The following is a 57,671-nucleotide window of genomic DNA, read 5'->3' on the forward strand; positions in this document are numbered from 1 at the left end:
GCGACGATGCCTTCAATCGACATCGGCATGTAGATCACCACGCGGTCGCCTTTCTTTACGCCGCGGCTGCGCAAGGCATTGGCGAAACGACACACCCGTTCGAGCAACTGCCGGTAGGTGACATGCGTGACGGTGCCATCGTCGGCTTCAAAGATCACCGCGACGTGCTCGCCGTTGCCGGCTTCGACGTGGCGGTCGAGGCAGTTGTAGGACGCGTTGAGGGTGCCGTCGTTGAACCATTCATAGAACGGCGCGCGGGATTCATCGAGAACCGTGGAAAACGGCGTTTTCCACTCGAGCGTCTCGCGCGCATGGCGCGCCCAGAATCCGGCGTAATCGCGTTCAGCCTCAGCGACCAACGCTCGGTAGGCGTCCATACCAGAGATCGCGGCGTAAGCTGCCACACTGGCGTGAGGAAGGAAGGCCTGCGGCTCCTCCAGAATCGAATCGATGGTTGACATTTTGTGTCCCTTGCACGCTTTCGTGCGTGCTTGACAGGTGCATTGCGCTAGTCGCGGCGCCCCTGCTGCAGCGGGCATGACAAGGCAATCCGTATGGTCGTCTCGATCATACGGTTGGCCGCTCCGGGCGGAATGGGGATAACGCGCAAATCGGTCTGGGAAGCCTGTCACGCGAAACTGTTTCGATCGTGGTGACGGAGAAACGCAGGGGGCTTGCGATGACGGTGCTCGCGATGTGACCAGAAGTCGGTACGGTGGCGTACCGGCGCGAGAAATCAGGCGAGGCGTACCGACTCGCTCCCGAATTCCGAAGGGTGAGTTGCCGAAGAGCTGGATCGTCACGCCTTCGAAAAGCGTGTATGCGAGTGCTACGCGCGGTAAGCCGGGCTCGACCGGCTACTGCTGCTACCTGATTCGAATGCACTGTGACCGGGCGGCGAGTGTCACGAGCGTCAGCTAAAGACCGGGTCGCACCGGCAAAATGAATAAAAACATCCGACGGAACGATCTCAGGTCAGAATTGCTAGTGCTAAAAAATTTTGAAGGCGTAAATGTGGTTGTCATTCACGTCACCGCTGCCGATAACGCCGCTTTTCAGCGCCTGCCATTTTGGCCACCTTGAGCCCCACGTCGGGCAAAGCCTACGCACGAGGCCCTTCGTCCATATGACGGCTAATCGGTCTCCAACCGAACACTAAGGTCATTTTCTACTTGCCATGCCTATCAACTATCTTCGCGGATTCGCAAGTCCGGAGCGGACCGATGCAAACAATCGACGCCTGGGGCGCTGGCTGGCATTCGTCGCTGGTGCGGCGAACGCTGGTGGTTTTCTAGCTGTCGGACAATATACCTCGCACATGACGGGCATCGTGTCCTCCATGGCCGATAACCTCGCGCTGGGCGAAATCGGCCTGGTGGCGGCGGGGCTGAGCGCGTTGGTCGCGTTTCTGTTCGGTGCGGCCACTTCCGCCATCCTGATCAACTGGGGCCGGCGCCGGCGCGCGCAAAGCGTATATGCGACGCCTTTGTTGCTGGAAGCTGCCCTCCTTCTGTGTTTTGGCCTAATCGGCTCGACGCTTGGGCATCATCGTCTACTGTTCGTATCAGCCACAGTCGGCGTGCTTTGCTTCGTAATGGGACTTCAGAATGCGATCATTACCAAGATATCGAGGGCCGAGATCCGTACGACCCATGTGACAGGTCTCGTTACCGATATCGGCATCGAACTTGGAAAGCTGGTCTACTGGAACTTCGTCGGCATGGCTATGCCCGATGTCCGTGCTGACAGGCGCAAGCTCGCACTGCTGTCGTCGTTGCTTGGTATGTTCTTCGTTGGCGGACTGGTCGGCGCGGTGGGCTTCAAGCATTTCGGCTTTCTGTCGACTCTGCCGCTCGCTGGAGTACTGCTTACTCTAGCGGCCGTCCCGGTACTGGACGACATCGTCGGTGAGCGGCGATAGCGCGTAAGTGCGATGGGCTGCTGAATCGTAACCGTATCAATTCTCGAGTGGACACCTTCGTCGGCGTACCGCCTTAATCCCGCTGGTGTTCGCGGGCACCGCGCCACGCCCGACCCTGTCGGCTCGTGGAGTGCCACATTGCAAGTTCGATTCGCCTCTGCCGGATCTTGCGGAGCTACCTATCAGCAGCACTTCTCGCCGGACCGCTACCCTTCTCTTCGGTCCAATAGCCGCTCTTTCGATAAAAGTCGTGGAGTCTGGCTTCATAAGCACGGTCGATCAGGATTGACTCATCGTAGTCTGGACTGGCCTTGATGGCCTCCCGGGTTAGCGACGTCGAGACGGAAGAGGCAAACCAGTCGATGTCGTCGATCCAGTGCGTCGCCAGCAGCACCTCCTTACCGCCCGGCCACCAGGCGCGCGTGTCGACAACGAAATAGCGAATGACCCATGCCTCGTCGTCGAAAATAAACCCGCGAACGTGCCCGATACTGCCGTCTAAGGCCTCAACGGCGTAGCGCTCAACATGACTCGCGCTGCGCAGATGGACATCTCCCGGTGGTTTGTCGCCGTACAGCGAAAGTTGCTGACGCACATCCGCTGGAATCGGCGCTGCACCGATGAAACCCGGCACGGGGTACTGCCCCATTCCCCACAGGTTGGGGCCGCCCCAATACAGCGGAAAGCCGTAGTACCGCAAGTATTCGGCTTCGTGCTGACGCGAAACCGGTTTGTGCGTATCGATACTCGGGCTGTCTTTCACCTGTTGGCGCGTCAGATCGACGCGGACAATATCGGCGGATAGTTCGGCGCGGTCGACCGAGTACGGTGAAATCAACACCTGCCCTTCGGGGGTCCAGTCTCCTGTATCGATCACAAGATAGCGCACACCCCACGCCTCGTCATCGAAATAGATATCCTGCACACTGCCGATGTCGCCATCGCGTGCAACGACAGTGCGTCCGTGAAGATGATTCAAATCTCGCAACATGCTCATCACTCCACTTCTAGACGGCTGGATACACCATAGCCTGCCACAGGCTCTGCCCTGACTTGATGAACCCCTGGACAAATTCGTCTGGAACCTGGGAAGGCGATGTCATTGAGTTCTCCATTGCGTCAGAATACGCAGCGGCCTCTGCAGCCGAGGCGTATCCATACCCCTGCCGCTATCTGGCCTGCATCAGCTTTTTCGTTTCTGCCAGACTGTCTGTGCCCCGCTTCGTGATGATGGCCATTGCGTCTACCTGCGACTTGCGCGCCATCTCCGCAAGGTCCTTCATATCGGCGAGCGCCTTCTGATAAGCGTCGCTTACCAACGCTGCCTGCCTGGCAGGGTCCGGGGCGCTGGCGCCGCTGGCAACCAGGGCTTTGGCAGATTCCTGGATCCCCTGTATTGCCTCGGTCACGATCTCGGCCTGCTTGCGCACGAGCGCCTGCATCGCCACCTGGGCGGCCTCGCTGGCCTCAACGAGGGCAGTCATGTCCTTGCGCCTCGACTCGATGATCGGCGCCATATCTAGCCCCGGGACCTTGAATTCCTGCATCATCCTCGTCATCTCGGCGAGGGGGTTGATTTCAGTTGCCATGCTTGTCTCCAGTGAATGGGTATGATCGACGCGTCAGCATTGATCGCTGCCCCGTTGGTCATGCTTCAGGCCGTGATTTCCGGCATCTGCCGCTCCTCAGACGGCAACACCCGATCGTTTTGTGGGGTCTGCGTGATTCGATGCTCCCGCGCCAAAGCCAAACGTCCTTCGCCTGACGTGACCATGACCAGCGCCTCGCCGTCGACGACAACAGCGCCGCGCACGCGGCACATCGTCTCAAGGACCACGCGGCGCTTTTCATGCAGCACCTCCTTCACACGAACCGTGGCGTGCACCGTATCGCCTGGGCGCACCGGAGCGCGGAACATCAGCGTCTGGCGCAAGTAGATCGTTCCCGGTCCGGGCAACTTGTTGGCGATGGCGGCCGAGATCACGCTGGCGGTCAGAAAGCCGTGTGCGATACGCCCGCCGAAGGACGTGGTAGCGGCAAACTCTTCGTTAATATGCAAGGCGTTGTTATCGCCCGACACACCGGCAAACAGCACGATGTCCGCTTCGGTAATCGTCTTGGAGAAAGTCGCAGTCATGTCGACCGAGAGGTCTTCAATGTCATAGCCGTTGAGCTCGTTCATAGCCTTACTCCTGTAAATTGCGATTCGCTCAGAACAGGGACTCGTCCAGTGCGAGAACTGAGCCGGCACCGTCGACGATTGCCGCGCGGAAAGCCTGCACCTCGGGCAAGACGTGTTCGGCATAAAATCGTGCAGTGACTTTCTTGGCTCGGTAGAAGTCGCCCTCGGAAGTCGCCTGCTTCGCCGTTGCGACCAACGCTGCGCGGGCCATGAGCCAGCCCCCCGTCACCGAGCCGAAGAGCTTCAGATAAGGCACCGCGCCGGCCGCAGCACTTGCAGGGTCGCGCTCGTAGATCGACAGCAGCCATCCGGTTGCGGTCTCGAGGGCCACTGTGCCGCCTTGCAGCGATCCGGCGATGACGCGAAGGTCCTTGTCACCGGCAGCTTCGAGGGCGACCAGGGTCGCATTCATCTCGCCTAACAGGAGGTGGACGGCGGCCCCCTGGTCGCGCGCTACCTTTCTCCCGATCAGGTCGTTAGCCTGAATCCCGGTCGTACCCTCGTAGATCGTCGTGATGCGCGCATCGCGCATGTGCTGACAGGCGCCTGTTTCCTCGATGAATCCGACGCCACCGTGCACCTGAATCCCGGTGGAAGTGATGTTGACGGCATTTTCCGTACACCACCCTTTGACAACGGGTGTCAGAAGGTCCGTCATGGCCTGGCACTTCTGCCGCTCAGCTGCGTCGGGATGAGATTGCGCCTTGTCCATCTGGGCAGCGACGAAATAAGCCAGTGCGCGCATGGCTTCAATTCGCGCTTTCATGTCCATCAGCATCCGCCGGACGTCCGGGTGCTGGATGATTGCCACCGGAGCGCCACTCGTCGCGCCGATGGGGCGACTTTGAATGCGCTCGCGTGCATAGCCAAGCGCCTGCTGATAGGCACGCTCGGAAATTGCCACGCCTTCGAGGCCCACATTGAGACGCGCATGATTCATCATGGTGAACATGCACCCAAGACCTCGGTTCGCTTCGCCCACCAGGTAGCCCGTGGCGCCCCCGTTCTCGCCGAACGCCATGACCGCGGTCGGACTGCCGTGGATACCCATCTTGTGCTCGATCGACGCGCAGATGAGATCGTTGCGCTCGCCCAGGCTGCCGTCGGCGTTCACCAGAAATTTGGGGACCACGAAGAGTGAGATCCCCTTCGTACCCTCGGGCGCATCTGGCAGGCGTGCGAGCACCATGTGGATGATGTTTTCCGCCATGTCGTGCTCACCCCACGTGATAAAGATCTTCGTGCCGCTAATGCGGTAGTGGTCCCCTTCAGGTGCAGCCTTGGTGCGGACAGCGGAGAGATCAGAGCCGGCTTGCGATTCTGTGAGATTCATCGTGCCGGTCCATTCGCCCGACACCATCTTCGGCAGGTAACGCTGCTTGTCCCGCTCGGAGCCGTGATGCGCGATGGCCGCCACCGCGCCGAGGGTCAGCATCTGGCAAAGTGAAAATGCCATGTTGGACGCCTTCCACATTTCGAGCACCGCCGTGGATACCAAAGACGGCAGGCCTTGGCCGCCGAAGTCCGGGCTGCACGGCATCGCGTTCCAGCCACTTTCGACGAACTTGCTGTAGGCCGCCTTGAACCCGTCCGCGGTCGTGACGTGTCCGTCCTTGCACGTGCAGCCCTGGCGGTCGCCTTGAGCGTTAATGGGTGCAAGCACCTCCGTCGCAAACCTGGCCGCCTCGTCCAGAATCGCTTCCACAAGGTCGGGCGTCGCTTCTTCATTACCGGGCAACGCTGCGACTTCGGCAAGGTCAGCCAGCTCGTTCATCACGAACAGCATGTCGCGCGTCGGTGCCACGTAAGTTGTCATGTTTGTGTCCTTCGCAGCGAGCCCGTCCGGGTTCAGTCGAGCAAGCCGCAGAGTTCGGGCAACGCCTCGAACAAATCGGCCACCAGGCCATAATCCGCCACCTGGAAGATCGGTGCGTCGCCATCCTTGTTGATAGCGACGATCACCTTTGAGTCCTTCATGCCGGCAAGGTGCTGGATTGCACCGGAGATGCCGACTGCTATGTAAAGATCGGGCGCCACAATCTTGCCGGTTTGACCGACCTGATAGTCGTTAGGCACGAAGCCGGCGTCCACTGCGGCGCGCGAGGCTCCTAGCGCCGCCCCCAGCTTGTCGGCCAGGGGTTCGAGTAGCCGGTGATAGTTCTCGCCGTTGCCTAAGCCCCGGCCACCGGAGACGATGATTTTTGCGTCACCGAGTTCAGGCCGCTCCGACTTGGTTAGTTCGCGGCTTGTCAGTTTCGACAGGCCGAGATCGGGACTGGCTGTTAGGGATTCGACTGTCGCGACGCCACCTGGACCGGCAGCGTCAAACCCTGTGCTGCGCACCGTAATCACTTTCACTGCGTCGCGGGACCTGACCGTGGCCAAAGCATTGCCGGCGTATATCGGCCGCACAAAAGTGTCGGCGGACTTCACGGCAACGATGTCGGAAATCTGCGCGACGTCCAGCAGCGCAGCTACTCGCGGCAGCATGTTCTTTCCGAAAGTAGTGGCGGCCGCCAGAATGTGGGTGTAACCGTCGGCATTGGCAATGACCAGGGCGGCGACGTTTTCAGCGGTCTGGCCGACATAGTGCGTGGCGTCGGCCACGCGCACCCTCTCGACGCCATCGATCTTTGCCGCTGCCTGTGCCGCGGCAGCACAATCGCTGCCTGCCACCAGCACATGGACATCGCCGCCGATCTGCTTCGCCGCAGCGATGGCGTTTAGCGTCGCACCCTTGATCGACACGTGGTCGTGCTCCGCGATTACGAGGATAGCCATTCAGATCACCTTCGCTTCGTTCTTGAGCTTGTCGATCAACTGCCTGACATCTGCTACGCGAATGCCGGCAACGCGCTTGAGTGGTTCAACTATCGTCAGGGTGTCCAGCCGGGGCGTGACGTCCACCCCGAGCGATTCGGGCGTGAGCGTATCGAGCGTTTTTTTCTTCGCCTTCATGATGTTGGGCAAGGTCGCATAGCGCGGTTCGTTCAGCCGCAGATCGGTGGTGACGACAACAGGGAGCTCGAGCTCCAGCGTCTCCAGGCCGCCATCTATCTCGCGCGTGACCGTAGCCGTGTTATCCGCGACGACGACCTTCGAGGCAAACGTGGCCTGACCCCAGCCCATTAGCGCCGCCAGCATCTGGCCGGTCTGATTGGCATCATCGTCGATCGCCTGTTTGCCGCAGAAGACCAGTTGCGGCTGTTCCTTCTCAACTAGCGCCTTCACCAGTTTGGCGACGGCCAGCGGTTGAAGTTCGACATCTGTATCCACCAGAATGGCTCGATCCGCGCCAATCGCGAGAGCGGTACGCAGCGTCTCCTGGCATTTCGCAACGCCGCACGACACCGCGATCACCTCCGTCGCAATCCCCGCTTCTTTCAGCCGCACCGCCTCCTCGACGGCGATCTCGTCGAATGGGTTCATCGACATTTTGACGTTGGCGAGGTCCACACCGCTTCCGTCTGCGTTCACGTGAACCTTGACATTGGAATCAAGGACGCGTTTAACGGTAACGAGTATCTTCATGGTTCGCTCACTGCAGTGGCGGGTGTCAGTTCTTTAGAGCGCTTTGGCCTGTTCACGCAAAACGAATTTCTGGATCTTGCCGGCCCCCGTTCTTGCCAATGGGCCGAAGACGATTTTCTTCGGCACCTTGAAGCGGGCCATGCGTTCGCGGCAGAACTCGATGAGTTCCAGTTCGGTAACCAGTCCGCCTTCCTTGAGTTCGACAAAGGCGCACGCTACCTCTCCCCATTTTTCGTCGGGTCGTGCCACTACCGCAGCGCCGATCACCGCGGCATGGCGATAGAGAACATCCTCTACCTCGAGCGACGAAATGTTTTCACCGCCCGAAATGATCACGTCCTTGGAGCGGTCCTTGATCTTGACGTAACCGTCGGAGTCGACCACCGCCAAATCGCCACTATGGAACCAGCCGCCGGCGAACTCCTTCTCTGTCTCATTGGGATTCTTTAGATATCCCTTCATGATCGGATTGCCGCGGAACATGATTTCGCCAATCGTCTGACCGTCCCACGGCACGGGCTGCATAGTCGCCGGATCCAGCACCGTCATGCCCTCCTGCATGGGCGCCCGCACACCCTGGCGGCCATTGAGTTCTGCGCGTTGTTCCAGGGGCAGTTTGCTCCACCCTTCCTGTTTCGCGCATATGGCGGCGGGACCGTAGGTCTCTGTCAGGCCGTACACGTGGGTAATGTCGAAACCTATCCGCTCCATCCCCTCGATGACCGAGGCTGGCGGTGCGGCGCCTGCAATACAGCCGCTAACCTTCTGCTCGATACCGGCGCGCATTTCATCCGGCGCGCTTATGAGCATGCTATGCACGATCGGTGCCGCACAGAAATGCGTCACCCTGTGCATCTTGATCGCATCAAAAATCGCCTTCGCGTCCACGCGGCGTAGACACACGTTGGTCCCAGCATTCGCCGCCATAGTCCACGGATAGCACCAGCCGTTACAGTGAAACATGGGCAGCGTCCATAGATAGACCGAGTGATGCGGCATGCCCAAAGAGAGGATGTTCGACACCGCATTCAGGTACGCGCCACGATGGTGGTAAACCACGCCCTTGGGGTTGCCGGTGGTGCCGGAGGTGTAGTTGAGCGCAATCGCATCCCATTCGTCTCCGGGCAGCGACCACTCGAAGTTCGCATCCCCTTCGAGCAGGAATGCTTCATAATCTTTTTCGCCAAGAAGCTTGCCACCCTGATACTCAGGGTCGTCGATATCGATGACGAGCGGCCGCTCTTCGAGCATCGGCAGAGCGCGCTCCATAATCGCGGAATATTCGCGGTCGGTGATGATGACCTTCGCCTCGCCGTGCTGCAGCATGAAACCGATAGCTTCCGCGTCAAGGCGGGTATTCAGGGTATTCAACACGGCGCCGATCATCGGCACAGCAAAATGTGCCTCGTACATGGCTGGCACGTTAGGCGCCATCAGCGCAACTGTGTCGCCGACCCCGATACCGCGTTTCCTGAGCGCCGATGCCAGACGCCGGCAACGGTCGTAGCATTCCTTCCAGCTGATTTGCCATTCCCCATGAATCACGGCGATGTGATCCGGATAAACCAGCGCAGCTCTTTCGATGAAGCTCAGCGGCGACAGCGGAACGTAGTTCGCGCCATTCTTGTCGAGTCCGAAGTTATAAGGGTCGATGTGCTTCACAACGGTCTCCATTCGATGCGAAAGCCGCTCCCTGTCGATAGATAGGGACGAGCGATACACCACGTCCTTATGATCAATCAAGACTTCCGCATTGAACGGCTGATCGGAACTATCCTGTTCCAGTAGTTTCACGAAAGCAAAGAATACGGTGCACTCAATTGGGAGGGAAATCGGTACGGTGCCGTACCGGATAGTCCTCGCCTCAATGCCAGTTGCAGAAAACGGCGGTAAGAAGAAGGGGCACAATTTCCCGGATGCCGGCGTCGCTGCCGGCCTGTCGTGCGAACGCCTCCACTGACTCGGCGGCGCCGCTCACCACCACACCATACGTTGATGTGGTCATGGGCTCACCGCTTCCTTGTTTGAACATCGGATCGCCCTGCTCATAGCCGAAGACTGCATAGACATGAAATCCGAATGCCGTCAGGTTGCCACCATGCACTGGTCGGAACGCATTAACGGAATTCGCTTCAATGCGCATTGGCTTTGGATCGATAGACTGATCGTCAAGAAGCGAAGCGATAAATCCGTGCGCACTCGATTTACAGTCGAGTTGTGGATCGATCGCATGGGCGTGGCTCGGAACTGGAGCAGCAAGCCCACCTAGGAACGCAAGCACACTCAGCGTTCTGAATACAGACATTTTCATCGTGGTAGCGCATAAATGGTTTGTCACGTCAGACTGCGAAGCACCGGTATTTCTGTTGCCCTTTCCCCTTGATGTATGTTTCGTGCGTTCGCCGGTTCTTCCGACGACGCCCAAGCGGTGTCAGCAAAAGCGCGGCATAGGCTCTCCGCTCAGCCAGTCAACCACGCGCTGGCCGCCCACGCTTGTGTTCATCTGAACAAATCGATTGGAGTCTTCGGTAACGTAGCCGATACACGTGGCCCCCTTACCCAACGGATGAGCCTTCATCGCCTCCAGCAATGCAGCCGCCGAGTCTCGCGCAACAATGGCCACCAGCTTCCCTTCATTGGCGATATAGAGCGGATCGAGGCCTAGCAACTCACACGCCGCTTCAACCTGGGGCAGAATCGGAATAGCCGACTCTTGCAGTATCATGCCCACTCCTGACTGTCGTGCAATTTCGTTGAGGGTGGTGGCGAGACCGCCGCGCGTGGGATCCCGCAGGACGTGAATGGCACCCGTGGGCACGGCTGCCAGCATCGCCGCAACCAGTGTATGCAAAGCGGCCGTATCGGATTCGATGGTGGTCTCGAACTCCAACGATTCGCGCAAAGACAACACCGCAATGCCGTGGTCACCAATCGTCCCGGACAGCAAGACCGCATCCCCGGTTCGGGCGCATTCGCCGCCAACCGAAGGTCCGTCGCATAAAACACCGACGCCCGTCGTGCAGATAAAAACGCCGTCGCCCTTTCCCTGCTCGACAACCTTGGTATCGCCCGTGACGATGGGTACACCGGCATCGATCGCCGCGCGGGCCATCGAATCCACGATACGCTTCAGATCCGATAACAACAGACCTTCCTCAAGAATGAAACTGACGCTCAGGTAAAGCGGCGTCGCGGCAAGCATCGCCACATCATTGAGTGTGCCGTTGACGGCGAGACAACCTATATCGCCGCCCGGAAAGAACAGAGGCGAGATCACGTGTGCGTCGGTGGCCATCACCAGGCGCCGGCCTGCGATCATCGGCAGCAACGCGCCATCGTTCCCTTGCCGCAAAAATTCGTTGTCGAACGCGCGTACGAAGAGTTCCTCGATGAGTTGCATCGACAGTCGTCCGCCGGCCCCATGATTCATGTCGATCCGGCCGTGTTTCAGATCCAGAGGCCGCGCGTAGTGCCGTTTCGGTGTGTTCATGACTCCGCCATCTGTCGAAGGGGCATGACGTCGTGCCAGGTCATTTCAGGTCGCCACAACGGGAATGTCGCGGAACCTGCCATAGGAATAGTGCGCAGCGCACGAGCCTTCACTCGACACCATGCACGATCCCATAGGATTTTCTGGCGTACAGATCGCGCCGAACAGCTTGCAGTCCGTAGGCTTCTTCACGCCGCGCAAAATTGCACCGCATTCGCACTGTTTGTGATCAGGCACAGGCCGGTAAGTCAGATCGAAACGCCGCTCGGCGTCAAACGTTTCGTATGCTGAACGAATTCTCAAGGCGCTCGCGCCAACCTCACCCAGACCACGCCATTCGAACGACACGCGCAAATCGAATATCTCCGCGGTCACGGTCTGAGCCAACGTATTGCCGCTCCGGCTCACCGCACGCGTGAACTCGTTTTCTATCTCCGCGCGGCCTTCGTTCACCTGACGTACCAGCATGAGGATGGCCTGCATCACATCCAGCGGCTCGAACCCCGCGATCACGACCGGCTTGCGATGCACCGCCGCGAAGCGCTCATAAGGAAGCGAGCCGATCACGACGCTCACATGCGCGGGGCCGACGAAGCCATCAATCGTCACGCCTCCTTCTTCAGGCACATCGGCAGCGTCGAGAATGTGCATGATGGCGGGCGGTGTCAGCACATGGCAGCACAACACGCTGAAGTTCTGCAACGACTGCTGCGCCGCCTGGCGGATCGCGAGCGCGCTCGGCGGCGTGGTGGTCTCGAATCCGATGGCGAGAAAAACGACTTCGCGCTGCGGGTTATCGATGGCGAGCCTCAGCGCGTCGAGCGGTGAATAGACAATGCGGATGTCGGCGCCTAGCGCTTTGGCGCGGATCAGCGACAAACCGTCCGACGCCGGCACCCGCATCACGTCGCCATAAGTGCATAACATCACCTTGCATTCCAGCGCGAGGCGGATGGCCATGTCCACCCGCCCCACCGGCAGCACGCATACGGGACAGCCCGGCCCATGAATCATCTGCACGTTCTGCGGCAGCAGATCCGCGACACCGTAGCGGGCAATGGCATGGGTATGGCCACCGCAAAACTCCATGAAGCGATAGTGCCTCGATGGCTCGGCTTCGCCTTGGATGTTGGCGGCGAGGTTGGCCGCCAGCTCGCGGTCGCGAAATTCGTCGACATATTTCATGCCGCGAGCTCCGCAAATAATTTGAGTGTCGCCTCTGCCTCTTCAGGGTCGAGCATGCCGATGGCGTGACCCACATGAACGATCACATAGTCGCCGACTTGAACCTCGGGCACTAACGCAATCGAGATCTTTTTACGGATGCCGCCAAGATCGATGGTCGCCGTCTCGAGATCCAATAAAGCGACCACACGGGCAGGCAGGGCAAGGCACATATCAGACCTCGACTGTGGAGAGATTCATAAGTGCGGCTTCGACGGTACAGGCTGCGACCCATGCCTGACCGAGAGCCAGACCGGCATCGCCGCATCCCACGCTGTCCGGCCGCAAAACAGCCAAACCCGCGTCCGACAGGGTCGCGCTCAGGCGCTCGCTGAGCACCTTGTTGAAGAAGCAACCACCACCAAAAACCACGGTTCGCGTGCCATACCGGCGCGCCGCTGCGATGGCGCTATCGGCCATACCGTTCACCAGCCCCAGATGAAAGCGCGCTGCGCCGCGTGCGGTCTGCTCGAGATCACCCTCTTCAACGGCGAAAAATTCTGCGACTAAAGGCGCGAGGTCGAGCGACGTCCAGGGCTGGTCGAATTCCGGGTGCGCCTCCAGCCATTGACTCGCATGCTGCTCGAGCAACATGGCGGCTTCCGCCTCGACGCGTTGATGCAGACAGAGCCGCAGCGCGCCCGCCGCCGCATCGAACCAGCGGCCGGCGCTGGTGGTGCTGGGGCTGTTGACCTGACGCTCCATCAGCGTACGCACGAGACGGGCTGCTTGCGCGCCGACCAACGGTCCAAACCTGGCTTCAATTTCGTCGCCGCGACCGAGCCCATGCAGCACGGCGGCGGCCATACGCCAAGGCTCGCGCGCCGCAGTGTCCCCACCCGCCAACAAAATGGGCGCGAGATGATCAATTCGACGCCAGCGCTGCGCTGAAGCATATGAGTCGACCCAAAGCACTTCGCCTCCCCATGCGCCACCATCGTCACCCAGCCCAACGCCATCCAGCGCGAGACCGATGACGGGTCCCTCGACGGCCTATTCGGCCTGCACCACCGCGATGTGCGCATGATGGTGCTGCACGGCGATCGCCGGAATACCCAGGCGGTCGGCGAGCGCACACGCAACGTGGCTGCTGTGCATGTCCGGGTGCAAGTCATGCGCGATAGCATCAAACGGGCCGGACGCCTCGCCAAGCAACGCCTCGACTGAGTGGTCCAACGCCTCGCGGTTGGCGGCATTGACCAGGTCGCCGTGCGAGGCCGACCACACGACCCGCCGTCCCTCGATCAGACACGCTGTGTTCTTGAGGTAGGCGCCGCAGGCCAGCACCCGCGCAGGCGCCGCTTTCGGCAACGAGGCAACGTGGCTCACGGCGTGGAGCTTGCAACGCGCGCAGGCGGAGCCAGCTTGCGCCCATGCTGCACCCGTCCCGGCATGGCGCGACGAAATCCTGCACCGTGCGGCGGCAGCAGCCAGACAAGCCAGTCATCCATACCGTCGCCGCGGGTCGCCGAGACGAGCAGCACCTCGATCAACGGGTTCACCCTCTGCGCATACTGGATGCAACGGGCCACGTTGAAGTTGACGTACGGCATCAGATCGATCTTGTTGATGATCATCAACGAGGCGGCCGCGAACATATCGGGGTACTTGAGCGGTTTGTCTTCACCCTCGGTCACCGAAAGCACGACCACCTTAGCGGCCTCGCCCAGGTCCCAAAGCGCAGGGCAAACGAGGTTGCCGACGTTTTCGATGAACAGGATCGCGCGCGATGTATCGCCGTGATGCGCGGCGGCGTGTAGGTCGAGGCGGGAAAAAGCATCGCCGACCATCTGAGCATCCAGGTGGCAACCCCGCCCCGTGTTGACCTGAATGGCCGGCACACCGGTGGCGCGAATTCGCTCGGCGTCGACGCTGGTTTGCTGATCGCCCTCGATAACCGCAACGCTAACTGCTCGGCGACTCTTTATGAGGGCGTTGATACTGGCACAAAGCAGCGTGGTCTTACCCGAGCCGGGGCTGGATACGAGATTGAACGCGGTGACACCGTGTGCCGAGAAATGAGCCCGATTCTGGCTCGCGAAACGCTTGTTTTCACCCAGCACGTCGGCTTCCATATGGATCACACGTGCCTGGCTAAGGCCCGGTACGGACGAACCGGCGGCACCTGTCCCATAGTGCAGGTCACCGTTGGAGGCGCTCACGCCGGTTATCTCAGCCTCGGCGGCGCCAGAATGAACTCCGGGATTCGACTCGGCGTTGCAGCCGCATACGATGCACATGATTCTCTCCAGATACGTTCAATCGTTCATCACAAGGAGGTCGACGATACGCAGGTCGGTGCCTCCGGTTGCTTGCAAGGCATAGCCGCCGCATCGCGAACACGAGTCGAGATGGCTGGCAATTTCCACGCTGGCGTCGCAGTCCAGGCAGCGCGCAAGGCCAGGGGTCTCGTCAATCATGATCTCGCCGCCCGCGAGACACGTGCCGGGCATGATGGCGCTCAGCGCGAAGCGCAGCGCCTGCGGCTCGACACCTGCCAGCGCACCGACTTCGAGACGCAGTTGCGCGACCCGCAGGAAATGCTCCCGTGAAGCCGTGGCTTCGATCATCCGCAAAATGCCGCCGGCGAGGCTGAGTTCATGCATGAGAAGCCTGTTGCGTGAGCGGCTCAAGTACAGCGTTGCCATCAAGCCAGTGTTGACCCCAAACGAGGGCCTGCGAAAGATGGATGAGCGCCTGCCTTCCCGGCGGCTCACCGAGTTCAAACCCTGTGCCGCGAATCGCCAGCAACGTGCACGGAGGCGGCGCCATGCCGGAAAGCTCGCGATAGACCTGCATCACAGATTGCGCCGACATGGCGTGGGTGGTGAAACTCGCGTCGCGTGCGGCATGGAGCGTAGTCACTTCGAACGGTGCGGCGCAATTCAGACTGGCGTCGACAAACAGCACCCGCTCGCGGCCCGTCAGGTCAAGTGCATGCTCGATCTGCAACTGGTAGTCCTCCAGAAAGTCCACGCGGATGCCAACAGAGGATCCGGCGAGCGCGCTCAGTTGTTGCACGAACAAAGGCCCGAGCGCGTCGTCGCCGCGGCTCGCATTGCCCCAACCAAACACCAGCAGCGGGGCCGTCATCCCTCTGCCCCGATCGGTGCGACCAGATTGCGGGCAAGTTCGCCATCGGCCGACCGCGTGACATGGTCCGCCAGTTCACCGTTGGCGTTTAACAGCACCACGTCCAGCGGCATCTTGCCCAATGCATGTGTGGCGCACGAGAGGCACGGATCGAAGGCGCGGATGGCTACCTCGATGCGGTTGAGCAACCCTTCGGTCAACTCCTTGCCGTCCAGATACTCGCGCGCAACCGAGCGCACGGCCTCGTTCATCGCCTGGTTATTGTGCGTCGTGGAGACGATCAGATTGCACATCGTGACGAGATCGTCGGGACCCACGCGGTAATCATGAATCAGCGTGCCGCGCGGTGCTTCGATCATGCCGACGCCTCCGCCCCGACGCGCTCCAGTCGCCATCAGATCGCCTTGCAGGATGTCCGGATCATCCAGCAGATCCCTGATTATCTCCACCGTGTGGAGCACCTCGATCATGCGCGCCCAGTGGTAGGCAAGCGTCGCATGAACCAGCGATCCCCTGCCCCAGTCGACGAACTCCTTGCGCTGCGCCTCCGCCAAAGGACTGGGAATGAAGTCGCAGTTCTGCACACGTGCGAGCGGCCCGACCCGATACCAGCCGGTTTCGCGTCCGATGCTGCGCAGATGCGGAAACTTCATGTAGGTCCACGGTCGTGTCTCTTCCTCAATCAGGTCCATGTAGCGCTGGTCGTTCACGCCGTCGAGGATGGTCTGGCCGTCGGCATCGCGAGCGCGCAGCACGCCGTCGTAGAGGTCCATGGCGCCATCCGCGCGCACGAGTGACAGCATCTTCGAGGGGAAGCTGGCGAAACTGTCGTAAAGCACGCGGTTTTGCGCGTGCAACTGCTTGACGACGTCCACGGCTTCGGCCGCCCACTCGATCATCTGGTCCGCGTCCTTGCGGAGCATGTCGCGGTCAGCCTGGCTAACGTGCTTGTTCATGCCGCCCGGTATCGAACCGGTGCCATGGATACGTTTGCCCGAAGTCACACGAATCAGCTCCTGACCGAACTTGCGCAACAGGATGCCTTTTCTGGCGATGTCGGGATGCGCCTGTGCCACCCCCACAATGTTGCGCAGGTTTACGTCCGAGTCGAAGCCGAACAGCAGGTCGGGCGACGCCAGGTAGAAGAAATGCAGCGCATGCGATTGCATCACCTGGCCGTAGTGCATCAGCCTGCGGATCTTCTCGGCACTGCGGGTAATGGGCTGCGCGCCCACGACGAGGTCCATCGCCTTGCATGCGGCCAGTTGATGCGATACCGGGCAGATCCCGCAAAGACGCTGCACCATCACCGGGACTTCCCAGTAGGGGCGGCCTTCGATGAACTTTTCGAAGCCACGGAATTCGACGATGTGCAAGCGCACCTGCTGAACGTGCCGCTCTTCGTCGAGCAGGATCGTCACCTTGCCGTGGCCTTCCACACGCGATACCGGGTCGATCGCTATCCGGCGCAGGCCTTGTGGGTTGGCGGCAGTCTCGAGGTCGAAGCTCATGGCGGTTCAGTCTCCGGCACTCAGTCGTAGTGCATCAGTGCGTGGGTCAGGTGCGGCGTGCGCCCGGCCATCAGGTCGTTCAGAAAGCTCCAGAACGCATCCGCCGAGGGCGGGCAACCGGGCAGGAAATAGTCCACATGCACGACCGCGTGGATCGGCCGCACTTGCGGGAGCAGCGGCGGCAGTTCGGGGTCGTTTGGAATCGCACTGCCCTCGCTCAAGCCAGGACGATCGTGATAGACCTCATTGAGCACATCGACCAGATCGAAACGGTTGCGCTCGGCCGGCAGACCGCCGTTGATTGCACAGGCACCCATCGCCACCAGTGTCTTGCAGTTGGCGCGAAACGCGCGCAGCACCAGCACATTCTCGGCATTGCAGACCCCTCCTTCGATCAGTCCGATGTCGCACCTGCCGACTTCCTTGATGTCCGTCAGCGGTGAGCGGTCGAACTCGACGTGCTCGATCAACTCCAGCAGGCGCTCGTCGATATCGAGGAACGACGTGTGGCAGCCGAAGCACCCCGCCAGCGACACCGTCGCGACCTTCCACTTGCGCGGCTGATGGGCTGTGTCGACATTCACGAGCGTGCTCATGAGGCCTCCTGTGTGTCCACATCCGCGGCCGTATGAGGATCGTAGCGGCGCTCCCCGATCGGGATCACGAAGCCACGCCGTTTAGGCAGGATCGCGCCCACCGGACAGATGCTCGCGGCCCGGTCCGTGAGCGCCATGTCGGTATCGACCAGCAAGCCGCTCATGCTATTGACCACCAGGTGCATGCCGATGCCGTGCCCGGCGATAGCGAACATATCCTTACCATCAATGTCATGACTCGCCCGCACACATAGTTCGCACAGGATGCAGCGATTGAAGTCGATCATGACGTCAGCGTGGCTGGCGTCGATCGGACGGCGCGGATAGAACTCCTGGAATAGCACGTCTTCCATGTTCATCTCGTAGGCCGTGGCCTGCAGCAGACAGTTGCCGCTCTTTTCGCACGACGGGCAAAAGTGATTGCCTTCGACGAATAGCATCTGCAGCAACATCTTGCGCTCGGCGTTGAGTTCATCCGTATTGCTTTCGACCACTTCGCCCGCGGCGGCCTGAAGGGTGCACGCCGAGCCTGCGCGGCCCTTGACCTTCACCGTGCACACGCGGCAGGACCCCTGTGGATGAAAGTCCGGATGCCAGCACAAATGCGGGATATAACGCCCCGCGCGCCGTGCCGCCTGCAGAATCGTTTCGCCAGGCTCGAAGGGTACGTCTTCACCATCGAGCGAGAAGGTGGCGGCGGCTTGAACGGGGGTGCTCATGATGGACTCTCCACGGGCGCGGCCGCATCGTCTCGCCCGGTCATGCGGCGAGTGTCCGCCAGTTCGGCATCGAGATCGAAGGCGGGCTCGAACCGTAGCGATGTCAGGCGCCGCTCGTACGCGGGACGGAACTTGACGATGGTGTCGTGCAACGCGTTGCAAGCCGCGCCGCCCAGACCACAATGCGTCGTGCCGTGCATCAGACTGTCGATGTCGGACAGCACGTCGACGTCGCGGCGCGAGCCTCGGCCAGCAGCGATTTTGTCCATGGTCTTGACCACTAGGGCGGTGCCGACACGACACGGCGTGCAGAATCCACAACTCTCTTCCGCGAAGAAACCGGCGTAGTTGCGCGCTACTTCGAACATGTCGCGTGATCGGTCGAACACCATGAATGCGCCTGCCGTCGGCACATCTTCGAACGCAATGCGACGGCCGAACTCCAGCGCCGACAGGCACTTGCCGGATGGACCGCCCACTTGCACCGCCTGGGTGTCGCGCGCGCCGCAATCATCCAGAATGCGATCGATGCTGCTGCCCATCGGATACTCATAGATGCCCGGCCGATCACAGTCTCCCGACACGGAATGAACGCTTGTACCGGTGGATTTCGGCGTGCCGATAGCCGCCCACCACGCGCCGCCTTTCAACGCGATATGCGTCGCGGCGCAGAGCGTCTCGACGTTATCGACTGCGGTCGGCTGTCCGAGGTAGCCACGCTCGGCGGGAAAAGGCGGACGAATACGCGGCGTGCCGCGCTTGCCTTCCAGCGACTCGATCAGCGACGACTCTTCCCCGCACACGTACGCACCGGCACCGACGTGAATGTCGATGTCGAAGTCGAAACCTGCTTGCCCCAGAATCGATGCGCCCAGCAGATGCGCGTCGCGGCGGCGCTGCAGCACGTCGAGCAACGGCTCCAGCAGGTAGCGATACTCGCCGCGTAAATAGAGCATGCCATGCCGCGCACCGATCGCGAGCGCTCCGATCGTCATCCCTTCGAAAACCATGTCGGGATGGCGCGACAGCAGCACACGATCCTTGAACGTGCCGGGTTCGCCTTCATCGGCATTGCACACCATGTAGTGTTCACTGCCTTTCGCATCCCGGCACAATTGCCATTTCATGCCAGTGACGAAGCCTGCGCCGCCGCGTCCGCGGAGATTCGAACGCTTCATCTCGCCGAACAAAGCCGGTACGCCGCGTGCCAGAGCGGCCGCAATGGCTTCACCTGGATGGAGTGACGTGCCGAGGAGAACATCCGCGCGCCGGACGTGGTCGTTGACGCGGGACCATTCCGCCGGCCAGTCGGTCAGCGGCACGCCTGCTTCGATCAGCCCGGCAAGCGTCCCAACACGCGCAGCATCGAGCCGCGTCACCACCTGATGGTGATTGATCAGGAGCGACGGCCCTTGATCGCACAAACCCGTGCAGGAGCAGAAATCCACACTGACGCGGCCGTCGGCGCGCGTCTTGCCGCGTTCGACGCCCAGCCGCTGACACAGATCGTCGAGCAACGACACGTTACCGAGCATTCGGTCGGTGATGTTGTCGCTAAACAGCACGCGGTAATCGCCCACCGGGCTGGTATGAAAGAAGCGGTAAAACGTCGCCACACCCTCAACGTGAGCGAGGGTCAGGCCGAGTCCGTCGGACAGATCACCCAGCATAGGACGTGGCAGCCAGCCGTGTTGCACCTGGGCTTCACGCAGAATCTGCACAAGCGCATATGGACTGCCGCCGTAGCGCGCCAGCAGCGCAGCGACCGGCTCGCCCGGAACGTCGGCGAGCCGGGCAAGACTGGATGCGGAAGCCACCATGGCGCGCTCCCCTCAAGCCTTCGCGAATTCGAGCACCACGCGCGACGGCACATCGCCATGCGCGAGGCGTTGAAACACATTGTTGATCGCCGAGAGCGGCTGCAGTTCGATATCGGCCTTCACCTTCCCATCCGCGGCAAAGGCAAGTGCTTCGGCCATGTCGCCGCGATTACCGACGAACGAGCCACGAATCGTGATGCAGTTCGCCACGACATCGAACAACGGTGTCGGAAACTCGCCGGGTGGCAGTCCAACGAGCACACAGGTGCCGCATTTGCGTGTCATGCCGACGCCCTGCTTGAATGCCCCGAGCGACGGCGCCGTGATCAGCACGCCGTGCGCGCCGCCCCCCGTGGCTTTGATCACCGCGGCGATCGGATCGCCGTCTTTCGCGTTGACCGTGGCATCCGCGCCGAGGCGTTTAGCATGCGCGAGCTTGCCGTCATCGATATCGACGGCACACACCTGCAGGCCCATCGCCTTCGCATACTGAACACCCAGATGCCCGAGGCCGCCGATGCCCGAGATCACGACCCATTCGCCGGGTCGCGCCTGCGTCTCCTTGATGCCCTTGTACGAAGTGATTCCTGCGCAGATCAGGGGCGCCGCGTCACGGGCCGCCAGATGCGCTGGAATGTGAGCGACATAGTTCGGATCAGCGACGATGAATTCGGCGAAGCCGCCGTTCTTCGTATAGCCGCCAAACTGCGCTTCGGCGCACACGGGCTCGCGCGCAGCAAGGCAAAACTCACAATGTCCGCAAGCGGAGTAGAGCCATGGGACCCCCACCCGGTCGCCCTCCTTCACGGCCGTGACACCCGCGCCGAGTGCAGTGACGATACCGATGCCCTCATGGCCCGGTGTAAACGGCAACGCGGGCTTTAACGGCCAGTCGCCATTCGCGGCATGCAGATCGGTGTGGCATACGCCGCACGCTTCGGTCTTGACCAGAATCTGGCCAGCGCCCGGCGTGGGAATATCCAGTTCTTTCAGCACCAACGGCTTGCCGAACTGTTCGACAACGGCAGCTTGCATTGTGGATGTCATGGCTTGTTCCTCGGTTGCGACGAAGGGGGCGCTCTACGCCACGGCGGGCAAACCGAGCCCGCGGACCGCTTCGATCATCTTGATGAGCACGGCCTGGGCGTCGCCATAGACCATGTTGCAGTTGTCTGCGTAGAAAAGTGCATTGACGATGCCGGCGTAGCCTTTGCCTTCGCCGCGCTTGATCACGAACACCTGCCTGGCGTGATCGGCGTTGAGGATCGGCATGCCGTAGATGGCTGATGATTTGTCGGTGCGCGCGGCCGGGTTCACTACGTCGTTGGCGCCGATTATCAGCGCCACGTCAGTCGTGGCGAACTGGTCGTTGATATCCTCGAGCTGAAAGATCATGTCGTAGGGAACACCGGCCTCTGCCAGCAACACGTCCATCTGGCCCGGCATGCGGCCTGCCACCGGGTGGACCGCAAACTTCACCGAGACGCCGCCCGCCTGCAGCAGTTTGACGAATTCGTCGAGCTTGCCCTGCCCCTGCGAGACAGCAAGACCGTAGCCCGGCACGATGATCACCGAGGCGGCATAGCGCATCGCGATGCCGGCGTCGCCCGGTTGGGTAGGCTTGAGCTCGCCCTTGATCTTGCCCTGCTTGTGCTTCGACGCCACGTCACCGAAGTTGGTGAAGATCACATTGCTCACGGAACGGTTCATCGCCTTGGCCATTAGCAGCGTCAGCAACATGCCGGCCGCGCCCACTACCATGCCCGCGATCATCAATGCTGGGTTCTGTAGCACATAGCCTTCAATGCCGACTGCGAGACCCGTGAAGGCGTTGAAGATGGAAATCACCACCGGCATGTCGGCGCCGCCAATCGGCAGCGTCATCAGGATGCCCAGCGCCAGCGCGCAAGCGAAGAACACGTAGATCCACATCGGCATCGCCAGGATCAACGCTGCCTTGTCCGCACGAGCGACGACGATGTAGGCACCCACGGCGACGGTCAACAGCAGGACCAACCCGTTGAACGCCTGCTGCCCTTTCACGCGGACCGGCTTGTTAATCACGCCGTCGAGCTTGGCCCAGGCGATCAGCGAGCCCGACAGCGACACGGCGCCGATCAGCGCGCCCAGCAAGGTCATGACGAGTGCTGTTGCGCCCTGTGCCTTGTTGCCGAACAGTTCCACCGCGGCAATGGCGCCGGCTGCACCGCCGCCCATGCCGTTATAGATCGCCACCATCTGCGGCATGGCGGTCATCGCCACCTTGCGGCCGCCCCACCAGGCCACACCGCCGCCGAGCGCCAAAGCGACGACAGCCAGGCCCAGGTTGACCGGCAGGTTGGGCCGTGCCGCCGCACCGACATCGAACGCGTACAGGAAGCTTGCCAATACGGCGACCGCCATGCCGATGCCGGCAACAAAGATGCCCGAAGGGGCCGTCACCGGTGACGACATGCGGTGCAAGCCGTAAAGGAAGAGGAAGGCAGCAGCGAGGTCGACCGCGCCGATGCCGATGTGGGAAACCAGGATCAACATGACGGCGCCCTCAATGTTTCTTCACGTGGATGGACTTAACGGTGCCGGCCTTGCCGTGTGCGCCGTGTCCTGCAGGGTGGCCACTGGTCTTGAACATGGCGAGCATGCGGTCAGTGACGGCATAGCCGCCCGCGGCATTGCCCGCACCGAGCAGCACGGCAACGAAACCGATTACCTGCTCCTGCAACGTGCTCGCGTTCAGCAGCGCATAGATTCCGCCCACCACCACGATGCCGTGCACGAAATTCGATCCCGACATCAGCGGCGTGTGGAGGATGGCCGGCACGCGTCCGATGATCACCCAGCCGGCAAACGCTGCGAGCATGAAGATATAAAGCGCGACGAAGCCGGAAATGCTGATCTGGAAGTCCATTTCTATACCCTCAGTCGGGGTGGATTCATGTCGGAGTCACGGGCGTAGCAGGCTTCGCGTGTGGACCCTTCGCGTGCGGCCTGTTTGCTTCAGGGACGGCCTTCGCCGCCTCGTCGCTCGCATCCGCCTTGTTCTCGCCTGCATGAGTAAGCACCGTTTTGGCGAGTACCTCGTCGCTCCAGTCGATCTCGACGACGTTGTCTTTCATGAACAGCGCCAGCAGGTTGTACTGATTCTTCGCATACAACTCGCTTGCGTCTTCACCGAGCAGCGAGGGTACGTTCAGCGGCGCCACAATCGTCACCTTGCCGATGCGTGCGGTCCCGCCTGGCCGCGTGTCTTCGCAGTTGCCACCGCCTTCGGCTGACAGATCGACGATGACGGAGCCCGCTTTCATGCCGGCGACCTGTGCGTGACTAATGAGCTCGGGTGAGGCTTTGCCGGGAATCGCGGCGGTTGTGATGATCAGATCGGCGCTCTGGATGTGTTTCGTCAGCACTTCCGCCACCTTGGACTTCTCATCGTCGGTCAACTCGCGGGCATAGCCGCCTTTGCCGCGCGCGTCGATGCCCGTATCGACGAAGGTCGCGCCCAGCGAGAGTGCCTGCTCTTGGGTCTCGGGCCGCACGTCGTAGCCCTCTACGACCGCGCCGAGCCGGTGCGCAGTAGCGATAGCTTCCAGCCCTGCCACGCCGAGTCCCATCACCAGGACGTGAGCCGGTCCGATCGAACCGGCTGCGCTGGTGATCTTGGGCACCACGCGGGCCAGATGTGTCGAACCGAGCTGCACCGCGTAGTAACCGGCGAGCGCGGACTGGCTCGACAGCGCGTCCATGGACTGCGCCCGCGTGATTCGCGGCACACGCTCCATAGCGAAACAGGTGATCTTCTTTTCGAGCAGGCGCTTCACGAGCGCCGGCTCGTTGTGGGCATAGATGAATGAAACGAGAATTGCTCCCTCCTTCATCGCGCTGACCACTTCCAGCGCGGGAGGCTGCACGGCGAGCACGACATCGGCGTCTTTGACGAGCGCCGTGCGATCGGCAATGAAGGCGACATCCGGGAAGGCAGCGTCGTCCAGATGAATGGCTGCGCCCGCCCCCGGCTGCATGTGCAGCCGGGCTCCCAGTTTGACCAGTTTCGAAATCACGGATGGCACAAGCGCCACACGGCGCTCATGTGCCCGGGTCTCCGTCAAAACGGCAACGTTGATATACATGGCGACCTTTCCCTGTGACGATCAGACCGGAGCGTCGAGGCGGGCAGTGCGAACCAGCTTTGTGTTGACGAACTCCTGGATGCCCATGTTGCCGAGCTCACGCCCGTAACCAGAATCCTTGATGCCGCCAAACGGCAATTCCGCATCGGACCAGTCGATGTTGTTGATGAACATCATCCCGGTTTCGACACCACTCGCTACACGCTTGCCGCGCGCTTCGTCTGCCGTGAAAACCGAACCACCGAGGCCGAAGTCGGAATCGTTGGCCAGCGCAATGGCTGCGGCTTCATCCTTGACGCGATAGAACGACACGACCGGGCCGAAGAATTCGTCACGGAAAGCGGGATTGTCCGGCTTGATGTCCGTCAGGATCGTGGTTTCCATGAATGCACCCGGCCGGTCGATGCGCTTGCCGCCCATCACCAGCGTGGCGCCATGTGCCACCGCGCTGTCAACCTGTTTGAGCAGTTGCACGAGAGCGGCTTCCGTAGATAACGGGCCGTGCGTCGTTTTCTCGTCCATCGGATCGCCCGCCTTCAACTCGGACAGCGCCGACTTGAACTTCTCAAGAAACTTGTCGGCAATCGAGTCAACCGCGATGAACCGCTTTGCCGCGCAGCAGGTTTGGCCGCCGTTATACATCCGCCCCCATACAGCCCATGGGATTGTCTTTTCGAGGTCGGCGTCGTCGAGCACGATGAACGCATCGCTCCCACCGAGCTCCATCGAAGTCTTCTTGAGGTTCTGCCCTGCCCGGGCGGCAATGCTTCGGCCGGCTTCGACGCTGCCGGTCAAGGCCACACCCTTGATACGCGGATCGTCAATGACGCGATCGGACTGCTCATGCGAGATAAGCAGGTTGGTGTAGGCACCCTCGGGCGCGCCTGCGTCGAGCAGGAGCTTCTCGAATGCAATTGCGCATTGGGGCACGCAACCCGCATGCTTGACCACCAGCACGTTACCGGCCATCAGGTGTGGGCCCGCGACGCGTGCAAGCTGGTAATACGGGAAATTCCAGGGCTCCACACAGAAAAGCACACCGAACGGACTGTTTTCCATATGAGCCTCGCCGACTTTCGGATGCAGCTTGGTCGGCGCCAGGAAGGTTTGCGCATGTTCTGCGTAGTAGGCGAGGATATCTGCGCTGAACTTCACTTCTCCGCGCGCTTCATCGATACGTTTGCCCATTTCAAGGGTCGCCAGTTTGGCGAATTCATCGACATTCGCGCGCATCAGGGCTGCGGCCTTGGAAATGATCTCTGCCCGCTGTGCGTAGGTTGTGTGCTTCCACTTATTGAAGCACGATTCAGCGGTGGAGATCGCCTCTTCAAGCTGGTTGTCGTTGAGCTCGTCGAAGCTCTTCAGGACCTTGCCGGTGTTGGGGTTGACGCTTTGGTAAGCCATGTTGGTACTCTCTTTAAATGAAAGTGTGCTTGAACCCTATCAATAGGCAGAAAGCGCACATCAGACCAAAACCAGTCACTCAATTCGCGATCCTAACAATATGTCAGGAATGGCGTTATATTCTGGCGCTGGACAATTCATCAGTCATTTCCGCATCTGGTCTCGACAAAGTTACCGAGTCACTTCATCTACGGGGATGCCTCATCCTAGGCGCACTGCACAAGAACAACAGCCTCGGAAACTACTCACTGCAGTCCGGCTTTGAACCCGCCGCGTCAAATTACCCGGGCGTATTCGCGAGTCGGCGCGCGCAATACCTCGGCAATTGTCGACACGAGGATGGCGGGGCTGTCATTTTTTATGCCGCTACCAGCCCGCCAAGACCTCGTAACACGCCAGGCAGGAGATCCGGCAGGTCTTCAGCCAGCAGCCCGGGCCCAAATGCGTCCGCTGCGGCGCCGTGCAGCCAGACAGCGGCAGCGGATGCAAGGAACGGCTCCATCCCTTGAGCCAACAGTCCGAGTACGATGCCGCCTAGTACATCCCCCGCGCCAGCGGTGGCAAGACTTGCCGGCGCATTGGCATTGACGATGGCGCGGCCATCGGGAGCGGCGATTACCGTATCGCTGCCCTTTATCACCACAACGGCATCGCTCAGACGCGCGGCAAAGCGCGCGCGGCAGAGCTTGTCACCCGCGACGTCGAACAGACGAACGAATTCGCCCTCGTGCGGAGTCATGACACACGGCCCGGCGATGGCGCCGAACAACAGATGGGGATCATCATGGAAACTCGACAACGCGTCGGCATCGAGCACGGTTGCCCGGCGAGTATTGAGCATCTCGAGCGTATGCGTTCGGGTCGCATCGCCTACACCCGCTCCGGGTCCGATCAGCAGGCCTGAGTAGCGGCGATCAGCCAGCAGGCGTTCGAAATCACCCGGTGCGGCAAGCGCATTCACCATAATGCTGGTGAGCGCCGCTGCGTAGACCGAAAGCGCAACCTCTGGCACTGCGATAGTGGTCAGCCCCGCACCCGAGCGTGCCGCAGCGCGGGCGGCCATGCGGGCCGCCCCCGTAGTCGGGTAGCCACCCCAGACGAGCGCGTGACCTCGCGTATATTTGTTTCCGTCGGCCTGAAGCGCGGGCAGAGCATGAGTCCACAACGCCGGATCGTTCTCGAACGTGTTCGGGCTGACCTGTTCGAACACCGATTCGGGCGTTCCGATGTCTGCCACTACCAGTTCACCACACAGCCCGCGTCCCGGCTGGAGCAGATGCCCGGGCTTCTTGCGAAAGCAGGTGATCGTGAGCGCTGCGGGCACTGCACCCACGTCGGCGCCGGTGTCGCCCATTAACCCGCTCGGGACATCGACAGCAACGATCGTCAGCTTGCGCGCCGCTGCAGCCGCCAGTGTCTGAGCGGCAGGCCCCTCAAGCGCGCGGCTCAGGCCCGCACCGAAGATCGCATCGACAACCAGGGCGGCGCCGTCCAGCGCGGCTGGCGTCATTGGTTCCACCGGGCCTCGCCAGAGCCCAGCGTGATAGGCCGCGTCACCGTGCAAGCTCTCCCTCGGCACAAGCAGCGCAATGCGCACAGGCCAATCGGCCTCAGCCAGCCGCCTGGCTGCAACGAAGCCGTCACCACCATTGCTCCCTGGTCCACACAACACGACAACGGGGCAACGTGCCCAGCGTTTCTGGATTTCTTGCGCCACCGGTCGGCCCGCGTTCTCCATCAGCGCAACTCCGGGAATACCGGATGCAACCGTGAGGCGATCCGCCTCCTTCATTTGCTGCGCATCAAGTAGTGCTGTCAGCGGGTTCATGTTGCTCCTCTCCCAAGTCCGCTAATTCGTGAGGCCTACCATTGGTCGGTACCCTTTGACTATCGTCGCGGCACATATAAGTGCGATTGAAGGGATACTCGCTTTGAGTAGCAAACAGTCCAGGCGCCCGCTGGTCGGGTGCCTCAACGATGCCATCGGGGCGGGAGGCAAGAACCTGAAACAGGGACGTCCAACCCCTCTCGAATCCCATCGCGGAACCGGCAAGGTACAGGCGGTAAGCGCGTAGGATCCGTTCCGCATCTGGACCCAGCACGCGCCTCGCTTCGCTGAGACTCGACTCCAATGCGTCGGCCCAGTGCCACAGCGTCAAGGCATAGTGCGGGCGCCAACACTCGGCATCCACCGGCTCGAGATTTGCACGTGTCATCGCATCCAGCATGGCGCCGACATGCACGAGCTGACCGCCAGGGAAAATGTATTTTTCGATGAAATCACCCATGCCGCCGTCAAGCGGCGCGTGCTCTGCGCCACCTGCGGTGATACAGTGGTTCATCAGAAGACCACCCGGCTTGAGCACCCGGTATATCTTGGCGAAGTACGGAATCAGGTTAGGCCGGCCTACGTGCTCGCACATGCCCACGGATGCCACCTTGTCGAATGGCCTCGATTCGTCGATATCGCGATAGTCCATTAAAAGCATGCGCACCCTGCCTTGCAAGCCCCTGGTTTCGATCAGCCGGTTGACATACTCGTATTGATTTCTCGACAGGGTGATCCCGGTAGCGTCGACGCCATAGTGCTCCGCCGCCCATAGCAGGAGCCCACCCCAGCCTGCACCGATGTCGATGAAACGCTCGCCACAACGAAGTCTGAGTTTTTTGCAAATCTGGTCGAGTTTCGCCTCCTGCGCGTCGGCAAGCGTCATGGACGGATGGGCGAAGTAAGCGCAGGAATAAACCCGCTTCGGGTCGAGCCACAGGGCGTAGAAATCGTCCGACACGTCGTAGTGCCGCTGGATCTGCGCACTATCGCGCGCGCGACTGTGATGGCTGCGTTCCCAGATGTTACGTTGGGCTCGATTGATTGAACGAAGGAGCCAGCCTTCCGCCTCCCAGGTGGGATCGTCGCCGAACAAGGCCGGCGCTGTCGCCATCAGGTCGCGCATATTGCCTTCGATTTCGAGGCGGCCTTCCACGTAATCTTCTGCTAACCGTCCGATCGCACCCTGCGCCAGATGCAGGAGCGCACGCATATCGCGGACGATGAATGCGAGACGAGGGTGGCTCGCGCCGAAGTGCTGTCCACCGGGAAGCCGGATGGAACACGCCAGCGCTAGATCGGCAAGGCGTTGCTCCGCCGTTCGGAGCAAGTGACGGGAAAGCGACATGAATTCCGCCTCGCTGGTTCAGTGGACAGACTTTGGGCACCGCGGCGCGACGAACTCACTCGGGGTCCGCTTTCGAGAGCGAGGTCTTCCAATACGCGTCTACCTTTTGACTGACCTCGTTAAAGTTAGCGCCATTATTGAGCTGGGTGCCACTAACCTCCGGCGCAGCCTTCATTGCACTGGGTGTTGCAGTCAGAACCAGGAGGCTGACGTTCGGCGTTACCTTGAAGTCTGCCCATGGAACCGGGACATATTTCTCGTCGATCCCGAATACACCGCCCCGACCGATCACCAGATACGCAATCTTGCCGGTCTGCGGACTTGTCACAATGTCGTGAACACTACCCAATGCTTCATCTTGTGGGTTGCGAACCTCGGTGCCGACAAGCTGGTCTGAATTGAACGAAATATTCTGGCCGGTGACTGGTTGCGCGGAAGCAATCTGGCGCTGCTCCCAACCATTCATTCTCGCTAGCGGCGCGCCGGTGCCGTGCAAGCTGCTCACGTAGCTCTGGTAGATTCCGCGACTCGTGGTGAGGAGCGCTTCACATTGCTGCTGCTGGCCGTGTCGAGCCAGAATATTTGCTGAGACTAGCAGAGCCCGAATTTCATAACCGGGGCGGGCATCTCTGACGCCATCTGATGCGACAGCCGGGTATTCATCGCCGGGGTAGCCGTACCAACCATACCCTGATGCGCTTGCGGGGGAGCCGTATCCGTAGCGAGACCCACCCAGCCAGTAACCGTCTTTAGCGATCGACAGGTTGAAGGTATGAAGGTCCGAGAGGCATTTCTGCGCTCCACCTACCACCTTGGAGGGTGCAGTGGTGTGAACGGCGGCAGTGCCTGTCGAGTTCGCCGCAGCAGAAACCGAACAGGCGAGTCCCAAACAGGTCGTCGCAGCCAGATACCCTGCCAATATAGATAATTTCATTTCGCTTTCCTCATTGTCACCGTTTCAAGTACCTCGCAAATGCGAGCACAGTTTGCGGCAGGCACCTTGATCTTAATGAGCAATGAGCAGCATGGGCAGACTCGGAAACTACTCACGACATCGACTGACTAGGCAATATTCAGTTGTCGGAAGATGGGAATCTTGAGCGCGTTCAGCGCAACCGAAAATACAATCGCCGCCACCAGCACGCAGGCGGCCACCTCGGCGGAAATCGGTGCCATCGCGATTCCGCCAACAGCAAGGATCAAAGCGATCAGGATATCGGCGACAGACGAAACGATCAGCCAGAGGCTCGGACGTGGGCCCCACATTTTCCGGCGTCCACGGATGGCGTAGAGCGTTGCCTGACTGCCGAACACAAGAAGAACGAACGTCAGCGTGCGCAGTCCATCTATCCCGAGATGCAGAACGTAGTGCCCGATGGCCAGGCCACCGCCGCAGAACGCGAGCAATGCCACGCCGATCGCAATGCCAGCGAGCGTCAGGTTGCCGATCTTCCATGCATTGGGGGTGGGCGACGGATCGACGTTGTCGGTGGTCAACGACATCGCGAGGAAGTCGCCCGCGATCATCAGGATCACCATCAGAAGCGGCGTTAGCACGGCCTGTCCAGTCATCACCAGACCCATCACGAGCAGCATCGAAGTGACGATTTTCTTGAGGATCGAATTGAGCGTATAGGTCTGAATGCGCTGAAAGGTGACTCGCCCTTCTTTTACCGCCGCCACAATACCCCTGAGCCCCGGCTCGGTAAGTACCATGCCGGCGGCCGATTTCGCGACGTCGGTTGCCGTTGATACAGCAATGCCGATCTGCGCCTGACGCAGCGCGGGTGCATCGTTCGCGCCGTCGCCGCACATCCCGACAATGTGGCCGCCGTGTTGAAACGCCTTGACGAGTTTGTACTTGTCCTCGGGCAATACGCCCGCGAACACCGCATAGGCGTCAGGCCGGATGTCAGCTGGAATGGCGCCTGGGGGACAGGTCGCACCGTCAAGTCCCACCGCATGCGCAACGATGGCGGCTGTGGCAGGCGCGTCACCCGTCACCATCACGACTTGCACGCCAAGTCCATGCAATTCAGTCACAAGCGCGGCAGAGTCATCGCGCGGCGGGTCGCTTAGCGCGATAAGCCCGGCGAGCTTTAATGCCGAGGGTGCACCGGTCGCCACCGCCAACACCCGAAAGCCTTTCCCTTCCAGCTCGCTTGCCTGCGCTGCGGCTGCCGGCGACGGCTCAGCGAGTGCCGCAACGACCGCGAACGCGCCCTTCACGATTTTTAGCGTGGCGCCGCTCGAATCGGTGGCGCTCGCTTCGGACATCTTCTTAGCGGGATCGAACGGCGTGAAGTCGGTCACCTTCAGTGCCGTTGCCTTGATGTCGTCTGAGGCGGCCGCCCGAATTGAGCTATCGACCGGATCCTGGCTACCTTCCGCGCTCGCCAGCGCCGCCAGTAAGAGGACGTGCCCTTTGTCGAGACCAGGGCCTGGCCAGACCGTCGTCACTGTCAGTGCGTTGCGCGTGAGCGTGCCGGTCTTGTCGGCGCACAGTACATCCACGGTCCCGGCTTCATCCACGGCGGTCAGTCGAGTCGACAGGACGCCGCGCGCGGCCAACGCGCGTGCGCCGAGTGCGGCCGACAACGTGAACGTGGCGGGTAGCGCAACCGGGATCGAGGCCAGCACGGCGGTGAGCACCAGCGGGATGATGTCGGCAAACGGAATCCGCAAATACAATGCACCGCCGATCAGCAGCACGATTACAACGCCACTGAATAGGGCGAGATTGCGGACGACCAGTAGCACAGCCTTCTGCTGCGAACTCACCACGTGCGCGGTGCGCACCAGTTCGGCAGTGCGGCCGAAACGTGTCTTGGTGCCCGTAGCCGTCACTACCGCCACTGCCGCGCCGCGGCGCACCAGCGCGCCCGCAAAAGTCTGCGTACCGGCCGTGGCTTCGATCGGCACCGATTCGCCGGTGAGCATCGAATGATCGAGCAGTGCGTTGCCCGACAGCAGACGCATGTCCGCCGCCACGATGCCCCCGAGCGAGAGTTTGACGACATCGCCCGGCACGAGGTCAGCGGCGGCAATGGTCGACCATGTTCCGTCGCGGCAGACCGACGCGTTCAATGCAAGGCGTGATTTCAGCGCCGCGAGTGTGGCCTGAGCACGGCTTTCCTGAAACAGCCCAAGCACGGCGTTGAATACCAGCAGCCCGGCGATGATGCCCGCCTCGACGTACTTGCCAAGCACCAACTGAAGAACGATCGCCGCTTCGAGCATCCATGGCACGGGAGACCAGAATTTCCCGATTGCCGTGCGCAAGGGGTGCACCGACGTGTCAGGCATGGCGTTCGGGCCGGACTGGGCGAGTCGCTGGCGAGCTTCACCGGAACTTAGACCGCCTGGTGCGGGTGCGTTGGAGACGGCCGTCTCATCAGCTGGCGGTGCGGGAGTGACCACGGCCGTGTCGCTCATGAGATCGGCTCCGGAGTCTCATTGCTGCTGACATCGATATCTCTTGGCCCTTCTTCGAGCTGCGCCTGACCCAATACTATCGAGGTACCGGCTGTGCCGGCGACCATCTTCCCTACGTCGTCGAGTGAACCGATGACCGCGCGATTGCGCGTACGCAGGGTGAACTCACAGGCCGCTTCGACCTTCGGTCCCATCGAACCCGCTGCAAATGCAAGCTTGCTGAGGGACGCGGGGCTCGCGCGGCGCACTGGTCGCTGTGACACCGTGCCCCAATCAAGGTAGAGACCGCGCACATCCGTTGCAATGACAAACAGATCCGCCTCGATCTCTCTGGCGAGCAGTGCCGCGCTGCGATCTTTGTCGATAACCGCTTCCACTCCGCGATAGTGCCCATCCGCCCCGGCGACGACCGGAATGCCTCCGCCTCCCGCGCAGATCACGATCGACCCATGCGCGAGCAACCATCGCACCGGCTGCACCTGAAGCATCCCCACGGGCTTGGGACTCGCAACCACGCGGCGGTATGCCGGACCGTCGAGCGCCATAGTCCAGCCTTTGTCACGCGTGGCAGTGTTCGCATCGGCCTGGCTGTACATCGCGCCGATCGGCTTGTCGGGCCGCGCGAAAGCGGGATCGTCGGGGTTGACTTCCACCATGGTCAGCATACTTGTACAAACGCGCTGGCCCAGCAGACTGTTGCGCAACTCGAGTTCTAACAGATACCCGATCAGACCTTCTGTCTCAGCATCCAGTACGTCGAGCGGAAAGCGTTCGTCTTCCGGCATGCCCATGCCTTGCGATGCCAACAGACCCACTTGAGGGCCGTTGCCATGGACGATCACGAGGCTGTTGCCGCTCGCGATTTTCGCCAGTTGAGCAGCCGCGCGCCGCACATTTTCGCGCTGAGCCTCGACGCTCGGATGTTCCCCACGCCTGAGCAAAGCATTTCCGCCAAGTGCGACCACAATGCGCATCTCAACCTCCGTTATCCGTCAAGCGTTGCGACCAGAATCGCCTTGATCGTATGCAGCCGGTTTTCCGCCTGCTCGAACACGATCGAAGCCTCGGACTCAAACACCTGGTCGGTCACCTCCACACCGCTCGCAAGGTCATACTCATCGGCTATCTTCTTGCCCAGCTCTGTTTGCGTGTCGTGAAACGCGGGCAGACAATGCATGAACTTGACGCGCGGGTTTCCCGTAGCTGCGAGCAGCGCAGCATTGACCTGGTACGGCAGCAATTCCTTGATGCGCTCGCCCCATTTCTCGAACGGCTCGCCCATCGAGACCCAGACGTCGGTGTAAATGAAGTCGACACCCTTGACCGCTTCATGAGGCAGGTCGGTCAACGTCAGGCGCGCACCAGTCGTGGCAGCAATCGCGCGACATTGCGCAACCAGTTCGTCCTGAGGCCACAGGTGACGCGGAGCACAGAGCCGCACATCCATACCCAGCTTGGCGCCGACGATCATCAGCGAGTTGCCGGTGTTGTTGTGCGCATCGCCGACGTAAGCGTATGCCACGTCGTGCAAACGTTTATCGCTGAATTCACGCATCGTGAGCACGTCGGCGAGCATCTGGGTCGGATGAAACTCGTCCGTCAAACCGTTGTAGACCGGCACGCCGGCGAACTTCGCGAGTTCTTCGACGACATCCTGACCGAAGCCGCGGTATTCGATTGCGTCGAACATTCGGCCGAGCACGCGCGCGGTGTCCTTGATCGACTCCTTATGACCAATCTGGGAGCCGCTTGAATCCAGGTACGTCACGTGCGCGCCCTGATCGTGCGCGGCCACCTCGAACGCGCAACGGGTACGTGTCGACGTCTTCTCGAAGATGAGTGCGATGTTCTTGCCGCTCAGACGCTGGCTTTCATTTCCCGCATACTTCGCCCGCTTCAGATCGCGCGACAAATCCAGCAGAAAGTGAATCTGACGCGGCGTATATTCCATCAGCGTCAGGTAGCTTCGATTATGTACGTTGAACATGATTGAGTCCGTAGTTGGGCAGGCGGCCCAAGGCTTAAAGTTCGACCGGGTCGCGTTCGACCGGGCAACTCAGACAATGCGTACCGCCGCGGCCTCGTCCAAGTTCGCCGCCGGGCACTTCGATCACGTTGACGCCCGCATCCCGCATTTTCTGATTGGTGTAGGTATTGCGGTCGTAGGCAAGCACGACCCCGCGGTCGAGCGCGAGCACGTTGTTGCCGTCGTCCCATTGCTCACGCTCGGCTGCGTAAGTGTCCCCGCCGGTCGTCAGGACTCGCAGCGTGTGCACGCCCAGCGCGCCGGCCACCACTTGCAGGAACGTCTGCTCATGACGTTCATAGCGAACTTCGCCCGGCACATCGCCCGGATAGAGACTGGTGCAACGAATCCGGTCTGCTATCTCCGGATAGATGCTGACAAGATCGATATCCAGGAATGAAAATATCGTGTCCAGATGCATCGACGTCCGCATCTTTGCCAGTTGGCACGCAATTACCCGCCGTGCCCCGTTAGCGGCGAACAGCCGACGCGCCAATTGGGTCACGGCCTGAGGGCTGGAACGCTCGCCCATTCCCATGAGCACGACGCCCTGTCCTATTGACATGACATCGCCGCCCTCAAGTGTTTCGGCACCGTAATGCTGTTGCAGGTCGCCACCCCACCACATGTTGGCCGCGCCGGAGAAACGAGGGTGGAAATGGTAGATCGCATCGAGCAGCAATCCCTCCTTTTTACGTGCTGGCCAGAACATCGGCGAGAGCACGACCCCATCGTAGATCCACGCGCTGGGATCTCGCTGAAAGATCAGATTGACGAGCGGTTGAATGACGAAATCGGAATCTTCGAGATATCCGCCGAAGAGACCGCGCGCATCGAACGGCAATTCGGCCTTCGCCACGCCGCCTACAAGCAATTCGGCCAGCCGTGCCGGACGCATCTCCGCGAGCCACGTACGCAATTCCCGCGACATGCCGGTCCCGACCTCTTCCTCGACGATGCGGCGGTCCAGAATCCAGTCGCGCGCGACGCGATCGGCGCACACATCGGTCAGCAAATCCCCGAACTCCAGCACCTCGATGGCTCGCTCACGCATCGCCGTTGTGAAGTACGCGTGATCCTCGATCGCCCGATCGACCCAGATTACGTCGTCGAACAGCAATGCCCCGCAATTGGCAGGCGTAAGTCGTCGGTGGGCCAGTCCGGGGCGGCACACCATCACCGTGCGAAGCTTGCCGACTTCTGAATGAACGCCTAAAGCCATGGGTGCTTCTCCTTGCGATCGATGCGCCTCGGCGCCGTCACGGCGGACCCGCGCCGCGAAGATCTCGCCGGGATCCTCCATAAGCACGATGCGACCTTAAGCAACGGGTGTCGGTACGGTGCCGTACCGGGACGGGTGTATGACCAGACCGTGGCGGACGCAGACCGTCAAAGATATGCGTCCGCATGACACTCGTTGCCCCACGTTGCCGGCGGATCAAACTGAGGTCCGGAATCAACGCAGCTCATGTTCGCGGTCGTCAGGTCTCAGAACGTAGGTATAGAGCCGCACGCTGCCATCCGATTCAGTCTTCCGGTAGATACCCTGCAGTTCATTCTCGAAGCCTGGAAAGCGGTTTCCTCCCTCTTCGAAAGTTTTGAAATAATCGAGCATTGGCTGCGCACGATCGCTGTAACGCTCGCCGCATACGACAACCGCAATCCCTGGTGGATAGACAAGGCCGAGCGTCGCGGCGATCCGACCTCCAATTTCCGTAATGGGCAACAACTCCACGTTGTTACGGACGAGTTCATACATCGCTGCCTGTGGCGTCATGGCCGGTTCCGGGAAATGCGACGACCGGAATTGCTCGCGCTGCAAGAGACTGACGTTATGCTCGCGGTAAAACCGATGCATCTCACCGCACAGGTCGCGTAGACCGACCCCCTCATAACGGCTCCGGTGTGCGGCGACGAAATCGGGCATGACCTCTTCGAGGGGCGCGTTATCGTCGTGCAACGATTTGAAGCGAACGAGCGCCGACAGCAGCGTGCCTGCCTTGCTGGCCTCAAGGCCAGGCGTCAACAGGAACAGGATGCTGTTGAGATCGTTTTTCTCCGGCACGATGCGGCGCTCGCGCAGAAATTGCGCGAGCACCGGCGCCGGAACGCCATGCTCCGCGTAAGCGCCGGTACGCCGGTCGAATCCCGGCGTCATCAGCGTCAACTTGTTCGGATCGGTCATCGCATAGCCGGGGGCAAGTTGCGCGAAGCCATGCCAGGTCTGATCAGGAGCCAGTTCCCAGTACCGCGCATGACTCGCAAGCTCGTCGGTAGACACGTCCTCCCAGCGGACGTTACGCCCACCCGCCTCCACCACGTCGGGCACAAACGGTTCGAAGAACCATTGCTTTTCAGATTGCGGCTCGGTTGCCTCGTACTCGTGCCGGAGCGCGCGAATTTTCTTGCGTAGTTCGATGCCGAGTTTGATCGCGTCGTCCCATAGCACCTCGCCCGAACGGCCTTTCATCATCTGCGCCCCAACATCAAGCGACGCGAACAGCGGGTAGAACGGCGAAGTCGAGGAATGCTGCATGAAGCTTTCATTAAACCGGCGGTGACTGACCTGCCGTCGTTGGCCGTCCAGATGCGCATCCTTCACGTGGATTTGCGAAGCCTGTGAAAACCCAGCCAGCTGCTTGTGAGTCGATTGCGTCGCGATGATGCCGGGCGAGTCGGCGTCAAGTCCGTCGACCCCCATCGCAAATCGTCCCTTGAAGAGCGGGTGGAATTTCATGAAACCGGCCCATGCCTCGTCGAACAGGATGTAATCGCATAACGGCCCCAATTTCTTGACGAGTAGTTGCGCGTCGTAAATAGTGCCGTCGTAGGTACATTGCTCGATCACGGCGACTCGGAACGGCCGCTTGCGCTTGCATGCCTCGCGATCGCCGATGAGTGGGTGATCGCGGATGCTGGCCCGGATCCGCTCTTCATCCAGTGCATCGAAATCGATCGGCCCGATCATGCCGTGCGCGTTGCGCTGCGTCTGCAAATAGACCGGAATGCCGCCCCCCAGCAACAGAGCGCCGTGATGCGCGGCTTTGTGATTGTTGCGATCGAATAGCACCAGATCGCCCGGCGCGACGAGTGCTGTCAGCGCAATCTTGTTCGACGTCGAGGTGCCGTTCAGCACGAAATAGGTTCTGTCGGCGCCGAAGATCCGGGCGGCGGCCTTTTCTGCGGCGAGCGCCGGTCCCTCGTGGACGAGGAGATCGCCCAGTTCGGTCACGGAGTTGTCGATATCGTTGCGAAACACCGCTTCGCCCATGTGCTGGACGAACGCGCGGCCAATCGGACTCTTCTGGTAAAAGACGCCGCCGTTGTGGCCGGGACACGTCCACATCTGGTTCGCCTGTTCGGCGTAGTCGACCATCGCACCGAAGAACGGCGTTTTCAGCGATTGCACATACATGTGCAGGTGACTCACCAGATTGCGGGCGGCGAATTCCGGTGTGTCCTCTTCGGTAAAGATGTAGCCGGTGACCTGTCCCAATACGGTGACCGGTATTTCCCGAAGCAGATGCCGCTCGACCAGAATGAAGATTGGGACATCGAGGCCACGCTCACGAACGAAACCTATGAACCCTTCGACGTCGCTTTCCGATTCGTTCAATGACCATTCGATCGCGACCAATCCTATCCCCGCGTCGCTGCGCATCGCGGAACTGGCTTCCGGGATTGCATCGGTAAGCGTGGTCTGGTACCCGAGCCTCACCACTTCCGCGAGAATGCGCTGTAACCGCGATGACCGATGCAATTCGCCACCCGGCAACGGACAGCAAAACAGAAAGCCGAACATCTGATCGTATAGCATCGTTGCCGCTCCCTATTGACTCCGTCCGCCTGAGCCTTCGACTGGCGCAAACTACCCCGACAACCGTCTCAACTGATCTTCACAAGGCCGCGCGCAAACAGGACGACGGCGACAATGGCGATCAGCACGAGCACGCCCGCCACGAGAATCTCCCTGCGCTCAAACACCGCCTCGCCAGGAGCATGTTCGCGCCGTGCCCACCAGAACACCGGAAATCCGAGCGCGAACAGAATGGTCGACATGAGCAGGAACTGGAGACCGGCGGCATACATCAGCCATAGCGAATAGATCGTGCCGAGGACGCCTGTCAATATCGATTCCCACGATGTTTCACCGGTACTCGCCGCATACTTCGGTTGGGAGGCATAGCGCCAGAGAAAGGCAGTGCTAGCGAGATAAGGCGGCAAGATCATCACGCCCGTAATCGAGATCAACCAGGTCCATGCGTCCTGCGCGAACAGCACGACGAACACCGCCAACTGCATGGTCGCGCTGGAGATCCACAGCGATGGCGCCGCTGCGTGACGGCTGTTTTCGCGCGCGAGAAATTTAGGGAATACACCATCCTTGGCGCCTTCGAACGGCAACTCGGCGACGAGGATAGTCCACGCCAGCCAGCAACTTAGCAGCGAAAGCAGTAACGATACGATGATAAATACGGCGCCCCATTCGCCTACGGCGGCCTGCAGCACATACGCTGCAGATGGCGTCGCGAGGCCCGCGATCTGAGCCTGATGCATCAGGCCGAAAGGCAGTGCCGACAGCAGAAAGTAGAGCACGGTGCACACGGTGAGCCCCAGAAAGGTCGCGACGCCGACCTGCGAGGTCTTGCTGGCGCGATCCGAAACCACCACCGCCCCTTCGATGCCGATGAAAACCCACAGCGTCACCAGCATCGTGCTCTTGACCTGGCTCAGCATGCTGCCCAGATGCTGCTGCGTACCCCAGAAGTCGAACGAGAACATCCCGGCCTTGATCGCCACGGCCATTGCACACAGCGCAACCGATATCGTGCCGACATTGAGAACACTCGAGATTACATTCAGGATAGCGGCCCGTTTGACGCCGGACAGCACCACGAAATTCATGATCCAGATCAGCGCAGATGCGCCGAGCAGCGAGGGCCAGTTGTTACCGCCCTTGAAGATCGGGAAAAAGTAACCGATCGTCTGCATGATCAGGACCGCAAACGCAACGTTACCGAACGCCGCGGACAGCCAGTAACCCCATGCCATTTCGAATCCGGCGAGCGAGCCGAAACCCTCTTTTGCGTACGAGTAGATTCCCGCCTTCAGCTCGGGTCGCTTGTCCGCCAGGGTGCGAAAGGTGTTCGACAGAAAGAACATGCCGCATAGCGTAATGACCCACGCAATGATGACGGCAGCGAGCCCGGCACCATGCGCCATATTTTGAGGCAGACTGAACGCGCCACCGCCAATCATTGAGGCGATCACGACACCCGTCAAAAGCGGCAGGCCCAATTTCCGGCTGCCGGTTTGCGTCGACAACGCAGGTTTGGGCGCAGATTCGATCGCAATGCTGTGTGTCGGGTCCATGAGGGCTATCCTCAGATGGTGGTATTGCAAGTGTGTGTTGAGAACACAGTCAGCACGCGTCCATTCGGCCCGCGAAGAAGCTGCAGGGATGGGGAAATTTCTAGCGGCTTAACGTGGAGGAGTCTGGCGTATGCCGCTCATTTAGTCGGTACGCTAGCGGGCAATTGCAGGCGAAGTTGCGCCCGCTGGGAACGCCAGGCCTGCTGCTGATTTTGGCGAGCTATGCCACGCTGGCACATCTGGAAAGGATGTGGTTCATCCGCCGATTTGGACTGGATCGAATTGCTCTTTGAGGAGGATAACGACGCATTGATCACGGCGACACGCTACACGTCGCTGCGCTTGAGCAGATAGTCGAGGCCGCCCTGCCGATACCAGCGGTAGCCAAATGGTTCGAGCACGACCGTATGCCGGCCGGTGGAGTCGGCTTGACTATGTTCGTCGGAAAGCAGGTTGACGAGTAACGTGCCGGCTGAATCGCCGGATTCTGTTTTGAACTTGACCGTGCATGCCACGGCGCTGAAGTTATGCAGGCAAACAACCGAATTATTCCGCCAGTCGTAGCGCAATGCGAGCACCTCTTTGCGCGATGCCCGCAACACGACGAAGTCTCCCCAACTGATTTCCGGAATCTCACGACGCATGCGAATCATGCGTTCGGTCCAGTTCAAAAATGAGTCTGGATCGCGTCGCTGGTTCGCAACATTGATCCGCTCAAACCCGTAGGGACCGCCTGAAATCACGCGCGAAAGCGGCCTGGCGTGCTTCGTGAAGCCACCATGCGGCTCGGTGGACCATTGCATCGGCGTCCGGCAGCATTCGCGTTCCGGTAGGCGCAGATCATCGCCCATGCCTATCTCGTCGCCATAACGAAACACCGGTGTGCCCGGCAAGGTCAGCATCATGCTATAGGCCAGTTCGAGACGGCGGCGGTCACCGTCGAGCATCGGCGCCAGCCTTCGGCGGATTCCCCGCCCGTAGAGCTGCATGTCGGGAGCGGGTCCAAAGGCGGCGAAGACAACCGAGCGCTGATCGGGCGTCAGGCGGCCCAGATCCAGTTCGTCATGGTTACGCAGGAATACCCCCCACTGCGCAGTTGCAGGACGCTGCTTCGTGACCAGCAGCGCCTTTTTTAGCGGCGCCGTATCCGCGCTTGCCATCGTGTAGAACGCGGCCTGATTGACCTGGAAATTGAACATCATCTGCAGCCGCTCGCCCTCGTCGCCGAAATATTGCATGTCGGTATTGGGTAGGACATTCGCTTCGGCGAGGATGATTGCGTCGCCTTTGCGCCATTGCAGGAACTCGCGGAAAGTGCGCAGCATGTTGTATTGCTCGACCGGGACTTTGACTTTCGCGCCTTTTGTCGCGATAACGAAAGGCACCGCATCCATCCGGAAACCCGACACGCCGAGTTGAATCCAGAAGCCCATGATTTTCAACAGTTCCGCCTGCACATGGGGGTTGGCGGTGTTCAGATCAGGCTGAAACGAGTAGAAGCGATGAAAGTACCAAAGGGCTGCCTGTTTGTCATAGGTCCAGGTTGATTTTTGAACGCCTGGAAAAACGACGCCATCCTTCGCATTCAGCGGTTTCTTTTTCGACCAGACGTACCAGTCGCGATACTTCGACGAAGGGTCGCGGCGCGCGTCCTGGAACCACGCGTGTTGATCGGACGTGTGATTGACGACCAGGTCGATCATCACGCGCAGGCCACGCTGCCGGCAGGCGTTGGTGAAATCGGCGAAATCGCCGAGCGTGCCATAGCGGGGATCGACGTTGTAATAGTCGGATATGTCGTACCCGTTGTCGCGGCACGGAGACGGCTGGAACGGCATCAGCCAGAGCGTCGTGACGCCGATCCCCTGCAAATAGTCGAGCCGGCGGTTCAACCCTTCGAAGTCGCCGATACCGTCGCCGTTAGCATCCATATAGGTGCCAACCGACAGGCAGTACACGATTGCGTTCTTGTACCAGAGATCGTTTAACATCGGTCTTGAACCTTGTGGTCTGACTGGAGCGACGATCGGAGATGCAATGACTACATTAGCCTGGTGGCAAAAAGGCGTGATCTATCAAGTGTATCCGCGATCGTTCCAGGACGAAAACGGCGATGGCGTCGGGGATCTCGCTGGAATCGCTGCGCGGCTCGAGTATCTTGCTACGCTCGGAATCGATGCAATATGGCTCTCGCCGATCTATCCGTCGCCGATGGCGGACTTCGGCTACGACATATCCGACTATTGTGCGATCGACCCCGTATTCGGCACGCTTTCTGACTTTGATCGACTGGTCGAGCGTGCCCACGTGCTGGGGCTCAGGGTACTGGTCGACTTCGTACCCGATCACTCCTCTGACCAGCATCCCTGGTTTCTCGACAGCCGTGCTTCGCGTGCCAATGCGAAGCGCGACTGGTATTTGTGGCGGGACCCCGCGCCCGACGGCGGGCCACCTAACAACTGGCTGAGCCGCATGGGTGGGTCGGCATGGGAGTGGGATCCTTCGAGCGGCCAGTGCTATTACCATTCATTCCTTCCGCAACAACCTGACCTCAACTGGCGAAACCCTGAAGTATGTGAAGCGATGGACGCCGTATTGCGCTTCTGGCTCGATCGAGGCGTGGATGGCTTTCGGGTAGATGTACTCTGGTTGCTAATCAAGGACGCCCTGTTCCGCGACAACCCAACGAATCCTCAGTTCAGTCCGGACGAGCCCGGGCATCACGCGCAGTTGCAGACCCATACCGAAGATCAGCCGGAGGTGCACAACATCGTGCGGTCGATGCGAAGAACGCTGGACAGCTACGGCGAACGGGTATTGATCGGAGAGATTTACCTGCCCGTCCCGCAACTCGTGCGCTATTACGGCAGCGCTGGCGACGGCGTCAACATGCCCTTCAATTTCCAACTGATCACTGCCCGGTGGACGGCAAGCAATATTGCGCAACTGATCACGACGTACGAGCGTGCGTTGCCGGTGCATGCGTGGCCAAACTGGGTGCTCGGCAATCACGACAATCCGCGCGTAGCATCAAGAATCGGCGCCGCGCAGGCGCGCATCGCGGCCATGCTTCTGCTGACGCTGCGCGGCACCCCGACGTTGTATTACGGCGACGAGATCGGCATGGCCGACGGCAAAATTCAGCCCGAGCTCGTGCGAGATCCCGCAGAGCTGCGCCAACCGGGTATCGGGCAAGGACGCGACCCGGAACGAACACCCATGCAGTGGGACGCATCCGGTAAAGCTGGATTCACGCGAGGCAAGCCCTGGCTGCCGATCGGTAACGCGGCCGCAGCGAATGTTGCTTCGCAGGACGGTGAGTCCTGGTCGATCCTGGCACTGTATCGGCGCTTGTTGTCGCTGCGCCGAAGCGAGCCCGCGCTCGTCGCGGGGTCGATCGGGAACGTCACAGCGCAAGGTCATGTACTGACGTTCGAGCGGTGTTTGGGCAGTGTACGATTGTTCGTCGCGCTGAACATGGAAGATCGGCCGGGCGCGATCACATCCCCCGCTGGGCGCGTGGTGTTGTCGACCCGGGAAGGACGAGACGGACACCGCATCGCGGGCGAATTGATCCTCGACAGCGACGAAGGCATTGTTGTGGCGTGTGATTGACGTCTTCCAGACCGTCGTCAACATACTTTGCTATCGGCGATGGCGAGCGAGGCGCCGCGATGAACCCAAGCATTCTCGGGAACGGGCTCGGGGTGTGCCACGGACCCGCTACGAATCCAGCATTGCGCCCAACTGCGCGTAGTGTTTTCTTTCCTTCAATATGCTTGCATCATCGTCCGCGCGCAAGGCCGCGTTGGCTGCGACGAGCAGGGCCGCATCCTGTTGCCGCAACGCTTTATCGACCGCATCAAACGTCTTCAGCAAGCTCTTGCGTCCTGCCTTCGTCCCACCGCCGCTTTTCGTCACAGCATCACTTTCTTTCCTGAGGCGCCTGACGAGTTTCGCGCCGCAGCGGCTGTCCAGCAGATGGTCAATCACCAGTGTCTTGATGTGACTAGCCATGTCGGACAGCGCCGACTCGCTGGTTTGCGTCGTACCGTTCGATGCGTCTGACTTCATCCTGGCCATCATCATTCTCCAAAGTCGATCTGTCGATGGATCATAAGCCGCTGGTATGTTTCCGCACAGGCTCGGAAACTACCTGGGCTGCGAGGGTGGCCAGGACTTTCAACCGCTTACAACACGACATTTCAATGCCGGGGACGCACTCATGCAACTCGTGGTACGGGACCGTACCGACATCCGCAGGTAACACCTTCATCACGGCTCTCGGAAAGTCAGCCATACCCTGCTGCAGGGGGCAGCGTCTCCGTGCCGGGAATTGCTTCCACGATGCTCACCGTAGTCGGGATCCGCGTCCGTCGATATCATCGCCCGCTAAGAGACCGCGCCGGCGAGCGTTTTGATCTTTACCTGAAGAGGCTCCACGCGACTTAGTGTGAACATCTCTCCATTAACCAAAACCTTCATTGGGTCACCCGCTTCCATTGCTATGTGAACAATCGCAGTCGGTTCCGATATTCTGATCTTCAGATAGCGACTGCGCCATTGCACCGTAAAGGAAAGGCTCTTCCACGCCGCAGGCAACGTCGGGGCCAGAGCTAGATAATCGTTTCCAAACGATAGGCCCGCGAACCCAAGGACGGCCATCATCCAGATGCCGCCGAGACTTGCAATGTGCACGCCACCTTCAATGGCCGCGTGCCTGTCGTCGAGATCGATGGCCGAGGTCTTGCGAAAGAAATCGAGCGCGGTCTCAGCGTCACCGAGTCTGGCCGCGACTATGCCATGCATGGCGCGGCTCAGAGAGCTGCCATGGCCGCACCGCGATGCGTAGTATTCGAAGTTTTTCGCAGCGGCGTCACCAGGAAACTCCGCCGGCAGCAGCGCCAGCAGGGCCACAACATCTGCCTGCTTGACAACCTGAGATCGCTGGGTGCGCTCGCGGCCAAGTACGACGTCGATTGGGACTGAACGGCCGGAATAGGCGGCGACATCAATGTCTTCGAGGGTGAAAAATCCCGCAAACTGCTCGAACAGACCGGTGCTCGAATCGAAGCCTGTGGCAATCGCCTTTGCGACCTCACCCCAACGCTGTAGCTCGGCTTCGTCGAGTTTCAGTTGACCTGACAAGCGTCGCCAACTCTCCGGCCAGCGATCACGCAGTAATGCAGCAGTCTCAATAGCGCGCCGAATATTCCAGCGTGCCATCACGTTCGTAAAGGCGTTGTCGTCAATCGATTCGTGATATTCATCAGGTCCGATCACGCCGCGAATATGACAATGGCCATCGGATTCCATCGTCGTGCGGCTTGCCCAGAAGCGAGCGGTCTCCAGAAGAATCTCTGCGCCGGCCTCGCGGAGGAACGCATCATCTCCGGTGATCCGCCAGTATTGCCAGACGGCGTATGCAATGTCCGCGCTGATGTGTTGTTCCTGCTTGCCGCAGTTGACATCCACAAGCTTTCGATCAGGACCGACGACTTGAGAGGGGCATGTCTCCGCACCGGTATCGGCCGATTCCCAGGCATACAACGCACCCTGCCAGCCCATTGCCGCTGCTCTCGCCCGTGCTCCGCTGAGCGTATGGAAGCGATACATCAACAATGCTCGTGCTGCCTGAGGCCACGTCAACGTGTAGAACGGCAGCAGATATATTTCCGTGTCCCAGAAGACGTGCCCGTGATAGTCGTCGCCCGTGAGTGCTCTCGCAGCGATCGAAACATGTTCGTCGGCTGGATTGGCCGCGCCGTTCAGATGGTAGAGCGCGAATCGTAAAGCCTGTTGCGCGACTGGATCGCCCTCAACCTCGACGTCGCTGCACGCCCAGCGGTTATCCCACGCCCTCTCGTGCGCCGCTACCACGGCTGGCCAACCCATCATCTGCGCAGACTCCAGAGCTTCCTGCGCGCCACGAGCAGGATCGATATCATCCTTGCCGGCGCGTGTCATGGCCACCGTCCGCGCGAGACATATAACCTGTCCCGGGCTCGACGTCCACTTCCACGACCATTGCGACAGGCCGCATACGGTAGAAGGAACGAGGCGCCGGTCAATCTGCAGGGATACTGCGGTGGCGACCGCGAGGCGTGTACCGGAGGATTCCGTGCGCCATACGCTGAGACCGTGCTCCGCACGGTCGGATAACAGACCGATATCCACCGCGTCGATCGACGCTTCCAGCGTGACCTCGATTGCCCCTTGTTCCATCTCCAGCAGGATGATTTGCATTCCAATCGCGCGCTGGCTGAGAGAAGCGATATGGAAACTCCGCAACTTTACGCCGGAAGCAGACGCGTTCGACAGGCGCGCCCTGCCGATCACAGCGCCACGCTGCATGTCGAGGATCCTCTCCTGCCCCGTTGCGTCCTCGATGTGGTGTATCAGAGGTTCCCCTTGCAGCAGGATCCGAACCTTCATCCAGTCGGGCGCCACGGCGAGTCTCGGGATGGCCGGCTCTTCACCGGCTGTATCGAACAGTCCGGCAACGAGTGTTCGCGAGTTGGCTACCCACCGACCGCCACGGTGTATCGCCCGCGCACCGCGCACGCCTAAAAAGCCGTTACTGATCGCGAAACGCGCGGCGCGGCTACATTCAAGCAAAGAGTCGTAGCCTTCTTCCAGCACGATCCAGCTCGAATCGGCGGTTGGGCGCATCACCTGATCTAACTGTTCAGGACTTTTCATAGACCCGCCGGCAAAGCCTTCCTCGAGACAGTTGATCGAGATCGATCTCGTCCAGACTAGTCACGACCAGATTGGCGCCTGCCGCCCAGAGCGACTTCGCATCATCCAGCCGCGCGACCCCAAGTGCTGCCATTCCACCCGCGCGGGCGGCCTCGATACCAGCCGGCGCATCTTCGACCACGAAGCAGTGCTCAGGCGCGGCGGGCAGCTCCGCGGCAGCGAGCAGGAATATCGCCGGATCCGGCTTGCCGGCAGGCAAATCCTGGCCGCAGACATTGGCGCCAAATACGTCGAAGAGGCTGCGGTGGTCATCAAGCCGGATGCGCCGCATCATGTCGTTAGCATTCTTCGAGGATGACGCGACGGCAATCGGAAAGCCGAGTGCCCTTACGGCATTAACGAAACGAAGTGCGTCTGCAAAAGCCGACACGGCGCCGGTGCCGATGAGCGCCTCTAACCGCCTCTGCTTGCTCTCTGCATATGCTTCAGCGCGTTGCGCGGCGTTCGGCACCCCTAGCGCTTGCAGCGCTGCGAGCGCGCCACTCAGTCGCGGCTTTCCAGCCACCTGAGACTGGTACATCGCCGTGGTGAACCTTGCTTCATCGGCGAAGCCCTTGAGCGCTTCGCGCCAAGCACGTTCGTGAGGAGACGCGAGCAACACGCCGTCGACATCAAAAATGCCGGCGGACAGGGCGCCGTGGCGGTCTGGCGAGGGGGCTTGGGCTTGGCGACCTGTCATGCGTGGCATCTGTCCAAAATGATGGCGGGCGGTCGCAATCAACCGGGCGTGGCTAAGTTTGACTCCACGAATCGAGTCACATCTGGATGCACAGTAGCTGACAAACGCCCGACACAACAGGCTCGGAAAACACTCAAGCAGTCCAGTTCGCGGCTCGCCTAGGAATTGAACGATTCGCAGCGGTCCGTTCCGCATGGATGGGGCGCGCCCGGTTCACGTTAGTGGGCCCGGTGCCTAAGCGTGGAGATCTGAGTAGTTTCCGACTCTGTCGCGCGAAGGTTATGCGCCCTACCATCAAGAATCAGGACAGGGTTGCGTCTTCAGAGTCAACGAAGGCTCGCGCTGAAGATGACATCTTCAGGCGCTGAATGCACGCAACACTGTCAGTTCATCTTCCCTTTATCAATCTTCCCGGAGACATCATGGCAGTCATCTATGACGACACTAAGCTGCAAGAGGCAGTCCTTGCGGAACTCGCATGGGAGCCGAGTGTGACGGCTGCACATATCGGTGTGACCGCGATCTCGGGCGTCGTCACGCTAACCGGTCACGTCGAAAGCTTCGCGGAGAAACATGCGGCTGAAACTGCCGCCGCCCGCGTGAAGGGCGTCGAGGCGGTAGTCGAAGAGATCGAGGTCCGACTCGGCTTCGACGCACAGCGCAGCGATAACGATATCGCGGCAGCAGTGGTCAATCGACTAGAGTGGGACGTCGCCGTGCCACGGGATGCAATCAAGGTTAAGGTCGAAAGCGGCTGGATTACCCTGAGCGGAGATGTTGACTGGAATTTCCAGAGAGAGGCAGCCGTCCAGGACGTACGCAGACTGCTAGGGGTCGTCGGTGTGTCAAATCAGATCGCGATCAAAGCTGGGGTCGATGTTTTGCAGGTGCGCGGAAACCTCATGCACGCCCTTTATCGCTCTTGGTCCGACCCACAGAACATCACGGTCACCGCGCACGGTGGAACAGTGCGGCTGACCGGCACTGCCCGAACGCCGCATGATCGTGACCTTGCCGCAATGACCGCCTGGTCGACACCGGGGGCAACTGCGGTGGTGAATGACATTACGATCTCGTAGCAGCCGACCCGCTTGCGTTCCTTCAGCTTCAGTCAGCGGTATTCCCGTGAGCGGGGAATTGCGAGTGGGCCTTCCCGTCCGGCAGCGGCGACCACCCTGGCCGCACACTCTGGGCTGACTCAATGATCACCAGATAATGTCCGGCCCATGGTGTCGGAGTGCGTCTGGGCTTCAATATCCACAGCGATTGACCCGATGCCACCCGCGCTTCGTAGTCCGCGTCGAGAATTCCGTGGTTATCAAAGAAGACATTCAGCGCTGCTGGAATGCGCACGCACCCCTTTGAATGACGAACGCCGAGGACGGGCTCCAGCTTGTCCGGATCGGTCGCGTGCATCTGGAAACGCATCTGGGACTTCCCGCCCTTTCCCCACCCTCGTTCGCCCTGAGCCCAGCCAAAATCGTAGATGCGCATATCACGACCACCATAGCCTCGAATCTTGAATTCGTTGAGCGTCCCTTCCGACCGAAAGTCCATGTTGCGCGGCGTATGTTCGAAGACGCCAAGAGGCGTGATGAAGTGATCGTAACTTCCTGGAAGACCGGTTGACACCGGCGTCGCTCCGAGCATCTGCCAGATGCCATCCGGCTTTGCCCGAAAGTAGATGAATAGCGCCTGCACGTTCTTGCTGCGATCGACAAGCAGCACATACTCGTTTGCGATCGAGCCAACGGAGTTTCCCTGCAGCGCCTGCTGCAATTTTGCACCATAGACCAATTGTGCGGTAACCGGCACGTTTAGCCGTCTTTCAACTTCCTTCGCAAAAGTCTTGCCCATTTCAATGGCGCCTGCGGGATCCAGCGCTGTCGCCTGTGCAACATTAGGCGCGATCAGGTCAGGCGAAGCGTCGATATGCGGTTCGCCAGCCTTGATCTTTCCTGGCTCCGATGCGTCACTCGCTGACGGGATAGTTGAAGCCGTGCCTGCCTCAATACCGTCGTTCGACGCGTAGATAACATCGGACGGTAACGGTACGCGGGAATCGCGTAAAACCCAGCGCGTTCATGTTGCGTCGACTTTCAGAATCCATTTAGCCTCATCACGCCTGCTTCTGAACCCCTGCGTGGCGTGTTGCTGCTCCCCGATTTCCGCTACTGGACGCGCACTGGAAGCTTGCACTGGATCGACACTGCTACTTCCGCGGTTCAATAACAGTGTTGCGGCTAGAACCGCAACTAGTGCTAAAGCCGCCGCGCCATTCCGATTCGTCACTATGCCGTTTTTCACGTTGAATTTTCACTATGTCGCCTGCCAGCACTCAAGTGACCTCATGAATGGCACGGCCGGCTTTTTCAGACGATGCGATATTGGCCATCGTGATTTCGGCGATTGCTGCCAGTGCGTCGCTCGTAAAGAAACCCTGATGGCCAGTGACCAGGACGGTCGGAAACGTCAGGAGGCGCTCGAAGACATCGTCGCCGATCACTTCGTCCGATATGAGACGGCGACTCTCGCACTTCCGGAAGAAGGCTCGCGCACCTAAAGTCTTGCGTTGCTGCGGCGCGGCTTCACGCGTACGGGAGCGAGCATCGGCATGATCTGCCCGAGCGTGCCCGAGGATTGATTCCTGAGAGTGATAGTCCGGCGCCTTCGGGACATCATCCATTTAAGCAAGGACGTACATACGCGCGTCGACATCGAACTATATTTGCGTTTCATCACGACTCCCTTCGAATCACATAAATCTTGCTGTGAAGACATACCAACGAATGCCCGTATGAATCCGCATGGCTATTCGCTCGCAAACGGCGTCAAGCGAGACACCTGAAGAGAAGCGTTTACTAGCGCCTTAGCGGAAGACCGGGTGGTTTCCGCAGACCCATTCTATTTATGCGGCGGTCTTAAGCGGCGTGACAGCCGCACCCGCAAGATCATCTCCCGCGATCGCAAGCGCGAGCGCCGGATTCAGGCTATCAACCATCGATGTCGGCATCAGGATCGTCGCCCCGCGTTCTTTAGTCGTCTCGTAGATGATGTTCATAGCGCGCAACTGGAGAGCACCGGGTTGCTTTTCATAAACTCTCGCGGCCTCAACGAAGTTCGCGGCGATTGCGGCTTCCGCAGACCCAAGAATGACGCGCGCCTGCTTTTCCCGCTCGGCTTGTGCCTGACGCGACATCGCGTCTTGCAAGGCAACCGGAATCGCAACGTCGCGGATTTCTACCGAGCCCACGGCGATACCCCACGCCGCTGTCTTGCCGCCGATCTCATCTCTCAGATGAGCGTCCGCAACGGTACGATCAGACAGAAGCGTTGCCAGCATCGAAGAGCCGATCAGTTCGCGTAGCGTCGTCTGGGCAACACGGTCGATTGCCTGACGGTAATCCGTGATGGCCAGTGCTGCCTTTTGTGCATCGCAAACGTGCCAGAAAATGATCGCGTCGACGTTGACAGGCACGGTGTCCTTCGTGAGCGCCTGTTCGGCATTGAACGCGGTTGTCTGGATTCGTTCGTCGATGATGGCGACGACGCTGTCCAGAACGGGAATGATCATGAACAGCCCCGCGCCTCTTACGCTCTGCAATTTCCCGACGCGCAAGATCACAAACTTTTCCCAAACGTTCGCCACCTTGACAGACATACCGACGAGCAAGGCAATGATAATGAGCGGAGGCCCGAAATAGATATTTACCAGGCCGCCAGCCGCAACACCCGCAAGCAGAAAGACCGTGGAAATCAGCAATGTGATCGGATTCATGACGTTTTTCTTCGAAAGAGATGGCGTGTCCAGGTGGACACGCTTGCCGGATGCAACCAAAACAACCGACGGGTTCGTTATCGCTCACCCACCGGCTCGACCACGGCGCTATCTTCACTACCGTCTGGCAGCCAATACTCATGTTGACCGTAGTGCTTGTGTAGCCGCTCCTCGAAGGATCTATCGATCGGAAACGTGCCGCTGAACAGCGGACTGCTTCTGACTTCATGGCGCGTCAACGGCGTCGACACAGTCGATCCGATCCAATCAATATGGTTCAGCCAGCGCGTGGCGATCAGCACTTCCTTGCCGCCTGGCCACCAGTTTCTTGTATCCACGATCAGGTACCGGATTACCCACGCGACGTCGTCGAACACAAAGCCGTGAACATGGCCAATGCCGCCGTCCGCCGCCTCGATGCCATAGCCCTTGATTGCGCGGGTGCTGCGCAAATGGGTATCTTCGGTGCGTGCGTCCTCTTCATGCTCAAGCCGTCGCATGCGCGCGTCGATTTCGACGCCGGGCGCCGCGCCCATCGCCCCGAACGTCGGATAGGAACCCATGCCCCACACATAGGCGCCACCCCAATATGCCGGATAGCCGTAGTAACCGAGGTAGTCGATTTCATGTTGGCGCGACACAGGTTTATGCGTATCAATGCCCGGACTGTCCTTGACCTGCTGACGTGTCAGGTCCACCTTGATCGTTCCGGACTCCGGATTGTCGCGCTCGAATGAGTAGGGGGAAATCAGGACCCGCTCTTTATCGAACAAGTTCCCTGTTTCGACGATAAGATAACGGACGCCCCACGCCTCGTCGTCAAAATAGGCCTCGTCGACGCTGCCGATTTCGCCGTCACGCGCAATCACCGGGTATCCGTAAAGGCTCTCAATGCTTCGCAACATATCGATACTCCCTGTTTTGCTTCAGCGAAAGCCCTTCTCCAATTGAAGACGGGCTCGAATTCCCGGCAGTCCGCTCCGACGACGCAGACCGGTCATCTTGAGCGTGGCCGTTACTCCGCTTTGGAACTGCGGCGTCTTGAAAACACGACGGCCTTCCATAAACTGATGGTAGAGATCTGGTGGTCATGTCGATAGCGTCGGAAACTACTCAGCGACCGGATACTTAGCGGCGCGCTTTTTATAGAGCTCTATCACAGAACGTCGGTCGTGGCACTCACCAAGCCGATTTCCTTGACGTGACGCTTTGCAGCCTGCTCACTATGAAAAAGAGCCAGGACGCCAAGTGCAACCGCAGTTTGAGCTTCTCGAAGCGCGGGGACATAGTCTTTGGCTGCGAAATGTCTGGACGCGTCGGCGAGACGCCGGGCGGCATGCTCATGATGGTCAGCCGCCGTTGCCTGATGCTCGGCACAACTCAGCCCGCCGTGCGCGCTTTCGCCCATGCCGTTAGATGCAGCTTCGAGGCTGAACGGCGTCTCCGAATCCGGCGACTGTCCTGCAACAACATGTTCGGCATAGCGCGAGACCACCTCACCTGCGCGGTCTCGGGCTTGCAAGCCATGGCCATACGCGATCCACGCCTGGTGAGCAGCGTGCGCATAGTCCTTGCCAGTCTCATAGTGCCTCGACGCTTCTCGATGAAAGCTGGCAGCCTGTTCGTGATGCGACTGCGCCGATAGAAGATGCGCCCCTTCCTCTGACTTTGCCGACATGGTTTTCTCCTGTGCTGCCTAGGTTCAGGACAGCATGGATCAAGGCCTCCTATTCCGATAGGGCCGGAAACTACTCAGCGGAAGCGGAACTGTGCCAGATCATCGCGCACGCATGCATGGCGCGGTTAAGCCGGCGAAGCCGTGCACGGCTCGCTCAAGCCTCTCGAACACTACATCCTTATCGTCCGCGACATCTTGAGATCTATCCAGGCCATACCCTCGCGCAGCCCATAAAGAACAGCGTCCTGTTCAGTTTCGAACGTTCGCTCAGCCTTGTATTCGTGGGCGAATTCGCCCCCATTGCTGTGAATCGTCATATGAATCTCGCAACTAAAGCCGCCGTTTGACTCGTGTGTCTCAGCGTTCACCGCCCAATCCCCTTTCTCGTCAGTGATTTTTCCTGAAAGGTTCATGAAGTTCACCTCAAAAGTTTGTGGTCGTGCCGGCTAGCCGGGACAGGTCACCTGGAGCGCGCGGAAGTGGCGAACAGCATGCCTATCTCGCTGCACGGCTCTTGCCAATATCGAATTGAACAACTCAAAGCGCCCTCAAATCCGGCAACAGTCGATCGAATTCGCGTTTGACGACGCCATAACATTCGCACACCCGCTGCTCCAACCCCGGTCGGTCTAGTACTTCGATATGGCCATGACTGTAGCGAATCAGCCCTGCATCCTGAAGTTTCATCGCCGCCTCCGTCACTCCTGCTCGCCTCACACCGAGCATATTGGCGATCAGTTCCTGAGTCATTTTCAGCTCGTTTGACGGGAGGCGATCCATGCTCAGCAATAGCCAACGGCATAGTTGCTGGTCGATCGAATGGTGGCGGTTGCAAACCGCGGTCTGGGCCATCTGCGTAATCAATGCCTGGGTGTAGCGAAGAAATAGCCGCTGCACGGGCCCTGCCCGACCGAACTCGTCTTTCAGGACCCGGGCATCCAGCCGATAGGCCCAACCCGCGCTTTGCACAACCGCACGGCTCGGCGTTGTCTCGCCGCCCATGAAGAGTGCAATGCCGACGAGGCCCTCGTTACCGGCAATCGCAATCTCGGCAGACGCTCCGTCCTCCATGACGTAGAGCAGGGACACGATCGAGGTCGTCGGGAAGTAGACATGGCTCAATCTATCCCCTGACTCGTAAACAACGCGTCCCAATGGCATGTCGACCAGCACAAGACGCGCACTAACGCGCGCCCACTCCGCTTGGGGCAGCGCCGCGAGCAAGTGATTCCCGCGAGGGTCATGCCCATCTATCATTTGCCACTCCCTGAATCGGTAACGATCCCTGCAGCTTCCGCGGAATTTCTACCGATGGGATCGAAATTCAACCAAACCAACTGGATGTACGGCACGGGTATCAGCTATGCGCAAACGAGTCCCCCAGCATCTCGTCACGCTCGGCGGCATCGGATAGAAAGAACTCCTTTCTCGCCTCGTCAACGACCTTCCGGACGTATCCGCCATACCCTGTGCCGCCAAATTCCTCCATATCCCAATTGCGCGCATGCGCATCAAGCGAATGAGGTTTCGGCATTGGAACGGCCATCTCAGCCAATCCCGTCAGCTTGGTCGGGCTTGGCTGCAGGCGCTGCTGAACTTGCTGCCGGATCTGTTCGCGGCTAAGGAATTTCTTCGACATGATGAGGCTCCGGACAGGCGAGCGTCCGCTGGATGCGAACGTGGAATATAAATCGGCTCAAAAAGGAAATTCGGCAGACACCGTAGTCGCCTCGGTCGTAATGACCCTGAATAGCTCGGCGAACTGCAGGTCTGGCTCGTTATCGAAAAGCGGATCAGGCCGAGCTTGCGAATTCGCTCCCTCAACGGTGCGCCAATCTTCCTCGCTAAGGCTCTTCTCAGCCGCGGGAAATAGCGTCAATTCTTCAACGACCATGTTGTGCCGTAGCCGCTCTGCGTAGAGTCGAATTCGGATATCCACTAACTCCTGCGACATGTTTTCTCCCCGGACCGCCGACTCCAGGTCGCGCAACAGGTCGCGACCGTCCCGGATCAATGTCGCATGCTGTGATTCGATTTCTTGACCGACCTCAACTGACAACGCCTTCTTCGCCAGGAGCACGTCGACCATCCGGTCTTCAATCACGTGGTGACTCACGTCAGGAAAGCGTGTCAGATAACACAACGCATCCACCAGCAGCGCAATATTCGGCGCGCTCGCGTCCGTGCGGAGACATGACTGATGGTTCAACAAGCGCACCAATCGCGCAAGCCTCACATGCTCCGTCTGTAGCTTCGCGATGACCGTGCTCATCACATCCCTCCTAACCTCATTTGCCTTCATCATAGTGCCGGGCTGAATGTTGAGGCAGACTCGGAAACTACTCAGATCGACATCGTCAACCCTGACCGGGACCATTTGATGCGTTCAGGACATGAAAGAAAACTCGTGTACCATCAAAACCATGTCTTCCTCGTGAAGGCAACCCGTCAAGGCAATCTTTCATGCCTGAAAGTCTTTCCCATCGCGCTGACAAACTCCCAACCCGCTCAGGTGAGCGGCGCCTTCCCAGCAGCGTTGCCGAGCCGAAATCCGAGGACTTTCCCGTCGTCGGAATAGGCGCATCGGCAGGCGGTCTCGACGCCTGCAGGAAGTTGCTCGGTGCACTCCCCATCAATGCCGGTATGGCATTTGTTCTGGTTCAGCATCTCGATCCGACTCATGAAAGCATGATGGTCGATCTGCTGGGCGAATACGCGTCTGTCAGCGTGCTGCAGGCGGAAGACGGAATGCTGATCGAGCGCGAATATTTGTATGTTATTCCGCCCGGCGTTTCGCTTTCAGTCCGCAACGGCGCGCTTCACCTCTCGAAGCCGCTGGCTCGCCATGGCGCCCGCCTGCCGTTCGATTTTCTGTTGCACTCCATGGCTGACGAATATGGAGCGCGCGCCGTCTGCGTGATTCTCTCCGGCATGGGTGCCGACGGCAGCGTCGGGTTGAAAGCCATCAGGGAAGCAGGGGGTCTCGTGATTGCCCAAGACCCGAACGAAGCGGCCTACGATTCCATGCCGCGAAGCGCGATCGCCACGGGTGGAGTGGACCTCGTTCTCTCTGCTCATGCGATACCCGCCGCGCTAACTGAATTCCAGCGTCGCATGGCGTTACCTGATAAAAATACCCTGGCTGGCGGGGAAGAGGCAAAGCCGGCGGGATTATCGAAGATCGTTGAATTGCTGCGCGCCAGGACTACCCACGACTTCACGTTTTACAAGCCCGGCACCCTGCTGCGCAGGGTCCGGCGGCGCATGGCGCTGGTAGCGCTGGACACCGGTGAAATCGGCCAATATCTCGAGGTTCTACAGCGCGACAGCGAGGAGTTGGGCCGGCTGGCGGCGGATCTGCTTATCAATGTCACACGTTTCTTTCGCGATCCTTCGGTGTTCGAGTTTCTCGAGAAAACTGTCGTACCTGAACTGGTTCGAAGCCGCGCAGCCGGTCAGGCTGTGCGCATCTGGATAGCCGGGTGCAGCACCGGCGAAGAGACTTATTCCCTTGCGATGGTGATTCGCGAACAGATCGCTTTGGCCGGTATCGATATCAAGCTGCAGGTGTTTGCATCCGACATCGACCCCGACGCTGTCGCCAGGGCGCGTGAGGGCCTTTACGCTAAGAGCATTGAGGCCGACGTATCTCCCGCGCGACTGGCGCGGTTCTTTGCCAAGGAGGAACACCAGTACCGGGTCTTACCTGAACTCCGGTCAGTCGTGGTATTCACGGTCCAGGACGTGCTGGCCGATCCGCCTTTTTCGCGTCTCGATCTTGTTTCATGCCGCAACCTGCTGATATATCTTATGCCCGAGGCGCAGGCAAAAGTCATATCGCTGTTTCATTTCGCCTTGCGTGAAGGAGGCATCCTGCTTCTGGGCAGCGCCGAGACTGCCGGCAACACTGCCGGACGTTTCGAGCTTGTTTCGAAAGCAGAGCGTGTTTATAGGCATATCGGCCGTTCCCGGCCAGGAGACCTTGGCTTTCTGGTCGGTAACGGCGAACTTCCCCGCGCTCCACTTCGCGAAGGGCAAGTGACGCCTGTTCGCCCGCGCCACGCCGGGATAGCCGATCTGTGCCGGCGGCTCGTCCTTGAGGCCTATGCACCGGCCGCGGTGCTGACCGACCGCAATCATGAGTGCCTGTTCTTCCTTGGGGCCACCGACCGCTATCTACATGTGCCACGCGGCGCACCTACGCACGACGTGCTCTCCATGGCGCCCGACGGCATGCGCACGAGACTGAGAATGGCTACAGAGCAGGCCAGCCAGGAGGGTACGCGCGTGGTCGTCAACGGTGGCAGCACATCGCGCGATGGCAATCAGGTTTCCTTCAACATCGACGTTCTGCCCGTATCGAACGAAGGCGAGACGCTATTGCTTATCTGTTTTGTCGACCTGCCTGAACGCGCGCAGCCGCGCACCAATCCGATTCCTCCAGCAGATGTTTCCCGAGTCGCGGAACTTGGACGCGAGCTTGAGACGACCCGCGACGAATTGCAACGCGCCATCCGTAGTCTTGAACTCGCCGGTGAAGAGCAGAAGACCATCAATGAGGAAGCGCTGTCGGTCAATGAGGAATATCAGTCGACGAATGAGGAGTTGGTCACTTCGAAGGAAGAGTTGCAGTCGCTTAACGAGGAGCTCACCGCACTAAATGGTCAGTTGCAGGAAACGCTGGAGCGTCAGCGAACAACCTATAACGATCTGCAGAACGTTCTCTACAGCACTGATGTTGCGACGCTCTTTCTCGACACAGACCTGAACATCCGCTTCTTCACCCCAGCCACGAAACTGGTTTTCAGTGTGATTCCCGGCGACGTCGGCCGTCCCCTCGCGGATCTGCGCTCGCTCGCGGCTGACGGTGATCTGCTCACGGATGCACAGACCGTATTACAGCACGGTGCCCCAATCGAACGGGAAATCGAAGCACGCAGCGGCGTGTGGTTCATCCGCCGAATCCTGCCCTATCGCACCGACGACAATGGCATCGAAGGCGTGGTCATCACGTTCACCGACATCACGGACAGAAAGCACACTGCGAAAGCGCTCGAAGCAGCACGCCAGCAAGCCGACCTCGCCAACGTTGCCAAGTCCCGGTTTCTGGCAGCTGCAAGCCACGACCTGCGGCAACCGCTGCAGA

Annotated in this window: 52 protein-coding genes (1 of these 52 running past the window's edge); 4 read left to right on the top strand and 48 right to left on the bottom strand. The window is 60.1% G+C overall.

Features of this window, described 5'->3' with window-relative positions:
• A partial coding sequence (locus HHL24_RS37555; RefSeq protein ID WP_169490412.1) for an acetyl-coenzyme A synthetase N-terminal domain-containing protein occupies window positions 1–461 on the bottom strand: 461 nt, incomplete at its 3' end.
• A gap of 716 nt (window positions 462–1,177) precedes the next feature.
• Between HHL24_RS37555 and HHL24_RS37560 the strand changes: the two genes are divergently transcribed.
• Window positions 1,178–1,921 (top strand): YoaK family protein, encoded by a 744-nt coding sequence (locus HHL24_RS37560; protein WP_169490368.1) that lies wholly within the window; start codon window positions 1,178–1,180, stop codon window positions 1,919–1,921.
• Window positions 1,922–2,096: 175 nt separating this feature from the next.
• Here the strand turns inward: HHL24_RS37560 and HHL24_RS37565 are convergent, their stop codons facing one another.
• The 35 genes from HHL24_RS37565 to HHL24_RS37730 all read right to left on the bottom strand — a co-directional run bounded on the left by HHL24_RS37565 (window position 2,097) and on the right by HHL24_RS37730 (window position 41,619).
• The gene (locus tag HHL24_RS37565) at window positions 2,097–2,912 is read right to left on the bottom strand and encodes a PRC-barrel domain-containing protein (RefSeq protein WP_169490369.1); all 816 of its coding nucleotides are present in this window, start codon (window positions 2,910–2,912) and stop codon (window positions 2,097–2,099) included.
• A 178-nt stretch (window positions 2,913–3,090) separates the two neighbouring features.
• Window positions 3,091–3,510, bottom strand: coding sequence for a TIGR01841 family phasin (gene phaP, locus HHL24_RS37570; RefSeq protein ID WP_169490370.1), 420 nt, complete (start codon window positions 3,508–3,510; stop codon window positions 3,091–3,093).
• Between the two features lie 65 nt (window positions 3,511–3,575).
• On the bottom strand, window positions 3,576–4,103 hold the full coding sequence (locus tag HHL24_RS37575) for a MaoC family dehydratase (RefSeq protein WP_169490371.1): 528 nt from the start codon (window positions 4,101–4,103) through the stop codon (window positions 3,576–3,578).
• 28 nt (window positions 4,104–4,131) lie between these two features.
• Complete coding sequence (locus HHL24_RS37580) at window positions 4,132–5,919, bottom strand: acyl-CoA dehydrogenase (RefSeq protein ID WP_169490372.1); 1,788 nt, start codon at window positions 5,917–5,919, stop codon at window positions 4,132–4,134.
• 32 nt (window positions 5,920–5,951) lie between these two features.
• Window positions 5,952–6,884, bottom strand: coding sequence for an electron transfer flavoprotein subunit alpha/FixB family protein (locus tag HHL24_RS37585; RefSeq protein ID WP_169490373.1), 933 nt, complete (start codon window positions 6,882–6,884; stop codon window positions 5,952–5,954).
• Complete coding sequence (locus HHL24_RS37590; RefSeq protein ID WP_169490374.1) at window positions 6,885–7,634, bottom strand: electron transfer flavoprotein subunit beta/FixA family protein; 750 nt, start codon at window positions 7,632–7,634, stop codon at window positions 6,885–6,887. It lies immediately after the preceding gene.
• A gap of 33 nt (window positions 7,635–7,667) precedes the next feature.
• Window positions 7,668–9,308, bottom strand: a complete 1,641-nt coding sequence (locus tag HHL24_RS37595) for an acyl-CoA synthetase (RefSeq protein WP_169490413.1) — start codon at window positions 9,306–9,308, stop codon at window positions 7,668–7,670.
• 190 nt (window positions 9,309–9,498) lie between these two features.
• Window positions 9,499–9,945 (bottom strand): hypothetical protein, encoded by a 447-nt coding sequence (locus HHL24_RS37600; RefSeq protein ID WP_169490375.1) that lies wholly within the window; start codon window positions 9,943–9,945, stop codon window positions 9,499–9,501.
• 120 nt (window positions 9,946–10,065) lie between these two features.
• Window positions 10,066–11,124 carry a hydrogenase expression/formation protein HypE gene (gene hypE / locus HHL24_RS37605; RefSeq protein ID WP_169490376.1) on the bottom strand — a complete coding sequence of 353 codons (1,059 nt, stop codon included), beginning with the start codon at window positions 11,122–11,124 and terminating at the stop codon, window positions 10,066–10,068.
• Window positions 11,125–11,169: 45 nt separating this feature from the next.
• Complete coding sequence (gene hypD / locus HHL24_RS37610) at window positions 11,170–12,309, bottom strand: hydrogenase formation protein HypD (RefSeq protein ID WP_169490377.1); 1,140 nt, start codon at window positions 12,307–12,309, stop codon at window positions 11,170–11,172.
• Window positions 12,306–12,521 carry a HypC/HybG/HupF family hydrogenase formation chaperone gene (locus tag HHL24_RS37615; protein WP_169490378.1) on the bottom strand — a complete coding sequence of 72 codons (216 nt, stop codon included), beginning with the start codon at window positions 12,519–12,521 and terminating at the stop codon, window positions 12,306–12,308. Before HHL24_RS37615 ends, hypD begins: the two co-directional genes overlap by 4 nt.
• A gap of 1 nt (window position 12,522) precedes the next feature.
• Window positions 12,523–13,323 (bottom strand): Kae1-like domain-containing protein, encoded by an 801-nt coding sequence (locus tag HHL24_RS44895; RefSeq protein WP_407947550.1) that lies wholly within the window; start codon window positions 13,321–13,323, stop codon window positions 12,523–12,525.
• Window positions 13,324–13,341: 18 nt separating this feature from the next.
• Window positions 13,342–13,677, bottom strand: a complete 336-nt coding sequence (locus tag HHL24_RS44900) for a hypothetical protein (RefSeq protein WP_329606805.1) — start codon at window positions 13,675–13,677, stop codon at window positions 13,342–13,344.
• Window positions 13,674–14,588, bottom strand: a complete 915-nt coding sequence (gene hypB, locus HHL24_RS37625; protein WP_169490379.1) for a hydrogenase nickel incorporation protein HypB — start codon at window positions 14,586–14,588, stop codon at window positions 13,674–13,676. Before hypB ends, HHL24_RS44900 begins: the two co-directional genes overlap by 4 nt.
• 18 nt (window positions 14,589–14,606) lie before the next feature.
• Window positions 14,607–14,954 (bottom strand): hydrogenase maturation nickel metallochaperone HypA/HybF, encoded by a 348-nt coding sequence (locus HHL24_RS37630; protein ID WP_169490414.1) that lies wholly within the window; start codon window positions 14,952–14,954, stop codon window positions 14,607–14,609.
• On the bottom strand, window positions 14,947–15,441 hold the full coding sequence (locus tag HHL24_RS37635; protein WP_169490380.1) for a hydrogenase maturation protease: 495 nt from the start codon (window positions 15,439–15,441) through the stop codon (window positions 14,947–14,949). Before HHL24_RS37635 ends, HHL24_RS37630 begins: the two co-directional genes overlap by 8 nt.
• On the bottom strand, window positions 15,438–16,952 hold the full coding sequence (locus HHL24_RS37640; protein ID WP_169490381.1) for a Ni/Fe hydrogenase subunit alpha: 1,515 nt from the start codon (window positions 16,950–16,952) through the stop codon (window positions 15,438–15,440). Before HHL24_RS37640 ends, HHL24_RS37635 begins: the two co-directional genes overlap by 4 nt.
• A 20-nt stretch (window positions 16,953–16,972) precedes the next feature.
• A complete protein-coding gene (locus HHL24_RS37645; RefSeq protein WP_169490382.1) occupies window positions 16,973–17,548 on the bottom strand; it encodes an NADH-quinone oxidoreductase subunit B family protein in 576 nt (191 codons plus the stop codon).
• Window positions 17,545–18,267: a 2Fe-2S iron-sulfur cluster-binding protein gene (locus HHL24_RS37650; RefSeq protein ID WP_169490383.1), complete on the bottom strand. Its 723-nt coding sequence runs from the start codon at window positions 18,265–18,267 to the stop codon at window positions 17,545–17,547. Before HHL24_RS37650 ends, HHL24_RS37645 begins: the two co-directional genes overlap by 4 nt.
• Window positions 18,264–20,087, bottom strand: coding sequence for an NAD(P)H-dependent oxidoreductase subunit E (locus tag HHL24_RS37655; protein ID WP_169490384.1), 1,824 nt, complete (start codon window positions 20,085–20,087; stop codon window positions 18,264–18,266). The genes HHL24_RS37650 and HHL24_RS37655 overlap by 4 nt, the downstream gene beginning before the upstream one ends.
• 12 nt (window positions 20,088–20,099) lie before the next feature.
• Window positions 20,100–21,134 (bottom strand): zinc-dependent alcohol dehydrogenase, encoded by a 1,035-nt coding sequence (locus HHL24_RS37660; RefSeq protein WP_169490385.1) that lies wholly within the window; start codon window positions 21,132–21,134, stop codon window positions 20,100–20,102.
• Window positions 21,135–21,167: 33 nt separating this feature from the next.
• Window positions 21,168–22,622 (bottom strand): NAD(P)(+) transhydrogenase (Re/Si-specific) subunit beta, encoded by a 1,455-nt coding sequence (locus tag HHL24_RS37665; RefSeq protein WP_169490386.1) that lies wholly within the window; start codon window positions 22,620–22,622, stop codon window positions 21,168–21,170.
• Window positions 22,623–22,632: 10 nt separating this feature from the next.
• Window positions 22,633–22,995: an NAD(P) transhydrogenase subunit alpha gene (locus HHL24_RS37670; RefSeq protein ID WP_169490387.1), complete on the bottom strand. Its 363-nt coding sequence runs from the start codon at window positions 22,993–22,995 to the stop codon at window positions 22,633–22,635.
• A gap of 25 nt (window positions 22,996–23,020) precedes the next feature.
• Window positions 23,021–24,214 (bottom strand): NAD(P) transhydrogenase subunit alpha, encoded by a 1,194-nt coding sequence (locus HHL24_RS37675; protein ID WP_169490388.1) that lies wholly within the window; start codon window positions 24,212–24,214, stop codon window positions 23,021–23,023.
• A 21-nt stretch (window positions 24,215–24,235) separates the two neighbouring features.
• On the bottom strand, window positions 24,236–25,618 hold the full coding sequence (locus HHL24_RS37680; RefSeq protein ID WP_169490389.1) for an NAD-dependent succinate-semialdehyde dehydrogenase: 1,383 nt from the start codon (window positions 25,616–25,618) through the stop codon (window positions 24,236–24,238).
• 358 nt (window positions 25,619–25,976) lie between these two features.
• Complete coding sequence (locus HHL24_RS37685; protein WP_169490390.1) at window positions 25,977–27,446, bottom strand: NAD(P)H-hydrate dehydratase; 1,470 nt, start codon at window positions 27,444–27,446, stop codon at window positions 25,977–25,979.
• Window positions 27,421–28,794: a class I SAM-dependent methyltransferase gene (locus HHL24_RS37690; protein WP_169490391.1), complete on the bottom strand. Its 1,374-nt coding sequence runs from the start codon at window positions 28,792–28,794 to the stop codon at window positions 27,421–27,423. The genes HHL24_RS37685 and HHL24_RS37690 overlap by 26 nt, the downstream gene beginning before the upstream one ends.
• A 55-nt stretch (window positions 28,795–28,849) precedes the next feature.
• A complete protein-coding gene (locus tag HHL24_RS37695) occupies window positions 28,850–29,728 on the bottom strand; it encodes a PRC-barrel domain-containing protein (RefSeq protein ID WP_169490392.1) in 879 nt (292 codons plus the stop codon).
• A 128-nt stretch (window positions 29,729–29,856) separates the two neighbouring features.
• A complete protein-coding gene (locus HHL24_RS37700; protein ID WP_169490393.1) occupies window positions 29,857–32,229 on the bottom strand; it encodes an HAD-IC family P-type ATPase in 2,373 nt (790 codons plus the stop codon).
• A complete protein-coding gene (locus HHL24_RS37705; RefSeq protein ID WP_169490394.1) occupies window positions 32,226–33,203 on the bottom strand; it encodes a carbamate kinase in 978 nt (325 codons plus the stop codon). The genes HHL24_RS37700 and HHL24_RS37705 overlap by 4 nt, the downstream gene beginning before the upstream one ends.
• An 11-nt stretch (window positions 33,204–33,214) precedes the next feature.
• A complete protein-coding gene (locus HHL24_RS37710) occupies window positions 33,215–34,219 on the bottom strand; it encodes an ornithine carbamoyltransferase (protein ID WP_169490415.1) in 1,005 nt (334 codons plus the stop codon).
• Window positions 34,220–34,250: 31 nt separating this feature from the next.
• The gene (locus HHL24_RS37715) at window positions 34,251–35,477 is read right to left on the bottom strand and encodes an arginine deiminase (RefSeq protein ID WP_169490395.1); all 1,227 of its coding nucleotides are present in this window, start codon (window positions 35,475–35,477) and stop codon (window positions 34,251–34,253) included.
• Window positions 35,478–35,711: 234 nt separating this feature from the next.
• Entirely contained in the window at window positions 35,712–38,072 is a 2,361-nt protein-coding gene (gene speC, locus HHL24_RS37720; protein ID WP_169490396.1) for an ornithine decarboxylase, read from the bottom strand.
• A 68-nt stretch (window positions 38,073–38,140) separates the two neighbouring features.
• Complete coding sequence (locus HHL24_RS37725) at window positions 38,141–39,628, bottom strand: basic amino acid/polyamine antiporter (RefSeq protein WP_169490397.1); 1,488 nt, start codon at window positions 39,626–39,628, stop codon at window positions 38,141–38,143.
• Window positions 39,629–39,954: 326 nt separating this feature from the next.
• On the bottom strand, window positions 39,955–41,619 hold the full coding sequence (locus HHL24_RS37730; RefSeq protein WP_169490398.1) for an alpha-amylase family protein: 1,665 nt from the start codon (window positions 41,617–41,619) through the stop codon (window positions 39,955–39,957).
• Between the two features lie 46 nt (window positions 41,620–41,665).
• On the opposite strand from HHL24_RS37730, the gene HHL24_RS37735 reads away from it, so the two are divergent.
• A complete protein-coding gene (locus HHL24_RS37735) occupies window positions 41,666–43,243 on the top strand; it encodes an alpha-amylase family glycosyl hydrolase (RefSeq protein ID WP_169490399.1) in 1,578 nt (525 codons plus the stop codon).
• 108 nt (window positions 43,244–43,351) lie between these two features.
• Here the strand turns inward: HHL24_RS37735 and HHL24_RS37740 are convergent, their stop codons facing one another.
• From HHL24_RS37740 to HHL24_RS37750, 3 genes are all read right to left on the bottom strand, one after another.
• Window positions 43,352–43,702, bottom strand: coding sequence for a hypothetical protein (locus tag HHL24_RS37740; protein WP_230417738.1), 351 nt, complete (start codon window positions 43,700–43,702; stop codon window positions 43,352–43,354).
• Window positions 43,703–44,020: 318 nt separating this feature from the next.
• Window positions 44,021–46,330 (bottom strand): glycoside hydrolase family 65 protein, encoded by a 2,310-nt coding sequence (locus HHL24_RS37745; RefSeq protein ID WP_230417739.1) that lies wholly within the window; start codon window positions 46,328–46,330, stop codon window positions 44,021–44,023.
• Window positions 46,317–47,111, bottom strand: coding sequence for an HAD family hydrolase (locus HHL24_RS37750; protein ID WP_230417740.1), 795 nt, complete (start codon window positions 47,109–47,111; stop codon window positions 46,317–46,319). Before HHL24_RS37750 ends, HHL24_RS37745 begins: the two co-directional genes overlap by 14 nt.
• A 380-nt stretch (window positions 47,112–47,491) precedes the next feature.
• On the opposite strand from HHL24_RS37750, the gene HHL24_RS37755 reads away from it, so the two are divergent.
• On the top strand, window positions 47,492–48,148 hold the full coding sequence (locus tag HHL24_RS37755; RefSeq protein ID WP_206003195.1) for a BON domain-containing protein: 657 nt from the start codon (window positions 47,492–47,494) through the stop codon (window positions 48,146–48,148).
• 28 nt (window positions 48,149–48,176) lie between these two features.
• Here HHL24_RS37755 and HHL24_RS37760 read toward each other — a convergent pair whose 3' ends face one another.
• The 9 genes from HHL24_RS37760 to HHL24_RS37800 all read right to left on the bottom strand — a co-directional run bounded on the left by HHL24_RS37760 (window position 48,177) and on the right by HHL24_RS37800 (window position 54,797).
• Entirely contained in the window at window positions 48,177–48,926 is a 750-nt protein-coding gene (locus tag HHL24_RS37760; protein ID WP_169490400.1) for a L,D-transpeptidase, read from the bottom strand.
• Window positions 48,927–49,407: 481 nt separating this feature from the next.
• A complete protein-coding gene (locus HHL24_RS37765; protein WP_169490401.1) occupies window positions 49,408–49,755 on the bottom strand; it encodes a hypothetical protein in 348 nt (115 codons plus the stop codon).
• A 222-nt stretch (window positions 49,756–49,977) separates the two neighbouring features.
• Entirely contained in the window at window positions 49,978–50,847 is an 870-nt protein-coding gene (locus HHL24_RS37770) for a slipin family protein (protein WP_169490402.1), read from the bottom strand.
• Between the two features lie 77 nt (window positions 50,848–50,924).
• Window positions 50,925–51,752: a PRC-barrel domain-containing protein gene (locus HHL24_RS37775; protein ID WP_169490403.1), complete on the bottom strand. Its 828-nt coding sequence runs from the start codon at window positions 51,750–51,752 to the stop codon at window positions 50,925–50,927.
• Between the two features lie 251 nt (window positions 51,753–52,003).
• Window positions 52,004–52,525 carry a hypothetical protein gene (locus HHL24_RS37780; protein WP_169490404.1) on the bottom strand — a complete coding sequence of 174 codons (522 nt, stop codon included), beginning with the start codon at window positions 52,523–52,525 and terminating at the stop codon, window positions 52,004–52,006.
• A gap of 170 nt (window positions 52,526–52,695) precedes the next feature.
• Window positions 52,696–52,938 carry a UDP-glucose 4-epimerase gene (locus tag HHL24_RS37785; protein WP_169490405.1) on the bottom strand — a complete coding sequence of 81 codons (243 nt, stop codon included), beginning with the start codon at window positions 52,936–52,938 and terminating at the stop codon, window positions 52,696–52,698.
• A 124-nt stretch (window positions 52,939–53,062) separates the two neighbouring features.
• A complete protein-coding gene (locus HHL24_RS37790) occupies window positions 53,063–53,782 on the bottom strand; it encodes a Crp/Fnr family transcriptional regulator (protein WP_169490406.1) in 720 nt (239 codons plus the stop codon).
• Window positions 53,783–53,882: 100 nt separating this feature from the next.
• Window positions 53,883–54,164 (bottom strand): hypothetical protein, encoded by a 282-nt coding sequence (locus tag HHL24_RS37795; RefSeq protein WP_169490407.1) that lies wholly within the window; start codon window positions 54,162–54,164, stop codon window positions 53,883–53,885.
• A 57-nt stretch (window positions 54,165–54,221) separates the two neighbouring features.
• On the bottom strand, window positions 54,222–54,797 hold the full coding sequence (locus tag HHL24_RS37800; protein WP_169490408.1) for a hemerythrin domain-containing protein: 576 nt from the start codon (window positions 54,795–54,797) through the stop codon (window positions 54,222–54,224).
• A gap of 191 nt (window positions 54,798–54,988) precedes the next feature.
• On the opposite strand from HHL24_RS37800, the gene HHL24_RS37805 reads away from it, so the two are divergent.
• Window positions 54,989–57,671 carry the 5' portion of a chemotaxis protein CheB gene (locus tag HHL24_RS37805; protein WP_169490409.1) on the top strand. 1,793 nt of this gene lie beyond the right edge of the window, so 2,683 of the gene's 4,476 nt are visible here — the first part of the coding sequence; the start codon lies at window positions 54,989–54,991; the stop codon falls past the right edge of the window.

This window comes from Paraburkholderia polaris (genome assembly GCF_012927345.1).
Taxonomy (GTDB): Bacteria; Pseudomonadota; Gammaproteobacteria; order Burkholderiales; family Burkholderiaceae; genus Paraburkholderia; species Paraburkholderia polaris.

Excerpts from the sequence above, each read along its gene's own strand:
- HHL24_RS37735 (WP_169490399.1), top strand. The coding sequence starts at position 41,666 with ATGACTACATTAGCCTGGTGGCAAAAAGGCGTGATCTATCAAGTGTAT.
- HHL24_RS37560 (WP_169490368.1), top strand. The coding sequence starts at position 1,178 with ATGCCTATCAACTATCTTCGCGGATTCGCAAGTCCGGAGCGGACCGAT.
- HHL24_RS37700 (WP_169490393.1), bottom strand. The coding sequence starts at position 32,229 with ATGAGCGACACGGCCGTGGTCACTCCCGCACCGCCAGCTGATGAGACG.
- HHL24_RS37760 (WP_169490400.1), bottom strand. The coding sequence starts at position 48,926 with ATGGGCAAGACTTTTGCGAAGGAAGTTGAAAGACGGCTAAACGTGCCG.
- HHL24_RS37595 (WP_169490413.1), bottom strand. The coding sequence starts at position 9,308 with ATGGAGACCGTTGTGAAGCACATCGACCCTTATAACTTCGGACTCGAC.
- HHL24_RS37590 (WP_169490374.1), bottom strand. The coding sequence starts at position 7,634 with ATGAAGATACTCGTTACCGTTAAACGCGTCCTTGATTCCAATGTCAAG.
- HHL24_RS37730 (WP_169490398.1), bottom strand. The coding sequence starts at position 41,619 with ATGTTAAACGATCTCTGGTACAAGAACGCAATCGTGTACTGCCTGTCG.
- HHL24_RS37675 (WP_169490388.1), bottom strand. The coding sequence starts at position 24,214 with ATGTATATCAACGTTGCCGTTTTGACGGAGACCCGGGCACATGAGCGC.
- HHL24_RS37680 (WP_169490389.1), bottom strand. The coding sequence starts at position 25,618 with ATGGCTTACCAAAGCGTCAACCCCAACACCGGCAAGGTCCTGAAGAGC.
- HHL24_RS37745 (WP_230417739.1), bottom strand. The coding sequence starts at position 46,330 with ATGAAAAGTCCTGAACAGTTAGATCAGGTGATGCGCCCAACCGCCGAT.
- HHL24_RS37715 (WP_169490395.1), bottom strand. The coding sequence starts at position 35,477 with ATGGCTTTAGGCGTTCATTCAGAAGTCGGCAAGCTTCGCACGGTGATG.
- hypE (WP_169490376.1), bottom strand. The coding sequence starts at position 11,124 with ATGAACACACCGAAACGGCACTACGCGCGGCCTCTGGATCTGAAACAC.
- HHL24_RS37740 (WP_230417738.1), bottom strand. The coding sequence starts at position 43,702 with ATGAAGTCAGACGCATCGAACGGTACGACGCAAACCAGCGAGTCGGCG.
- HHL24_RS37725 (WP_169490397.1), bottom strand. The coding sequence starts at position 39,628 with ATGGACCCGACACACAGCATTGCGATCGAATCTGCGCCCAAACCTGCG.
- HHL24_RS37650 (WP_169490383.1), bottom strand. The coding sequence starts at position 18,267 with ATGAGCACCCCCGTTCAAGCCGCCGCCACCTTCTCGCTCGATGGTGAA.
- hypB (WP_169490379.1), bottom strand. The coding sequence starts at position 14,588 with ATGTGCATCGTATGCGGCTGCAACGCCGAGTCGAATCCCGGAGTTCAT.
- HHL24_RS37705 (WP_169490394.1), bottom strand. The coding sequence starts at position 33,203 with ATGCGCATTGTGGTCGCACTTGGCGGAAATGCTTTGCTCAGGCGTGGG.
- HHL24_RS37670 (WP_169490387.1), bottom strand. The coding sequence starts at position 22,995 with ATGGACTTCCAGATCAGCATTTCCGGCTTCGTCGCGCTTTATATCTTC.
- HHL24_RS37800 (WP_169490408.1), bottom strand. The coding sequence starts at position 54,797 with ATGAGCACGGTCATCGCGAAGCTACAGACGGAGCATGTGAGGCTTGCG.
- HHL24_RS37630 (WP_169490414.1), bottom strand. The coding sequence starts at position 14,954 with ATGCATGAACTCAGCCTCGCCGGCGGCATTTTGCGGATGATCGAAGCC.
- HHL24_RS37785 (WP_169490405.1), bottom strand. The coding sequence starts at position 52,938 with ATGAACCTTTCAGGAAAAATCACTGACGAGAAAGGGGATTGGGCGGTG.
- hypD (WP_169490377.1), bottom strand. The coding sequence starts at position 12,309 with ATGAAATATGTCGACGAATTTCGCGACCGCGAGCTGGCGGCCAACCTC.
- HHL24_RS37790 (WP_169490406.1), bottom strand. The coding sequence starts at position 53,782 with ATGATAGATGGGCATGACCCTCGCGGGAATCACTTGCTCGCGGCGCTG.
- HHL24_RS37600 (WP_169490375.1), bottom strand. The coding sequence starts at position 9,945 with ATGAAAATGTCTGTATTCAGAACGCTGAGTGTGCTTGCGTTCCTAGGT.
- HHL24_RS37775 (WP_169490403.1), bottom strand. The coding sequence starts at position 51,752 with ATGTTGCGAAGCATTGAGAGCCTTTACGGATACCCGGTGATTGCGCGT.
- HHL24_RS37660 (WP_169490385.1), bottom strand. The coding sequence starts at position 21,134 with ATGACATCCACAATGCAAGCTGCCGTTGTCGAACAGTTCGGCAAGCCG.
- HHL24_RS37780 (WP_169490404.1), bottom strand. The coding sequence starts at position 52,525 with ATGTCGGCAAAGTCAGAGGAAGGGGCGCATCTTCTATCGGCGCAGTCG.
- HHL24_RS37795 (WP_169490407.1), bottom strand. The coding sequence starts at position 54,164 with ATGTCGAAGAAATTCCTTAGCCGCGAACAGATCCGGCAGCAAGTTCAG.
- HHL24_RS37635 (WP_169490380.1), bottom strand. The coding sequence starts at position 15,441 with ATGACGGCCCCGCTGCTGGTGTTTGGTTGGGGCAATGCGAGCCGCGGC.
- HHL24_RS37615 (WP_169490378.1), bottom strand. The coding sequence starts at position 12,521 with ATGTGCCTTGCCCTGCCTGCCCGTGTGGTCGCTTTATTGGATCTCGAG.
- HHL24_RS37765 (WP_169490401.1), bottom strand. The coding sequence starts at position 49,755 with ATGGATGATGTCCCGAAGGCGCCGGACTATCACTCTCAGGAATCAATC.
- HHL24_RS37565 (WP_169490369.1), bottom strand. The coding sequence starts at position 2,912 with ATGTTGCGAGATTTGAATCATCTTCACGGACGCACTGTCGTTGCACGC.
- HHL24_RS37685 (WP_169490390.1), bottom strand. The coding sequence starts at position 27,446 with ATGAACCCGCTGACAGCACTACTTGATGCGCAGCAAATGAAGGAGGCG.
- speC (WP_169490396.1), bottom strand. The coding sequence starts at position 38,072 with ATGCTATACGATCAGATGTTCGGCTTTCTGTTTTGCTGTCCGTTGCCG.
- HHL24_RS37580 (WP_169490372.1), bottom strand. The coding sequence starts at position 5,919 with ATGACAACTTACGTGGCACCGACGCGCGACATGCTGTTCGTGATGAAC.
- HHL24_RS37695 (WP_169490392.1), bottom strand. The coding sequence starts at position 29,728 with ATGAAATTATCTATATTGGCAGGGTATCTGGCTGCGACGACCTGTTTG.
- HHL24_RS37655 (WP_169490384.1), bottom strand. The coding sequence starts at position 20,087 with ATGGTGGCTTCCGCATCCAGTCTTGCCCGGCTCGCCGACGTTCCGGGC.
- phaP (WP_169490370.1), bottom strand. The coding sequence starts at position 3,510 with ATGGCAACTGAAATCAACCCCCTCGCCGAGATGACGAGGATGATGCAG.
- HHL24_RS37575 (WP_169490371.1), bottom strand. The coding sequence starts at position 4,103 with ATGAACGAGCTCAACGGCTATGACATTGAAGACCTCTCGGTCGACATG.
- HHL24_RS37640 (WP_169490381.1), bottom strand. The coding sequence starts at position 16,952 with ATGAGCTTCGACCTCGAGACTGCCGCCAACCCACAAGGCCTGCGCCGG.
- HHL24_RS37665 (WP_169490386.1), bottom strand. The coding sequence starts at position 22,622 with ATGTTGATCCTGGTTTCCCACATCGGCATCGGCGCGGTCGACCTCGCT.
- HHL24_RS37645 (WP_169490382.1), bottom strand. The coding sequence starts at position 17,548 with ATGAGCACGCTCGTGAATGTCGACACAGCCCATCAGCCGCGCAAGTGG.
- HHL24_RS37770 (WP_169490402.1), bottom strand. The coding sequence starts at position 50,847 with ATGAATCCGATCACATTGCTGATTTCCACGGTCTTTCTGCTTGCGGGT.
- HHL24_RS37690 (WP_169490391.1), bottom strand. The coding sequence starts at position 28,794 with ATGTCGCTTTCCCGTCACTTGCTCCGAACGGCGGAGCAACGCCTTGCC.
- HHL24_RS37755 (WP_206003195.1), top strand. The coding sequence starts at position 47,492 with ATGGCAGTCATCTATGACGACACTAAGCTGCAAGAGGCAGTCCTTGCG.
- HHL24_RS37585 (WP_169490373.1), bottom strand. The coding sequence starts at position 6,884 with ATGGCTATCCTCGTAATCGCGGAGCACGACCACGTGTCGATCAAGGGT.